This is a genomic window from Pseudomonas sp. SH10-3B, from assembly GCF_019891415.1.
Lineage (GTDB): Bacteria > Pseudomonadota > Gammaproteobacteria > Pseudomonadales > Pseudomonadaceae > Aquipseudomonas.
The window spans coordinates 1-54,622 of the sequence record NZ_JAFLXD010000043.1; the positions used below are offsets into that span (position 1 = coordinate 1).

48 protein-coding genes and 2 pseudogenes are annotated in these 54,622 nt (G+C 61.6%); 25 read left to right on the plus strand and 25 right to left on the minus strand.

Annotated features, from left to right (window positions below):
* The first annotated feature begins 554 nt into the window (after positions 1 to 554).
* The 11 genes from J1G35_RS24545 (at position 555) to J1G35_RS24595 (ending at position 15,357) form a co-directional block, all read left to right on the plus strand.
* Complete coding sequence (locus J1G35_RS24545; RefSeq protein WP_044274278.1) at positions 555 to 836, plus strand: peptidylprolyl isomerase; 282 nt, start codon at positions 555 to 557, stop codon at positions 834 to 836.
* A gap of 130 nt (positions 837 to 966) precedes the next feature.
* On the plus strand, positions 967 to 2,799 hold the full coding sequence (locus J1G35_RS24550) for an extracellular solute-binding protein (protein ID WP_223016258.1): 1,833 nt from the start codon (positions 967 to 969) through the stop codon (positions 2,797 to 2,799).
* Positions 2,800 to 2,833: 34 nt separating this feature from the next.
* Positions 2,834 to 3,895, plus strand: coding sequence for a microcin C ABC transporter permease YejB (locus J1G35_RS24555; RefSeq protein WP_053128304.1), 1,062 nt, complete (start codon positions 2,834 to 2,836; stop codon positions 3,893 to 3,895).
* Positions 3,895 to 4,917, plus strand: a complete 1,023-nt coding sequence (locus J1G35_RS24560; protein WP_053128302.1) for an ABC transporter permease — start codon at positions 3,895 to 3,897, stop codon at positions 4,915 to 4,917. The genes J1G35_RS24555 and J1G35_RS24560 overlap by 1 nt, the downstream gene beginning before the upstream one ends.
* A 10-nt stretch (positions 4,918 to 4,927) precedes the next feature.
* Positions 4,928 to 6,502, plus strand: a complete 1,575-nt coding sequence (locus J1G35_RS24565) for an ABC transporter ATP-binding protein (RefSeq protein WP_223016259.1) — start codon at positions 4,928 to 4,930, stop codon at positions 6,500 to 6,502.
* Positions 6,499 to 7,890: a sigma 54-interacting transcriptional regulator gene (locus tag J1G35_RS24570; RefSeq protein WP_223016260.1), complete on the plus strand. Its 1,392-nt coding sequence runs from the start codon at positions 6,499 to 6,501 to the stop codon at positions 7,888 to 7,890. Before J1G35_RS24565 ends, J1G35_RS24570 begins: the two co-directional genes overlap by 4 nt.
* Positions 7,891 to 8,183: 293 nt before the next feature.
* On the plus strand, positions 8,184 to 9,575 hold the full coding sequence (locus J1G35_RS24575) for a GntP family permease (RefSeq protein ID WP_223016261.1): 1,392 nt from the start codon (positions 8,184 to 8,186) through the stop codon (positions 9,573 to 9,575).
* Positions 9,576 to 9,582: 7 nt separating this feature from the next.
* Complete coding sequence (locus J1G35_RS24580) at positions 9,583 to 10,356, plus strand: 3-hydroxybutyrate dehydrogenase (protein ID WP_223016262.1); 774 nt, start codon at positions 9,583 to 9,585, stop codon at positions 10,354 to 10,356.
* A gap of 93 nt (positions 10,357 to 10,449) precedes the next feature.
* On the plus strand, positions 10,450 to 12,408 hold the full coding sequence (locus tag J1G35_RS24585; protein ID WP_223016263.1) for an acetoacetate--CoA ligase: 1,959 nt from the start codon (positions 10,450 to 10,452) through the stop codon (positions 12,406 to 12,408).
* A 134-nt stretch (positions 12,409 to 12,542) separates the two neighbouring features.
* Complete coding sequence (locus J1G35_RS24590) at positions 12,543 to 15,050, plus strand: PAS domain-containing protein (protein ID WP_053128290.1); 2,508 nt, start codon at positions 12,543 to 12,545, stop codon at positions 15,048 to 15,050.
* 31 nt (positions 15,051 to 15,081) lie between these two features.
* Complete coding sequence (locus tag J1G35_RS24595) at positions 15,082 to 15,357, plus strand: peptidylprolyl isomerase (protein ID WP_010564624.1); 276 nt, start codon at positions 15,082 to 15,084, stop codon at positions 15,355 to 15,357.
* A gap of 139 nt (positions 15,358 to 15,496) precedes the next feature.
* Here the strand turns inward: J1G35_RS24595 and J1G35_RS24600 are convergent, their stop codons facing one another.
* The 8 genes from J1G35_RS24600 to J1G35_RS24635 all read right to left on the minus strand — a co-directional run bounded on the left by J1G35_RS24600 (position 15,497) and on the right by J1G35_RS24635 (position 21,932).
* Entirely contained in the window at positions 15,497 to 16,408 is a 912-nt protein-coding gene (locus tag J1G35_RS24600; protein ID WP_223016264.1) for a sugar kinase, read from the minus strand.
* A 10-nt stretch (positions 16,409 to 16,418) separates the two neighbouring features.
* Positions 16,419 to 17,627, minus strand: coding sequence for an amino acid deaminase (locus J1G35_RS24605; RefSeq protein WP_053128286.1), 1,209 nt, complete (start codon positions 17,625 to 17,627; stop codon positions 16,419 to 16,421).
* Positions 17,628 to 17,636: 9 nt separating this feature from the next.
* Positions 17,637 to 18,401, minus strand: coding sequence for an IclR family transcriptional regulator (locus J1G35_RS24610; protein ID WP_053128357.1), 765 nt, complete (start codon positions 18,399 to 18,401; stop codon positions 17,637 to 17,639).
* 108 nt (positions 18,402 to 18,509) lie between these two features.
* Positions 18,510 to 18,899 (minus strand): RidA family protein, encoded by a 390-nt coding sequence (locus J1G35_RS24615; RefSeq protein ID WP_010210958.1) that lies wholly within the window; start codon positions 18,897 to 18,899, stop codon positions 18,510 to 18,512.
* 16 nt (positions 18,900 to 18,915) lie between these two features.
* Complete coding sequence (locus J1G35_RS24620) at positions 18,916 to 19,698, minus strand: amino acid ABC transporter ATP-binding protein (RefSeq protein ID WP_053128284.1); 783 nt, start codon at positions 19,696 to 19,698, stop codon at positions 18,916 to 18,918.
* Complete coding sequence (locus J1G35_RS24625; protein WP_223016265.1) at positions 19,695 to 20,357, minus strand: amino acid ABC transporter permease; 663 nt, start codon at positions 20,355 to 20,357, stop codon at positions 19,695 to 19,697. The genes J1G35_RS24620 and J1G35_RS24625 overlap by 4 nt, the downstream gene beginning before the upstream one ends.
* Before the next feature lie 11 nt (positions 20,358 to 20,368).
* Complete coding sequence (locus J1G35_RS24630) at positions 20,369 to 21,031, minus strand: amino acid ABC transporter permease (protein WP_065878346.1); 663 nt, start codon at positions 21,029 to 21,031, stop codon at positions 20,369 to 20,371.
* Between the two features lie 52 nt (positions 21,032 to 21,083).
* Positions 21,084 to 21,932 carry a transporter substrate-binding domain-containing protein gene (locus J1G35_RS24635; protein ID WP_027608633.1) on the minus strand — a complete coding sequence of 283 codons (849 nt, stop codon included), beginning with the start codon at positions 21,930 to 21,932 and terminating at the stop codon, positions 21,084 to 21,086.
* Positions 21,933 to 22,263: 331 nt separating this feature from the next.
* Between J1G35_RS24635 and J1G35_RS24640 the strand changes: the two genes are divergently transcribed.
* Entirely contained in the window at positions 22,264 to 22,512 is a 249-nt protein-coding gene (locus J1G35_RS24640) for a hypothetical protein (protein ID WP_053128278.1), read from the plus strand.
* Positions 22,513 to 22,586: 74 nt separating this feature from the next.
* A pseudogene (locus J1G35_RS24645) lies at positions 22,587 to 22,877 on the plus strand (thioredoxin family protein); the annotation flags it as partial.
* Positions 22,878 to 22,896: 19 nt separating this feature from the next.
* On the opposite strand, the gene J1G35_RS24650 reads toward J1G35_RS24645, so the two are convergent.
* Together J1G35_RS24650 and sohB (J1G35_RS24655) are read right to left on the minus strand one after the other, a co-directional pair.
* Positions 22,897 to 24,465 carry a TerC family protein gene (locus J1G35_RS24650; protein WP_223016266.1) on the minus strand — a complete coding sequence of 523 codons (1,569 nt, stop codon included), beginning with the start codon at positions 24,463 to 24,465 and terminating at the stop codon, positions 22,897 to 22,899.
* A 475-nt stretch (positions 24,466 to 24,940) separates the two neighbouring features.
* Positions 24,941 to 25,966, minus strand: a complete 1,026-nt coding sequence (gene sohB / locus J1G35_RS24655) for a protease SohB (protein ID WP_223016267.1) — start codon at positions 25,964 to 25,966, stop codon at positions 24,941 to 24,943.
* Between the two features lie 196 nt (positions 25,967 to 26,162).
* Here sohB (J1G35_RS24655) and J1G35_RS24660 point away from each other — a divergent pair, with 196 nt between their 5' ends.
* Together J1G35_RS24660 and J1G35_RS24665 are read left to right on the plus strand one after the other, a co-directional pair.
* Complete coding sequence (locus J1G35_RS24660) at positions 26,163 to 26,873, plus strand: histidine phosphatase family protein (RefSeq protein WP_223016268.1); 711 nt, start codon at positions 26,163 to 26,165, stop codon at positions 26,871 to 26,873.
* A gap of 56 nt (positions 26,874 to 26,929) precedes the next feature.
* Positions 26,930 to 27,244 (plus strand): SCP2 sterol-binding domain-containing protein, encoded by a 315-nt coding sequence (locus J1G35_RS24665; RefSeq protein WP_005788868.1) that lies wholly within the window; start codon positions 26,930 to 26,932, stop codon positions 27,242 to 27,244.
* 134 nt (positions 27,245 to 27,378) lie between these two features.
* Here J1G35_RS24665 and J1G35_RS24670 read toward each other — a convergent pair whose 3' ends face one another.
* Together J1G35_RS24670 and J1G35_RS24675 are read right to left on the minus strand one after the other, a co-directional pair.
* A complete protein-coding gene (locus tag J1G35_RS24670) occupies positions 27,379 to 27,693 on the minus strand; it encodes an SCP2 sterol-binding domain-containing protein (RefSeq protein WP_005788868.1) in 315 nt (104 codons plus the stop codon).
* 56 nt (positions 27,694 to 27,749) lie between these two features.
* Positions 27,750 to 28,460: a histidine phosphatase family protein gene (locus J1G35_RS24675; protein ID WP_223016268.1), complete on the minus strand. Its 711-nt coding sequence runs from the start codon at positions 28,458 to 28,460 to the stop codon at positions 27,750 to 27,752.
* Positions 28,461 to 28,656: 196 nt separating this feature from the next.
* On the opposite strand from J1G35_RS24675, the gene sohB (J1G35_RS24680) reads away from it, so the two are divergent.
* Positions 28,657 to 29,682 carry a protease SohB gene (sohB, locus tag J1G35_RS24680; protein ID WP_223016267.1) on the plus strand — a complete coding sequence of 342 codons (1,026 nt, stop codon included), beginning with the start codon at positions 28,657 to 28,659 and terminating at the stop codon, positions 29,680 to 29,682.
* 475 nt (positions 29,683 to 30,157) lie between these two features.
* Positions 30,158 to 31,726 carry a TerC family protein gene (locus J1G35_RS24685; protein ID WP_223016266.1) on the plus strand — a complete coding sequence of 523 codons (1,569 nt, stop codon included), beginning with the start codon at positions 30,158 to 30,160 and terminating at the stop codon, positions 31,724 to 31,726.
* Between the two features lie 19 nt (positions 31,727 to 31,745).
* On the opposite strand, the pseudogene J1G35_RS24690 reads toward J1G35_RS24685, so the two are convergent.
* Both J1G35_RS24690 and J1G35_RS24695 read right to left on the minus strand, forming a co-directional pair.
* A pseudogene (locus tag J1G35_RS24690) lies at positions 31,746 to 32,042 on the minus strand (thioredoxin family protein); the annotation flags it as partial.
* Between the two features lie 68 nt (positions 32,043 to 32,110).
* The gene (locus tag J1G35_RS24695; RefSeq protein WP_053128278.1) at positions 32,111 to 32,359 is read right to left on the minus strand and encodes a hypothetical protein; all 249 of its coding nucleotides are present in this window, start codon (positions 32,357 to 32,359) and stop codon (positions 32,111 to 32,113) included.
* A gap of 331 nt (positions 32,360 to 32,690) precedes the next feature.
* Between J1G35_RS24695 and J1G35_RS24700 the strand changes: the two genes are divergently transcribed.
* From J1G35_RS24700 to J1G35_RS24735, 8 genes are all read left to right on the plus strand, one after another.
* Positions 32,691 to 33,539 (plus strand): transporter substrate-binding domain-containing protein, encoded by an 849-nt coding sequence (locus J1G35_RS24700; RefSeq protein ID WP_027608633.1) that lies wholly within the window; start codon positions 32,691 to 32,693, stop codon positions 33,537 to 33,539.
* A 52-nt stretch (positions 33,540 to 33,591) separates the two neighbouring features.
* Complete coding sequence (locus J1G35_RS24705) at positions 33,592 to 34,254, plus strand: amino acid ABC transporter permease (RefSeq protein ID WP_065878346.1); 663 nt, start codon at positions 33,592 to 33,594, stop codon at positions 34,252 to 34,254.
* An 11-nt stretch (positions 34,255 to 34,265) separates the two neighbouring features.
* A complete protein-coding gene (locus J1G35_RS24710; RefSeq protein WP_223016265.1) occupies positions 34,266 to 34,928 on the plus strand; it encodes an amino acid ABC transporter permease in 663 nt (220 codons plus the stop codon).
* Positions 34,925 to 35,707, plus strand: coding sequence for an amino acid ABC transporter ATP-binding protein (locus tag J1G35_RS24715; RefSeq protein ID WP_053128284.1), 783 nt, complete (start codon positions 34,925 to 34,927; stop codon positions 35,705 to 35,707). Before J1G35_RS24710 ends, J1G35_RS24715 begins: the two co-directional genes overlap by 4 nt.
* Positions 35,708 to 35,723: 16 nt before the next feature.
* Positions 35,724 to 36,113: a RidA family protein gene (locus tag J1G35_RS24720; protein WP_010210958.1), complete on the plus strand. Its 390-nt coding sequence runs from the start codon at positions 35,724 to 35,726 to the stop codon at positions 36,111 to 36,113.
* A 108-nt stretch (positions 36,114 to 36,221) separates the two neighbouring features.
* Entirely contained in the window at positions 36,222 to 36,986 is a 765-nt protein-coding gene (locus J1G35_RS24725; RefSeq protein ID WP_053128357.1) for an IclR family transcriptional regulator, read from the plus strand.
* A 9-nt stretch (positions 36,987 to 36,995) separates the two neighbouring features.
* On the plus strand, positions 36,996 to 38,204 hold the full coding sequence (locus tag J1G35_RS24730) for an amino acid deaminase (protein WP_053128286.1): 1,209 nt from the start codon (positions 36,996 to 36,998) through the stop codon (positions 38,202 to 38,204).
* A 10-nt stretch (positions 38,205 to 38,214) separates the two neighbouring features.
* Positions 38,215 to 39,126, plus strand: coding sequence for a sugar kinase (locus J1G35_RS24735; RefSeq protein WP_223016264.1), 912 nt, complete (start codon positions 38,215 to 38,217; stop codon positions 39,124 to 39,126).
* Positions 39,127 to 39,265: 139 nt separating this feature from the next.
* On the opposite strand, the gene J1G35_RS24740 is transcribed toward J1G35_RS24735, so the two are convergent.
* From J1G35_RS24740 to J1G35_RS24790, 11 genes are all read right to left on the minus strand, one after another.
* On the minus strand, positions 39,266 to 39,541 hold the full coding sequence (locus J1G35_RS24740; RefSeq protein WP_010564624.1) for a peptidylprolyl isomerase: 276 nt from the start codon (positions 39,539 to 39,541) through the stop codon (positions 39,266 to 39,268).
* A gap of 31 nt (positions 39,542 to 39,572) precedes the next feature.
* Positions 39,573 to 42,080, minus strand: coding sequence for a PAS domain-containing protein (locus J1G35_RS24745; RefSeq protein WP_053128290.1), 2,508 nt, complete (start codon positions 42,078 to 42,080; stop codon positions 39,573 to 39,575).
* Between the two features lie 134 nt (positions 42,081 to 42,214).
* Positions 42,215 to 44,173: an acetoacetate--CoA ligase gene (locus tag J1G35_RS24750; RefSeq protein ID WP_223016263.1), complete on the minus strand. Its 1,959-nt coding sequence runs from the start codon at positions 44,171 to 44,173 to the stop codon at positions 42,215 to 42,217.
* A 93-nt stretch (positions 44,174 to 44,266) separates the two neighbouring features.
* A complete protein-coding gene (locus tag J1G35_RS24755) occupies positions 44,267 to 45,040 on the minus strand; it encodes a 3-hydroxybutyrate dehydrogenase (protein ID WP_223016262.1) in 774 nt (257 codons plus the stop codon).
* Positions 45,041 to 45,047: 7 nt separating this feature from the next.
* Entirely contained in the window at positions 45,048 to 46,439 is a 1,392-nt protein-coding gene (locus J1G35_RS24760; RefSeq protein WP_223016261.1) for a GntP family permease, read from the minus strand.
* A gap of 293 nt (positions 46,440 to 46,732) precedes the next feature.
* Positions 46,733 to 48,124: a sigma 54-interacting transcriptional regulator gene (locus J1G35_RS24765; RefSeq protein ID WP_223016260.1), complete on the minus strand. Its 1,392-nt coding sequence runs from the start codon at positions 48,122 to 48,124 to the stop codon at positions 46,733 to 46,735.
* Positions 48,121 to 49,695 carry an ABC transporter ATP-binding protein gene (locus J1G35_RS24770; RefSeq protein WP_223016259.1) on the minus strand — a complete coding sequence of 525 codons (1,575 nt, stop codon included), beginning with the start codon at positions 49,693 to 49,695 and terminating at the stop codon, positions 48,121 to 48,123. The genes J1G35_RS24765 and J1G35_RS24770 overlap by 4 nt, the downstream gene beginning before the upstream one ends.
* Before the next feature lie 10 nt (positions 49,696 to 49,705).
* Complete coding sequence (locus J1G35_RS24775) at positions 49,706 to 50,728, minus strand: ABC transporter permease (protein WP_053128302.1); 1,023 nt, start codon at positions 50,726 to 50,728, stop codon at positions 49,706 to 49,708.
* Entirely contained in the window at positions 50,728 to 51,789 is a 1,062-nt protein-coding gene (locus tag J1G35_RS24780) for a microcin C ABC transporter permease YejB (RefSeq protein WP_053128304.1), read from the minus strand. The genes J1G35_RS24775 and J1G35_RS24780 overlap by 1 nt, the downstream gene beginning before the upstream one ends.
* A 34-nt stretch (positions 51,790 to 51,823) precedes the next feature.
* Positions 51,824 to 53,656 carry an extracellular solute-binding protein gene (locus tag J1G35_RS24785; RefSeq protein ID WP_223016258.1) on the minus strand — a complete coding sequence of 611 codons (1,833 nt, stop codon included), beginning with the start codon at positions 53,654 to 53,656 and terminating at the stop codon, positions 51,824 to 51,826.
* A 130-nt stretch (positions 53,657 to 53,786) separates the two neighbouring features.
* Positions 53,787 to 54,068: a peptidylprolyl isomerase gene (locus tag J1G35_RS24790; RefSeq protein WP_044274278.1), complete on the minus strand. Its 282-nt coding sequence runs from the start codon at positions 54,066 to 54,068 to the stop codon at positions 53,787 to 53,789.
* Positions 54,069 to 54,622 lie beyond the last annotated feature (554 nt).

Sequence of the window (54,622 nt, forward strand, 5' to 3'; positions counted from 1 at the left end):
CGGCGGCCCACGCTCCAAAGCCGGAGTGAGGGCACACCGAGCCTAGGCGAGGTGCCGAGTGTTGGGGCGAGGACCTTTTGCTTACTTTTGGGTCCCTCCAAAAGTGAGCCGCTGTAAGAGCGGAACCATAGGTGGCCGTTACCGCAGCAACGGATATGTACTCGGTCTGATCCAACATCCTGGTCGGCTGTCAGGCCGCCATCGGGGGCAAGTCGAATCGTCGCACCGCCCCTCCCACATTTGATCTCCATACATCAGGTAGATACTAGTCTGCTCTGGATCTCACTCCATTACCGCAGCAACCGATATGCACTCGGTCTGATCCAACATCCTGGTCGGCTGTCAGGCCGCCATCGGGAGCAAGTCGAATCGTCGCACCGCCCCTCCCACATGTGATCTCTATGCATCAGGTAGATACCAGTCTGCTCTGGATCTCACTCCATCACGCCAATACCCAAGCCCAACGCCCCAACCTGAACCCCAGCGGAACTTTGCCAGGAAATAACCGCCTGAATCCGGTACGCTCACCGTTTTTACTCAAGGAGTTAATCCCCATGGCCAAAGCCACCGCCCGTCACATCCTCGTTGCCACTGAAGACAAGTGCAACGAACTCAAGGCCCAAATCGAAGGCGGCGCCGATTTCGCAGAAATCGCCAAAGCCAACTCCAGCTGCCCATCCAGCCGCCAAGGCGGTGACTTGGGTTCGTTCGGTCCAGGCCAGATGGTCAAGGAATTCGACACCGTCGTCTTCAGCGCCCCGGTCAACACCGTGCAAGGCCCGGTGAAAACCCAGTTTGGCTACCACCTGCTGGAAGTCACCAGCCGCCAGGACTGATCCAGTCCGCGCTGCTGCTTGAAACAACGGCCCGCCTCTTGGTGGGCCGTTGTGCATGTGACGACTGGCGACGCTGATGCCGTTAGCGTACAAATCCCTATTCTTCTTCACCCGGCGTTCAAGGCTGACAATGCGATTGGCTTTTTCCAGACTGCTCAGTACCTCCCTGGCCTTGTTACTGGCCAGCAGCGCCGTGATCGCGGCGCCCCAACCGTCCATGACCGTGTACGGCGAGCCGGCCAAGTACCCCGCCGGTTTCAGCCATTTCGACTACGCCAACCCCAACGCCCCCAAAGGTGGCAGCCTGCGGCGCTCGGCGCTGGAGATCGGGCGTTTCGACCATGTGCTGCCGTATATCGACAAAGGCATCGGCGTCTCCCAGGTCGACGGCTGGCTGTATGCGCCCCTGGCCCTGCGCTCCCTGGACGAGTCCTATACGGTATATGGCCTGGTTGCAGAGAAGATGGAGCGCGCGGAGGACGGCCTGTCCCTGCGCTTCTTCCTCAACCCCAAGGCGCGTTTTGCCGATGGCAAGCCGATCACTGCCGAAGACGTGCGCTACAGCTTCGACCTGCTGATGACCCAAGGCAGCCTGCGCTTTCGCACGCTGTTCGCCGACGTCAAGCACGTCGAAGTCGAAGGCCCGCGCCAGGTCCGTTTTGATTTTTCCAGCAATGAAAACCGCACCCTGCCCCTGGATGTAGCGACCCTGCCGGTATTCCCCGAGCACTGGTGGAAAACCCGCGACTTCGCCAACGGCGGCGGCTACGAAGCCCCCCTGGGCAGCGGCCCGTACAAGGTCAGCAAGATCGACTCGGGCAGCACCATCACCTTTACCCGCGACCCTGACTGGTGGGGCAAGGACTTGCCCGTCAGCCGCGGCCTGTACAACTTCGATCACCTGAGCCTGGAGTACTTCGGCGACACCGAAGTGGCCCGCCAGGTATTGCGCGGGGGCGCCTACGACTTCAACCGTGAGTTCTCCGCCACCGGCTATTCCATCGGCTACAACGGCCCGGCCCTGGACGATGGCCGCCTGCAACGCGCGCACCTGGCCAAGGACATGCCGCAACCGGCCCAGGGTTATGTGTTCAACGTGCAAAAACCAATGTTCAAGGACCGCCGCGTGCGCCAGGCCCTGGCGATGCTGTGGGACTTCGAATGGGCTAACCGGCAGATGATGCGCAACCTGTACATCCGCCAGCAAAGCTACTTCTCCAATAGCCCGCTGGCCGCCACCCAGTTGCCCACCCCGCAAGAACTGGCGATTCTCGAACCCTTGCGCGGGCAGATTCCCGACGAGGTGTTCACCCAAGTGTTCAAGGCGCCAGTCACCGATGGCAGCGGCATGATCCGTGACAAGCAACTGCAAGCCCTGGCCCTGCTGGAAGACGCCGGCTGGAAGCCAGACGGCGACAAACTGGTCAACGCCGAGGGCGAGCCGCTGGAGTTCACCTTCCTCAATGCCCAGAACGGGCTGGAGCGCCTGTTGTTGCCGTACAAACGCAACCTCGCACAGATCGGCATCACCTTGAACATCCGCCGCATCGACTCTTCGCAATACGTCAACCGCTTGATGGCCCGCGACTACGACATGATCGTGACGGGCTTCCCGGTGACCACGTCGCCCGGCATGGAGCTGTACAACTACTTCGGCTCGACCGCCGCATTCGATCCGGGCGCCAACAACTACATGGCGCTCAAGGACCCGGCCGTCGACAGCCTGATCAAGGGCCTGGTCAAGGCCGACACCCAAGCGCAGATGCTCACCTATGCCCACGCCCTGGACCGGGTGCTGCAATGGAATTACCTGTGGATCCCCAATTACTACCCGCCCGGCACTTCCGCCGCCTGGTGGAACCGCTTCGGCCGCCCGGCCATCGAGGCCAGGAATGACGAAGCCCTGGAAACCTGGTGGGAAATCAGCCCTACCCCGCTGACGAATGAACAAATGAACAAATGAACGCCGAGTTGAAAAAACGCGCAGGAGCTCGCTGATGTTTGCCTATATTGTGCGGCGCCTGCTGCTGATCATCCCGACGCTGGTGATCATCCTGCTGGTCAACTTCGTGATCGTCCAGGCCGCACCCGGCGGGCCGGTGGAGCAAGCCATCGCTCACCTGCAAGGCATCGGCGGCGGCGCAGTCGGCGGTTCGTCCGGCGACGCTGTCAGCAGCGGCTCCCGCGCCAGCCGTGGCCTGGACCCGAAACTGATCAAGGACATCGAAAAACAATACGGCTTCGACAAGCCCGCGCCGGAACGCCTGTGGCTGATGCTCAAGAGCTACGCCCAGCTGGATTTCGGCAACAGCTTCTTTCGCGGCGCCACCGTGATCGACCTGATCCTGGAAAAGATGCCGGTCACCATTTCCCTCGGCCTCTGGGCAACGCTGATCACCTACCTGGTGTCGATCCCCTTGGGCATTCGCAAGGCGGTGCGCCATGGCAGCAGTTTTGATGTCTGGAGCAGCACCGCCATTGTGATTGGCTACGCGATGCCGGCGTTCCTGTTCGCGATGTTCCTGATCGTGGTGTTCGCCGGTGGTACGTCATTGAACTGGTTCCCGGTGCGCGGGCTGGTCTCGGAAAACTTCGCCGAGCTGAGCACCGTGGGCAAGATCGCCGACTACTTCTGGCACCTGGTGCTGCCGGTCAGCGCACTGGTGATCGGCGGGTTCGCCACCCTGACCATCCTGACCAAAAACTCGTTCCTCAATGAAATCACGCGCCAGTACGTAGTGACCGCCCGCGCCAAGGGCTTGAGCGAACGACGGGTGCTGTACGGCCATGTGTTTCGCAACGCCATGCTGCTGGTGATCTCGGGGATTCCCCAGGCGTTTATCAGCGTGTTCTTTGCCGGATCACTGCTGATCGAAGTGATTTTCTCCCTCGATGGCCTCGGTCGCATGAGCTACGAAGCCGCCGTCTCCCGGGATTACCCGGTTGTGTTTGGCTCGCTGTTTATCTTTACGTTATTCGGGCTCTTGATAAAACTGATCGGCGACCTCTGCTACACCCTGGTGGACCCGCGTATCGACTTCGCCGCGAGGAACGCCTGATGCTTAACCTGTCTCCCGTGGCCCGTCGACGTTTCGAACGGTTCAAGAAAAACCGTCGCGGCTGGTGGTCGCTGTGGTTGTTTATCGGCCTGTTTATCCTGACCCTGGGCGGCGAGTTGATCGCCAATGACAAACCCTTGGTGCTCAGTTACAAGAACGAGCTGTATTTCCCCGTCTTCAAGCGCTACACCGAGCAGCAGTTCGGCGGGCAACTGCCGTTCCAGGCCGATTACCGCAGTGACTACGTGCAAAAGCTGATCAAGCAGGACGGCGGCTGGATGCTGTTCCCGCCGATCCCGTTCAGCGACGACACGCCCAACTACGAACTGACCCGCCCGGCCCCCAGCCCGCCCTCGACGGTGAACTGGCTGGGCACCGATGACCAGTCGCGGGATGTGTTGGCGCGGGTGATCTTCGGCGCGCGGGTGTCGATCCTGTTTGCCCTGGCGCTCACCGCGATCAGCGCCGCCATCGGCATCGCCGCCGGGGCCTTGCAAGGCTATTACGGCGGCTGGGTGGATCTGCTCGGCCAACGCATCCTTGAAGTGTGGTCCGGGCTGCCGGTGCTGTACCTGCTGATCATCCTGTCGGGGTTTGTCGAGCCGAACTTCTGGTGGTTGCTGGGGATCATGGCGCTGTTTTCCTGGCTGGCCCTGGTGGATGTGGTGCGCGCCGAGTTCCTGCGCGGGCGCAACCTGGAGTACGTCAAGGCCGCACGGGCGCTGGGCCTGGGCGACGGCAAGATCATTCGCCGGCACATCCTGCCCAACGCCATGACCGCCACCTTGAGCTACCTGCCGTTTATCCTCACTGGGGCGATTTCCACCCTGAGCGCCCTGGATTTCCTCGGTTTCGGCATGCCTGCGGGCAGTGCGTCATTGGGCGAGCTGATTGCCCAGGGCAAGCAGAACCTGCAAGCGCCGTGGCTGGGCTTGACGGCGTTCTTCACCCTGGCGCTGATCCTGTCGCTGCTGGTCTTTATCGGCGAGGCATTACGTGATGCCTTCGACCCACGCTCATGAGTGACTGCGTATGAACCTGATCGAAATCCGCGACCTCAGCGTCGCGTTCAGCGGCCAGACCGTGGTGCGCAACCTGAGCCTGGACGTCCGTCCCGGCGAGTGCCTGGCGCTGGTGGGCGAATCCGGCTCGGGCAAGTCGGTGACGGCGCACTCGATCTTGCAACTGCTGCCCGAAGCCGGCACCGACACCCGCGGCTCCGTGAAATATCGCGGCCAGGAACTGATCGGCGCCTCGGCGTCGACCTTGCAGAAACTGCGCGGCAACCGCATTGCGATGATCTTCCAGGAGCCGATGACCTCCCTCAACCCGCTGCACAGCATCGAAAAACAGATCGGCGAAACCCTGCTGCTGCACAAGGGCCTGGGCGGCAAGGCGGCGCAGGCGCGCATCCTGGAATTGCTCGAACTGGTAGGCATCCAGAAACCTCAGGAACGCCTGAAGGCCTATCCGCACCAACTCTCCGGGGGCCAACGCCAACGGGTGATGATCGCCATGGCCCTGGCCTGTGAGCCGGAGCTGTTGATTGCCGACGAGCCCACCACTGCCCTCGACGTGACCGTGCAGCGCAAGATCCTGCTGCTGCTCAAGTCCCTGCAACAACGCCTGGGCATGTCGCTGCTGCTGATCAGCCATGACCTCAACCTGGTGCGCAGCATTGCCCAGCGCGTATGCGTGATGCGTGCCGGCGAGATTGTCGAGCAGGCTGACTGCGAGACCTTGTTCACGGCACCACAACACCCCTACAGCCGCCTGTTGCTGGACGCCGAGCCGTCCGGCGATGTGCTGTGCAGCGACCCACGGGAGACCGTGCTGGAAGTGAACGACCTGAGCGTGCAATTCCCCCTTGGCGGCGGCCTGTTCCGGCGCAAGACCTACCTGCGCGCCGTGGATGGCATCAGCCTCAGCGTGCAGCGCGGCAAGACCCTAGGGATTGTCGGCGAGTCCGGTTCGGGCAAGTCCACCTTGGGCCAGGCGATCCTGCGCCTGCTGGATTCCACCGGCAGCATCCGTTTCCAGGGCGAGGCCCTCGACCCGCTCAACCACAAGCAAATGCGCCCGTGGCGCAAGCAGATGCAGGTGGTGTTCCAGGACCCCTACGGCAGCCTCAGCCCGCGCATGTCGGTGCAGCAGATCATCAGCGAAGGCCTGGAAGTGCATGCGCCATGCAGCGTGGCCGACCGCGATGCGCAAGTGATCCAGGTGCTCAGGGACGTGGGCCTCGACCCGGCCAGCCGCCATCGTTTCCCCCATGAATTCTCCGGCGGCCAGCGCCAACGCATCGCCATCGCCCGTGCGCTGGTGCTCAAGCCGGCGCTGATGCTGCTGGACGAACCCACCTCCGCCCTCGACCGCACCGTGCAGAAGCAGGTCGTGGCGTTGCTGCGCGAGTTGCAGGAAAAATACGGCCTGACCTACCTGTTTATCAGCCATGACCTCGCCGTGGTGCGCGCCATGGCCCATGACATGATCGTGATCAAGGACGGCAAGGTGGTGGAGCGCGGGCCGAGCCATGCAGTCTTCGAGGCGCCGCAGCACCCGTATACCAAAGAACTCCTGGCGGCGGCCGGCGGGCTGTCGTCATGAGTACCAGCCTGACGGACTACCAACAGGTTCGCGGCCTGGCGATCCAGTCGCTGTTCGAGATCATCGAGCAGTCCAGCGAAGGCACGGTGATTGTCGATCGCGACGCCAATATCGTCTGGATGAACGAGCGCTACGCCAAGCGCTTCGGCCTCAACAGTGCCGATGAGGCCATCGGCCAGCCGTGCGAGCGGGTGATTTCCAACAGCCTGTTGCGCCAAGTGGTGCGCACTGACCGGCCGATTCTGCTGGACATCCAGGACACCCCCAAAGGCCCGTTGGTGGTGATGCGCCTGCCGATCCACAACGATGCCGGTGCCGTGATTGGCGCGATTGGTTTTGCCTTGTTCGATGAACTGCGCAACCTGTCGCCGCTGATCGAACGCTACCTGAGCATGCAGCAGGAACTGGCCTCCACCCGCTCGTTGCTGCGCTCACGCCAGAGCAAGTACAACTTCGCGCACTTTATCGGCACCAGCGCCGCCAGCCTGGAAGTCAAACGCCGTGCACGGCGCAGCGCAAGCGCCGAGTCGCCGGTGCTGTTGCTCGGTGAGACCGGCACCGGCAAGGAACTGCTCGCCCAGGCGATCCACGGCGCCTCACCGCGTGCGCACAAGGCCTTTGTCAGCATCAACAGCGCGGCGATTCCCCATGACCTGCTGGAAGCCGAATTCTTCGGCACCGCGCCGGGCGCCTTTACCGGCGCCGATCGCAAGGGCCGTCCGGGTAAATTCCAGATTGCCCAGGGCGGAACGCTGTTCCTTGATGAAATCGGCGATATGCCGCTGCCGCTGCAAAGCAAGCTGCTGCGGGTGTTGCAGGAAAAGGAATTCGAACCGGTGGGTTCCAACGAGATGCTGCACAGCGATGTGCGGGTGATCGCGGCCACCTCCATGGACCTGGAAGCGGCGATCAAGCGCGGTGAGTTCCGTGCGGACTTGTATTACCGCCTGAATGTGTTGCCGATCCAGGTGCCGCCGCTGCGTGAGCGGCTGGAGGATATTCCGGCGTTGAGCGAAGCGATCCTCGAGGAACTGCGCAGCCAGCATGAACTGGACCGCGAAGCCCTGGCGCTGTTGGCGCAACATGCGTGGCCGGGGAATATCCGCGAGCTGCGTAATGTGCTGGAGCGGGCGGCGTTGCTGAGCGATGACTTGGTGTTGAACGCTGAGGAGATTCGCACGGCGATTGGCACGTTCAGCCCGGTGGAACGCGGTGCGGTGGACACGGTTGAGGGTGAGACGTTTGCCGCGGCGCGGGAGCGGTTTGATCGGCAGGTGATTGCGGCGGCACTCAGGGCGTGTGACGGCAATGTGGTCGAGGCGGCCAGGCGATTGGAGTTGGGGCGGTCGACGCTGTACAAGAAAATGGTGGCACTGGGGATTGCCTGATCTCCAAAAAGAGACAAAATTCTCCATAGAAAGACACTCCCTGTGGGAGGGGGCTTGCTCCCGATAGCATCAGGTCAGTCAACATATTTACTGGCTGATGCACCGCTATCGGGAGCAAGCCCCCTCCCACATTTGGTCTTCATTTGTCTCTAAATTGAGACAGCATTCAAAAACACTCGAAAGAAATTAAAAAATATCTATATATTTCAATAACTTGAAAACATGGCACACATCTCGCTATAGCCCTCCCCACCGCTTCACCCACAACAATAACAATCCGATGGAGACACACCATGAGTGTGATCATTGCCCTGGCAGCGCTCGCGTTGCTGATGCTGGCTGCCTACCGTGGCTATAGCGTTATCCTGTTTGCCCCCATCGCCGCCCTCGGCGCCGTGCTGCTCACCGACCCGTCCGCCGTCGCCCCTGCCTTTACCGGGGTGTTCATGGAGAAAATGGTCGGCTTTATCAAACTGTATTTCCCGGTGTTCCTGCTCGGTGCGGTGTTTGGCAAGCTGATCGAGCTGTCAGGCTTCTCGCGCTCTATCGTGGCGGCAGCGATCCGCCTGCTCGGCACCCGCCAGGCCATGCTGGTGATCGTGCTGGTCTGCGCCCTGCTCACCTACGGCGGCGTGTCGCTGTTTGTGGTGGTGTTTGCGGTGTACCCGTTCGCGGCGGAGATGTTCCGCCAGAGCAATATCCCCAAGCGCCTGATCCCGGCGACCATCGCCCTCGGTGCGTTCTCGTTCACCATGGACGCCCTGCCCGGCACGCCGCAGATCCAGAACATCATCCCCAGCACCTTCTTCAACACCACCGCCTGGGCCGCGCCGTGGCTGGGGCTGATCGGCACGATCTTCGTGTTCTGCACCGGCATGCTCTACCTGGCGCGCCAGCGCAACAAGGCACAACGCGCCGGTGAAGGCTACGGTACCGAACTGCGCAACGAGCCGGAGACCGCCGAGAACATTGCCCTGCCCAACCCGTGGATCGCGCTGTCGCCGCTGATTCTGGTGGGCGTGATGAACCTGCTGTTCACCCACTGGATCCCGCAGTGGTACGGCAAGACCCACAGCCTCAGCCTGCCGGGCATGAGCGCACCGATAACCACTGAAATCGCCAAGCTCACCGCGATCTGGGCGGTGCAGGCGGCGTTGCTGGTGGGCATCATCATGGTGCTGGTGTTTGGCTGGTCAGCGATCAAAAGCAAGCTCGCCGAAGGCAGTAAAAGTGCGGTCAGCGGCGCCTTGCTGGCGGCGATGAACACCGCGTCCGAATACGGCTTCGGTGCAGTGATCGCCTCGCTGCCGGGCTTTCTGGTCCTGGCGGACTGGCTCAAGGGCATCCCCAACCCGCTGGTCAACGAAGCGATTACCGTGACCCTGCTGGCCGGTATCACCGGCTCTGCGTCCGGCGGCATGAGCATCGCCCTGGCGGCCATGTCCGAGAGCTTTATTTCGGCGGCCCATGCGGCCAATATTCCCCTTGAAGTGCTGCACCGGGTCGCGGCCATGGCCAGCGGCGGCATGGACACCCTGCCCCACAACGGCGCGGTGATCACCCTGCTGGCGGTGACCGGCCTGACCCACCGCGAAGCCTACAAGGACATTTTCGGCATCACGATTATCAAGACCCTCGCGGTGTTCGTGGTGATCGGTACTTTCTACGCCACCGGCATTGTGTGAGGTTTTCATGACGACTTTGAACGGCAAGACCGCCCTGGTTACCGGCTCCACCAGCGGCATCGGTCTGGGTATCGCACTGAGCCTGGCCAAGGCCGGTGCCAACCTGATCCTCAACGGCTTCGGCGACGCCAGCGCGGTGGTCGCCCAGGTGCAAGCGTTTGGCGGCAAGGTCGGCCATCACCCGGCGGACGTCAGCGACCCGGCGCAGATTGCCGACATGCTCGCCTACGCCGAGCGTGAGTTCGGCGGCGTCGACATCCTGGTCAACAACGCCGGCATCCAGCACGTGGCGGCGGTGGAGGACTTCCCAGTGGAGCGCTGGGACTCGATCATCGCGATCAACCTGTCGTCGGTGTTCCACAGCACGCGCTTGAGCCTGCCAGGCATGAAGGCCAAGGGTTGGGGGCGTATCGTCAACATCGCCTCGGTGCACGGCCAGGTCGGCTCGGTGGGCAAGGCCGCGTATGTGGCCGCCAAGCACGGCGTGATCGGCTTGACCAAAGTGGTGGGTCTGGAGACCGCCACCAGCAACGTGACCTGCAATGCAATCTGCCCCGGCTGGGTGTTGACGCCGCTGGTGCAGAAGCAGATTGATGATCGCGTGGCCAATGGCGTCGATCCGCAGCAGGCGCAGCATGATCTGCTGGCGGAGAAACAGCCGTCGCTTGAGTTCGTGACGCCGTCGCAGCTGGGTGAGCTGGTGCTGTTCTTGTGCAGCGAGGCCGGTGCGCAGGTGCGGGGGGCGGCGTGGAACATTGATGGCGGCTGGCTGGCCCAATAAACCAGACACTGAAAATCAGTGTGGGAGGGGGCCCTCTCCCACATTTGACCTATGTTGACGGGTAGATTTTTACAAGAACAAGAGACCTTGCTGATGTCCGAGATCCTCTGGCAACCCTCCCCGGAACGCATCCGCAACACGCGGATGGACCAGTTTCGACGCTTTATCAATGATCGCCACGGCGTGCAGCTCGCCGACTACCCGGCCCTGCACCAGTGGAGCATCGACCAGCGCCCGGACTTCTGGCAGGCGATCGTCACGTTCTTCGAGGTGCAGTTTCGCAGCCCGCCCAGCGCGGTGCTGATCGAAGATGCCGAGATGCCCAGCGCCCAGTGGTTCCCCGGCGCGACCCTGAACTTTGCCGAGCACCTGCTGCGCCGTCGCGATGATCACCCGGCCGTGGTCGCGATCAGTGAAGACGGCCAGCGCGAACAACTCACCTACGCCGAGCTGGCTGCCCATGTCGCCGGCCTGCAAGACAGCCTGCGGGCGGCCGGTGTCGGCAGCGGTGACCGGGTGGCCGCCTGCATGCCCAACACCTGGCAAACCCTGGTCGGCATGCTCGCCACCACCAGCCTGGGCGCGATCTGGTCGTGCTCCTCACCAGACTTCGGCACCCAAGGTGTCATCGACCGTTTTGGCCAGATCCAACCCAAGGTGCTGATCACCTGCGCCGGGTACCGCTACGCCGGTAAAACCATCGACCAAAGCGCCAAGCTCAATGAGATCCTCGAACGCCTGCCGTCCCTGGAACAATTGATCATCGTCCCGTATGCACGGCCCCAGGCATGCGTCGAGGACTATAAAACCCAGGCCCGCGTCGCGCTGTGGAGCGACTTCTACCAACCCGGCGGCGAGCCTGAGTTCGTCGCGGTGCCGTTCGATCACCCGCTGTATATCCTCTATTCCAGCGGCACCACCGGCGTGCCCAAATGCATCATCCACGGCACCGGCGGCGTGCTGCTTACCCACCTCAAGGAACACGGCCTGCACGCGGATCTGTCTCGCGAGGACTGTCTGTTCTACTACACCACCTGCGGCTGGATGATGTGGAACTGGCTGGTCTCGATGCTGGCAATCGGCGCCACGGCGGTGCTGTATGACGGCTCGCCGTTCCACCCCGGCCCGGAACGCCTGATCGACCTGATCGACGCGGAAAAGATCAGCGTGTTCGGCACCAGTCCCAAGTTCCTCGTCACCCTGGAAAAGGCCGGGCTGCAACCGCGCCTGAGCCATGACTTGGGCAGCCTCAAGGGGCTGATTTCCACCGGTTCGCCGCTGTCGCCCCAGAGCTACGACTACGTGTACCGCGAGATCAAGGCCGAGCTGTGCCTGTCCTCAATGTCTGGGGGCACCGATATCGTCTCCTGCTTTGTGATCGGTAACCCGGTGTTGCCGGTGCGGCGCGGGGAAATGCAGTGCAAGAGCCTGGCGATGGCCATCGAGGTGTGGGACGACCAAGGCCGGCCGTTGGTCGGGGAAAAAGGCGAGTTGGTGTGCACCCGGCACTTTCCGGCGATGCCCATCGGCTTGTGGAACGACCCGGACCAGCAGAAGCTGCGCGCCTCGTATTTCAGTCAGTTCCCCGGCGTATGGGCCCAGGGCGACTACGCCGAGCAACGCGCCAACGGCAGCCTGCTGATTCACGGCCGCTCCGACGCAGTGCTCAACCCGGGCGGCGTGCGCATCGGCACTGCGGAGATTTATCGCCAGGTGGAAAAAGTCCCGCAGGTGCTGGAAAGCCTGGCCATCGGCCAACGCTGGCAGGACGATGTGCGGGTGGTGCTGTTCGTGCGCCTGGATGACGGCGTGATGCTGGACGACGCCCTGGAGCAACACATCCGCCAGGTGATCCGCGCCAACACCACGCCGCGCCATGTGCCGGCGAAAATCCTCGCTGTCAGCGATATCCCCCGCACCATCAGCGGCAAGATCGTCGAACTGGCGGTGCGTAACGTGGTGCACGGCGAGCCGGTGAAAAACACCGACGCACTGGCCAATCCGCAGGCGCTGGAGCAGTTCCGCGACCGCCCTGAACTGGCCGAGGGATGAAAGGTTTCAGCCCTGAAGCACTCATTTGAAGACAAACCCCCAATGCATGCTATTTTTCGAGGGTAGTCATCCATCGGTGTCCCACGGGATAATGGGTGTTGTCATTTTTCAAAGCGTTACGCTCAGGGCTTTTTATGAAGGGAACAACCACCGGCAGCGAAGCCGCTGCATTGATTGCGCGGCTGGACTGGGCCCAAAGCCCCCTCGGTGAGGCCAATGATTGGCCGCAAAGCCTGCGCACAGCCGTGGATATCGTGGTCAACTCACCGATGCCGATGCTCCTGCTGTGGGGCAGCCAACTGACCCAACTCTACAACGACGGCTTCGCCTTGCTGGCGGGCAATAAACACCCCGAGGCCATGGGAAAGCCGGCGCACCAGAGCTGGCCGGAACTCGAAAGCTTCACCGCACCGATCTACGACGCCGTGCTGACCGGCCAGGTGCGCACCTTCAGCGAGCAGCGCTTCGTCCTGCAACGCAATAATCGCGACACTGAAATCTGGCTGGACCTGACCTACAGCCCCATCCGCGACGAAAGCGCCCGCGTGGCCGGCATCCTGGTCACGGCCATCGAAACCAACGAGCGCCGCCGGGCCCAGCACAACACCGAGCAGCGCCTGCAACTGGCCCTGGCCGCCACCGACGCGGTGGGCACCTGGGATTGGGATATTGGCGAAGACCGCTTTATCGCCGACGCGCACTTCGCCTACCTGCACGGCGTCGACCCGAGCGCGTCCGGCCAGTTGCCGATCAGCGACTACCTGCTGGGCGTGCATCCCGAAGACCGGGGCACGGTGACGCGCAGCATCAAGCATTGCATCACCCATGGCACCGAATACGCCGAGGAATACCGCCTGCAACAAGCCGACGGCCAGGTGCGCTGGGTGTTTGCCCGTGGCCGTTGCTACAAGGATCACCAGGGCCGCCCGGCGCGTTTCCTCGGCGCGGCACTCGACCTCACCGAGCGCAAGCATACCGAGCAAGCCCTGCGCCAAAGCCAGACCGAGCTGCAGTTGATCATCAACGCCATGCCGGTACTGATCGGCTACGTCGACCACGAGCAGCGCTTTCGCCTGAACAACAGCGCCTACCTCGACTGGTACGGCATGACGCCCCAGGAGCTGTACGGCAAGACCATCCGCGAGGTACTCGGCGACGAGGTGTACGCCGGGCGCGAAGACAAGATCGCCGCCGCGCTCAAGGGCAAGGCCTGCAGTTTCATGACCATCACCCCCCATCGCGATGGTCGCCCGCGTCATGCGCTGATGAAATACCTGCCGCGCTTCAGCAATGACGGCTCGGTAAACGGCTTCTACATCTTTGTGATCGATGAAACCGAACGCAAACTCACCGAAGAAGCCCTTCGTCACCTCAACGAGAACCTCGAAGAACGCGTGGCCCAGCGCACCCAGGCGCTGGCCGAAGCCAACGAACGCCTGCAAAACGAGATGTTCGAGCGTGAGCGCGCCGAAGATGCCCTGCGCCATGCGCAGAAGATGGAAGCCGTGGGCCAACTCACCGGCGGTATCGCCCATGACTTCAACAATATGCTCACCGGCATCATCGGCAGCCTGGACCTGATGCAGCGCTACATCGCCGCCGGGCGCAGCGAGGAGATCGGCCGTTTCACCGACGCCGCCGTGTCCTCGGCCCATCGCGCAGCCGCCCTCACCCACCGCCTGCTGGCCTTCTCGCGGCGCCAGTCGCTGGACCTTCGCCCGCTGGACCCCAACCAGCTGGTGGCGTCCCTGGAGGAACTGTTCCAGCGCACCAAGGGCGCACATATCACGCTCAAGGTGCAACTGGGCCACGACATCTGGCCGGTCAACACCGACGCCAGCCAATTGGAAAACGCCCTGCTCAACCTGGTGATCAACGCCCGCGATGCCATGCCCGACGGCGGCGAACTGCTGATCGAAACCGCCAACAGTTACCTGGACGGCACCGACATCACCACCCTCGAACCGGTCAGGGCCGGCGACTATGTGATGCTTGGCGTGTGTGACAACGGCAGCGGCATGGCGCCGAAGATTCTCGCCAAGGCGTTCGACCCGTTCTTCACCACCAAACCCATCGGCCAGGGCACGGGCCTTGGGCTGTCGATGATCTATGGGTTTGCCCAGCAGTCCGGTGGCCATGTGACCATCCAAAGCGAACCGGGCCAGGGCACCTGCGTGCGCCTATACCTGCCACGCCTGCACGGCACCGCCCTGGAGAGCAGCCTGCCCACTCATTTGGGCGAAGCCCCGGTAGCCCTTGCCGGCGAAGCGGTGGTGGTGGTCGAAGACGACCCGGCGGTGCGCATGCTGGTGGTCAATGTGCTCGACGAGTTGGGCTACACCGCGCACCAGGCAGCGGATGCGCGTGCGGCGCTGCCGTTGCTGGAGTCGGATTTGCGCGTAGACCTGCTGGTGACCGACGTCGGCCTGCCCGGTATGAACGGCCGTCAACTGGCAGAGATCGCCCGCCAGCATCGGCCGGGCCTGAAGGTGCTGTTCATGACCGGCTACGCGGAAAAAGCCGCCGAGCGCCAGGGCTTCCTGGAGGACGGCATGGACATGGTCGCCAAGCCGTTTTCCGTCGACGTGCTGGCGACCAAAATCCGCAGCATGATCAGCGTTGATGGTGCAGTTAAGGCATAATCGCGCGCCGTCGCACACCTGGTAGAGATCAATGAAAGCCCAAGCCCGTCATATCCTGGTGAAAACCAGCGAAGAAGCCGAACAACTCAAGCAGCGCATTGCCAAGGGCGAAGCCTTTGATGTGCTGGCCAAGAAGTACTCCACCTGCCCGTCCGGCAAACGCGGGGGCGATTTGGGCGAAGTGCGGCCGGGACAGATGGTCGGGGTGATTGATGCGGTGATCTTCAAGAAGCCAGTGAAGGTGGTTCACGGGCCGATCAAGAGCAAGTTTGGGTATCACCTGGTGCAGGTGTTTTACCGCGACTGAGGCGTTGACTTAAGACCGCTATCGGGAGCAAGCCCCCTCCCACAGGGGATCGCATTCCTCCAGATGAAATGCGTTCAAATGTGGGAGGGGCTGTGCGACGATTCGACTTGCCCCCGATCCGCCGCAGGCGGCCATTCACCTACTCCCTGGGGATCAGCGCACCCGGCACCTGGATAACCCGGCTCGCCAGCCGATGCCCGGCCAAAGCGGCCTCCTGCGGCGAACCACCCTTGAGCCGACTGGCCAGGTACGCCGCGCTGAATGAATCCCCCGCCGCCGTGGTGTCCACCACCTTCTCCACCTTCAATGCCGGCACAACAAAGCGCTCGCCGTCGCAACGAATCAAACACGCATCCGCACCGCGCTTGAGCACCACTTCCGCAATCGCCGGGTACGCCGCGAACACCTGTTCGCTGTCGGCATAACCAAACAACGCGCGTTCGTCATCTTCGGTCAGCAAGGCGATATCCACCTCGGCCAGTACTGTGCGATAAGCCTCACGGGCAACGTCCACCGTGGCCCACAGTCGCGGCCGGTAGTTGTTGTCGAACACCACTGCGCCGCCACGCCGGCGGGTTTCGATCAGCACTTCGAGCAAGCGCTGGCGCCCGACTTCACCCAGCACCGCCAGGGTAATGCCGCTGAAATACACCACGTTGTAGTCCGGCAATGCCGCCAGGATCGGTACGGCCGCCGGCGTGGTAAAGCAGTCACGCACGGCCGCTTCGTTGCGCCAGTAGAGGAATTTGCGTTCGCCGTTGGCATCGGTCTGGATGCAGTACAAACCCGGTAAGCGTCCGGGCAAGCGCTGGACCTTACTCAGCCCCAGACCTTCTTCGGCCCAGTGCGCACACATGGCGTCGCTGAAGCTGTCATCGCCCAGGGCGGTGACATAGTCCACCGTGCCGATATCCTCCAGCTCACGGCGCAGGTACACCGCCGCGTTCAGGGTGTCGCCACCGAAGCTCTGTTGCAGGCTGCCGTCGGCGCGGTGTTGCAGTTCGATCATGCATTCGCCGATCAGGGCGATGCGGGGATGGGTGGTGGTCATGGCTTTACACTCAGAAACGGGTTTCCAGGGACTCAATCACCTGCAACTGCTCATCCACCAGGCAACCGACCTGCCACTTGTCGAAGGTCAGGCAAGGGTGCGAGGTGCCAAAGGAAATGATGTCGCCGATGCGCAGCTCTACCCCCGGCGCTATGGTCATGAAGGCGTGCTGGTCCATCACGGCGGTGACGGTGCAGGCGCTCACGTCATCGCCTTCGGCGGTCAGGATCCCGGCGCGGTAACGCTTGAGCGGCACCGGCAACCCGGCGTCGTAGGCCACGTCGCGCTTGCCCAGGGCGATCACCGCAAAACCCGGCTCAGGCAACGACTGCACATGGGCCCAGACTTCCAGGGCCGGGCGCAGGCCTTCATGCAGGTCGCTGCGGCGGTCGAGCACGCAGCATTGCGCCGCTTTGTAGATGCCATGGTCGTGGGCCACGTAGCTGCCGGGGCGCAATACGCTGAGGAAACGGCCGGCGGCGTTTTGCGTTTCGAAGGACTCGGCGATCAGGTCATACCAGGCCGAGCCCGACGCGGTGATGATGGGCTTGGGCAGGTCGAAGGAGCCATTGTTTTGCAGGTCCACGGCCAGGCGCACCAGGCTCGCGGCGAAGTCGCGGATGCCACTGATGGCGTGCTCGCCGTGAATCACTCCTTCGTAGCCTTCAATCCCGGTGAGCGCCAGGGCCGGCTGGGCCTTGATCGCCTTGGCCAGATCGCGCACCTCCTGCTCGCTGCGGCAACCGCAACGGCCGCCGACCACGCCGTACTCGATCATCACGTTGAGGCGCAGGCCACGAGCGGCGAAGAACAGCCCCAGGTCAGCGACGTTGTCCGGATGGTCGACCATGCAGTGGAAGTCAAAATCCTTGTCGGCCAACAGGTCGGCAATCAACGCCATGTTCGGCGCCCCCACCAGTTGGTTGGCCATCAGCACACGGCGCACGCCACCGGCATACGCGGCGCGGGTCTGCACTGCGTTGGCCAGGGTGATGCCCCAGGCACCTTGGGCGATCTGGCGCTGGAACAGCGCGGGCATCATGCTGGTTTTGCCATGGGGCGCGAGTTCGGCGCCGCTGTTGCTGACGAAATCCTGCATCCAGCGAATGTTGTGCTCCAGGGCGTCGCGGTGCAGCACCAGGGCAGGCAGGCTGACGTCACGGACCAGGTAGGCACCGACCGCGGCGGCGCCCTTTTCAACGGCATTGATGGCAGACATGAAATGCTCCTATTCGTTGATGCGACGGGCCAGGTTGTTGGCGCTGTCGATCAGCACCCGGCGATAGTCGTTGTAGTTTTTGCTCGCATCGGCCCGTGGGGCGACGATGCACAGCGTCGCAATGCTGACGCCCTGCGCGTCCCGGACCGGGGCGGCAAAGCAGTGGGTAAAGGTGTCAGCCACGCTGTCGAAGGAAAAGAACCCGTCGAGGGTGGCCTGGCGGATTTGCGCGAGGAAGGTCTCCAGCGGCAGGCGCTGGCCATCCGGCAGGATAAAGTCGTCGTGGTCGATCAGGTCGATGATCTGCTGGTCGCTCAAGTGCCCCAGCAACAGGCGCCCGGAGGCTGTCCACGGAATGGGCGCGTTTTCACCGATGTCCGAGGAAATACGGAAATGCCGCTCGCCTTCGCGCATCAGCGCCACCGTGTATTTGCGCCCGTTAAGCAGGCACATCTGCGCGGTCTCGTGGGTTTGGCTGACGATCTCCTGCAAAGCATGGTCGGCCTCGCGGGTCAGGTCGAAATGGCGTAGATGCGCCTGGCCGAGGAAGTACAGCTGACGGCCGAGGTAGACGTGACCGTCTTTGCCCACGGTTTCGAGGATGCGCCGCTCAAGCAGGGACGCAACCAGTTCGTAGACCGTGGATTTGGGGCTGCCGATGCCGCTGGCAATATCATTCGGGCGCAGGGGCTGGCCGATTTCCTTGAGAAAATCGAGGATATCGAATGCACGGTCCAGGCCTTTGGCGCGGCGTTTGATGGTGTCTTCGGTCATGGCAGTGTCTGGTCCCGTCAAAATGCTATGGTCTGGCAGAGATCCCCTGTGGGAGGGGGCTTGCCCCCTCCCACATTGAACCTGTTGTGGTCTCAAGATCCGGGCAATTTAGCCCTTTTTCTTGTAGGCCACGCAATCAATCTCGACCTTGCAATCCACCATCATGTTGGCCTGCACACAGGCCCGCGCCGGGGCGTGTTCCGGGGTGAAGTATTCGCCGAAGACCTTGTTGAAACTCCAGAAGTCCCGCGGGTCTTCCAGCCACACGCCCACCCGCACCACGTCTTTCAACTCGTAGCCGGCTTCTTCGAGGATTGCCACCACATTGCGCATGGTCTGCCGGGTTTGCTCGATGATCCCGCCGGTGATGATTTCGCCGTCCACCGCAGGCACTTGGCCCGAGACGTACAACCAACCGTCCGCTTCCACCGCGCGGGCGAAGGGACGAGGCTGGCCACCGCCGGCAGTACTGCCGGCACCGTAACGAGTGATGCTCATAAAAATATGCTCCTGATTAAAAACGAATGTTCTTGAGAAATTCCGCCAGGCGCGGCGATTGCGGCCGCTCGAAGATGTCCTTCGACGAGCCCTGCTCTTCAATCCGGCCCTGGTTCATAAAGACGATCTTGTCCGAGACTTCATAGGCAAAGCGCATTTCGTGGGTGACCAGCAACATGGTCATGCCCTCCTCTGCCAGGCCCTTGATCACGCTGAGCACTTCGCCTACCAGTTCCGGGTCGAGGGCCGAGGTGACTTCGTCGAACAGCATCAGGCTGGGGTTCATCGCAATGGCGCGGGCAATCGCTACACGCTGCTGTTGGCCGCCGGACAACTGGCCCGGGAAGTGATTGCGGCGCTCCAAAAGTCCTACACGGTCCAACCATTTTTCCGCGAGTGCCACCGCCTCGTCCTTAGGCATTTTCTTAACTTTCAATAAGCCCAGAGTCACGTTCTGCAACGCGCTCAAATGCGGGAACAGGTTGAACTGCTGGAACGCCATGCCGGTCATCGCTCGGTGCTGTGCGATCACGCGCTCGGGGTGACGCACGCGCTTGCCGCCGATGTCGCTGTAGCCGATGGACTCGCCATCCAGGGTGATCTGCCCGCCCTGGAATTCTTCCAGCAAGTTGACGCAACGCAACAGGGTGGTCTTGCCCGAGCCGCTGGAGCCGATCAACGTCACCACGTTGCCGCGCTGCATGGACAGGTCGACGCCCTTGAGCACTTCGACCTCGCCGTATTGTTTACGCAGGCCGCGGATATTCAGCAGCGGCTCGGTTGTTTGAGGTTGGTTCATGGCAAGGCCACCCGCTTTTCAATGTAGCGCCCGAATAACTCGATGGCGTAGTTGATGACAAAGAACAGAAACCCGGCGAACAGGTAGAACTCCAGGGTCATGAAGGTACGTGCGATCACCTGCTGGGTACTCAGCAGCAATTCAGCGACGCCGATCACCGAGAGCAAGGTCGAGGCCTTGACGATTTCCGTCGAGGAATTGACCCAGGTCGGCAGGATCTGCCGCAACGCCTGGGGCAACAACACGTAGGCCAGGGACTGCTGGAACGTCAGGCCAATCGCCTTGCCCGCTTCCAGTTGCCCCCGGGGAATGGCTTGCAGCGCACCGCGCACGATTTCCGAGACGTGGGAGCCGCAGAACAGCGTAAGCCCGACGGCGCCGGCCTGGAACGCGGTGATCTTCCAGCCCAGGGCCGGCAGCATGTAGAAACACGCCAACACCAGCACAAACACCGGGGTGCCACGGATCAGGTCGACATACAGGCGAAACGGCGCACGCATCCAGAATTTGCCGTAGGTCAACACCAGCCCGGCGAATATGCCAATCAGGGTGCCAAAGATAATCGCCAGCGCCGAGCAATAAATGCTGGTCTGAAACCCCGCCCAGAGGGTATCCCGGGCGATCCACAACTCATGCAGCCAGCTGGGGGACTCGTACATGGAAACTCTCCTTAACGACGGATCGCCAGACGCTGTTCCAGGTAACGGAGCAGCATGGCAATGAGGTAACAGGCCGCCACGTAGAGCGCGGTCGTGACCAGCCAGGTTTCAATCACCCGGTAGCTTTCGACGTTGATCTTGCGGGCGTAATAGGTCAGCTCGGGCACCGCGATAGCGGCGGCCAGGGAGGTGTCCTTGAACAGCGAGATAAAGTTGTTCGACAGCGCGGGCAGCACGTTACGCAGCATCACCGGCACGGTGATATAGGCGCGGATCCGCCATTCGCCGAGGCCGATGGCCAGCCCTGCTTCGCGCAAGCCCTTGGGAATATTCAACAGCCCGGCGCGGAACACTTCGGTCAGGTAGGCACCGGCGTAAAGCGACAAGGTGATGATGAACGAGGGAATCTTGTCCAGGCGGATGCCGAGGCTGGGCAAGGCGAAGTAGATCAACAGGATCAGCACCAGGATCGGCGTATTGCGGATCACCGTCACATACACCGAGGCGAAGATGCGCAACGCGCGGTGTTTGGACAACATGGCAAACGCCATCAACAGGCCGATCACGCAGCCGATGGCGATCGACAGCAATGCCAGTTGCAGGCCCAGACCGAGCCCCGCCAGCAAGGTGTCGAAATCACGCCACACGGCGGCAAAGTTCAACTGATAGTTCATGGTCAGCAGTACCTGATGGGGGCGCCGTTGACGGCGCCCCGGTTTTCACGAATCACTTGAACTCGACGGGGAAACCAATCGCAGGCTCCGGCAGGTCCACACCAAACCACTGCTTGAACGAGGCTTTGTAGGTGGGGAACTCCACACCGGTCATGGCTTCATGCAGCGCGGTGTTGACGAAGTTCAGCCAATCCTGGTCGCCACGCTTGACCGCGCACGCGTAGGTTTGCGGGCTCCAGGCGTAGGCAGGGCTGCGATAGCGGCCGGGGTTCTGCACCATCAGGTATTTGACCGAGGACTGGTCGGTGGCGGCGGCATCGGCGCGACCGGAGTTCACCGCCTGGTACATCAGGTCGACGCTGTCGTACTGGTCGACCTTGGCCTTGGGCAGTGCCTGGTGCACCAATTCCTCGGCGTAGACGTTCTGCAGTACAGCCACGGTGACGCCATCACCGGCCGCTTGCAGGTCTTCAATCTCTTTGTACTTGCTGTTGTTCGGCAGCAGCAGGCCCACGCCTTCGCGGTAGTACGGCAGGGTGAACGCCACTTGCTGCGCACGGCTGGCGGTGACGGTGATGAACTGGCAGCTCATGTCGACCTTGTCGGTCAGCAGGTTGGGAATGCGTGCGTCGGAGGACTGCACCACAAACTCGACCTTGCTCGGGTCGTTGAACAAGCCCTTGGCCACAATGCGGCCGATGTCGATATCAAACCCCTGCAACTTGCCATCCGCTCCCTGGAAGTGCCACGGCGCATTGGTACTGCCTGTACCCACGATCAGGTGCCCACGCTTGAGCACATCATCGAGCTTGCTGTCCGCCGCCTGCACGATGCCTGCGAGGGAAGCCGATGCGGCGAAGAGAAAAACACACGCTTTAAACACGGAAGGTCGGTGATGCATGACAAGCACTCCAGGAGTTGTGTATTCCGCTATACCGGAACTTAGTATGTAACAACGGAATATACAGCAGAAAGTGTGCCACACATGCCGGGTGAAACCTATGACCTCGATAAAGTGCTTAGTAATCAGACAGATAAATCGCGACCTGAGATGCGGCGTTGCGCCAGCACTTGCAAGCGGATTGCTACCCAAGGCCTCACAAGGAGGTGACAGCACGATTCAGTGCGTCACCGCCCCGTTACTACGCACATCGGCGGTGCACCCGCCCATGGAAAATCCGCAGTGCTGGACTAGTCTTTGGCACACGCCTCATGACAAGGACCGCACTCCGATGAAGTTCAGTCTCACCCTGGTTTTGCTGTGTTTTCTGGCGGCCGGCAGCGCGCAGGCCAGCAACGACCGCCGCGAATGCAAAGAAGAACTGCGCAAGCTCAAAGCAGCGTTCGACACCAACTACACCAGCCAGAATCACCATGGCTATCGCCGCGCCAAGGCGTCCAGCGACAATGAGGAATACCGCAAATGCGCGAGCCAGGCCCGCAAGGCGCGCGAACGTGCGGAGCGTGATGCCAACCTGTAAAGGTTGACAGTAGACGATGGCGGTCCCCGGGCTTAGCGTTGGCAAAAGCCTGCACGGCTCACAGGGAGATGATCATGGGGATTGCCACCGCAACCATTGCCAATGCCGAAGACTACCGGCGCGTGCTGAGCACTTCACGCCCGGTGTTCATGCTGTTCATCTCAGCTCACTGCCCGGCCTGCGGGGTAGCCGGGCCGCTGTTTGAGCAGATTGCCGGTAAGTACCGATCGGTGATGAGCCTGGTACTCGATTGCGCGGAAACGCCGAGGCACCCAGAGGTTACAGGTACCCCGACGCTACTGATCTTCCAGAACGGCACCTTGATGGAAACATTCAAAGGTTTCGGGCCGGAGGAGCAGCAAGCGCAGTTTGTGGAGGAAACCTTCAGGCGTTATGCACGCCGCAAGGGTGCAAAATCACCTGCGTCACCCGCCGCTCCTCTACCGCCGCCACCGTCAGGCGCCAGCCCTCATGCTCCAGGCCATCACCCACCACTGGCAGGCGGTCGAGCAGGCTCATCACCAGACCGGCCAGCGTCTGGTAGTCCTCGGTCGCAACAGCCTTGAAGCCGGTACGTTGACGAATCTGGGTGAGGTTCAAGGCGCCATTGGCACGGAAGCCAGGGCCCTCCTCGACAATATCCGGCCCTTCGATTTCACTGGCGTCCGGCAATTCACCGGCGATGGATTCCAGAATGTCGGTCATGCTCAATACGCCCATGAAGTCACCGAATTCGTTGATCACGAAGGCGATATGGGTCGACTCCTGGCGCATCTGCTCCAGGGCATTGAGGATCGAAAAGCTCTCCAGCAGGTTGATCGCCCGACGCGCGAGGTGCTCCAGGTTCGGCTCGTTGCCGGCCAGGTACTCCTTGAGCAATTCCTTCTTGTGCACGAAGCCCAGCGGCTCGTCCACGGCACCGTTACGGATCAACGGCAGGCGTGAGTAGGACGAGTGCATCAGTTTCAAGCGAATCGTATCGGGATCGTCTGCCAGGTCGATAAAGTCGACGTTGGCCCGCGGCGTCATCAAGGTGCGAATCGGCCGCTCAGCCAGTTGCAGCACACCACTGATCATCACCCGCTCACGTCGGTCGAACAGCGGACCTTGCGCAGCATCCGTCTCGCCCAACAGGTCAGCCACCTCTTCACCCACTTCTTCCACCGCCAGGCTGCGACCGCCAAGCAAGCGCATCACCGCATGGGCTGTACGCTCACGTACCGGCAACACACCCTGGGCAGACTTCTTGCGACGAGCGCGGGCAATCTGGTTGAACACCTCGATCAGGATCGAGAAACCGATGGCCGCGTACAGGTAGCCCTTCGGAATATGGAAACCCAGTCCTTCGGCGGTCAGGGCGAAACCGATCATCATCAGGAAGCCCAGACACAGCATGATCACCGTCGGGTGGGCGTTGACGAAGCGGGTCAGCGGCTTGCTCGCGACGATCATCAGGCCGATGGAAATGATCACGGCGATCATCATCACCGCCAACTCATCGACCATGCCCACGGCAGTAATGACCGCATCCAGAGAGAACACCGCGTCGAGCACCACGATCTGCGCCACGATTGGCCAGAACATGGCGTACGCCACATTGCCCGAGCGCTGGGCCACATGGCCTTCCAGGCGTTCGTGCAATTCCATGGTGGCCTTGAACAACAGGAACACACCGCCGAACAGCATGATCAGGTCACGGCCGGAGAAGCTCTTGTCGAACACCTCGAACAGCGGCTGGGTCAGGGTCACCAACCAGGAAATACTCGCCAGCAGGCCCAGGCGCATCAGCAACGCCAGGGACAAACCGATCAAGCGCGCACGGTCACGCTGCTCCGGCGGCAGCTTGTCCGCCAGGATCGCGATAAACACCAGGTTGTCGATGCCGAGCACCAGTTCCAGCACAATCAAGGTCAACAGGCCGAGCCAGGCCGTTGGATCCGCTAACCATTCCATTTATATAAGTCTCTCTACGGGTTTCAGAATGCCGGGCACGGCAAAGCGCGGTCAGTGGACCGGGACAAGGTTAGCAGTCGGAATACGGGATGTTTCAGCGGGAACGGCGACAGTGGATGTCTTGGGGAAAGACGACTGGGAGGCTCCGAGAGGATGTTCATGCAGGTCCTGAAATAACAAAAGGACTTGGATCCTACAGTCGAAACACAAACTTCATACAATATAAAAATGTTACCAAACCTGTCTTCGATCCCCACACAAAACGAGGTGGGAGGGGCTTGCCCTAATCCAGTCAGTTAAGGCTTTTTGTAGGAGCGAGCTTGCTCGCGAAAAACTCACAGGCGCCGCGTTCATTCAGGAAGCACGCGTTATCGTTGACGTTTTTCGCGAGCAAGCTCGCTCCTACAGGAGGCGATGTACGCTTAGCTGACTGGCAAGCGCCCGCCCACAGGTATGACCTATACCCCAAAGAGGGTTACCAGAACCGTTGCTGGGTCAGGCGGCTCCACCAGGTCAGCAGCACTCGGTCTACCGAGCCGCTGGCCGCCAGGCCCACCCGCTCCTGCAGGCTTTTACGCTCGGCATAGTGCAGGTGGAAGACCTCGGCGGTCTTGGCCTTGGTGGCCAGGTATTCGTCGCTGGTTTGCAGTTCGTCGACCAGTTGCTTATCCAGCGCTGCAACGCCCAGCCACACCTCTCCGGTCGCTACGTCGTCAATCGCCAGCTGTGGGCGATAACGCGAGACGAAGTTCTTGAACAACTGATGGGTGATGTCCAGGTCTTCCTGGAACTTCTCGCGGCCCTTCTCGGTGTTTTCGCCAAACACCGTGAGGGTGCGTTTGTACTCGCCGGCGGTCAGCACTTCAAAGTCGATGTCGTGTTTTTTCAGCAGGCGGTTGACGTTGGGCAACTGCGCCACTACGCCAATCGAGCCAAGGATGGCAAACGGGGCGCTGATGATCTTCTCGCCGATGCACGCCATCATGTAGCCGCCGCTGGCCGCGACCTTGTCGATGCACACGGTCAACGGCACGCCCGCCTGGCGGATACGCGCCAGTTGCGACGACGCCAGGCCGTAGCTGTGGACCATGCCGCCGCCGCTTTCCAGGCGCAGCACCACTTCGTCCTTGGGCGTGGCCAGGCTCAGCAGGGCGGTGATTTCATGGCGCAGGCTCTCGGTGGCCGAGGCCTTGATATCGCCGTCGAAATCCAGCACGAACACCCGTGGCTTGGTTTCGGGCTTCTTCTTGCTGTTCTTCTTTTCGGCTTTGCTTTCGGACTTGCGCAGGGTCTTGAGCTGCTCTTTGTCGAGCAGGCTCGACTCAAGGCGCTCACGCAGGCCCTTATAGAAGTCATTGAGCTTGCTGACCTGCAGTTGCCCGGCGGCTTTGCGACGCCCTTTGCTGCGCAGTGCCGCGAAGCTGATCAGTACCACCAGAATAGCGATCACCAGGGTGACGGTCTTCGCCAGAAAGCTCGCGTATTCAGCCAAAAAATCCATGTGTCTCCTTAAACAATGCACGGCGCCAGGCGCGGATTGGCCAAGCATACCGACGGGATCGCCGGGCGACCAGTGCTCAAACCGCCAGCAGGTGCGCGCTCTAACGAGGTTTTAAAACAAGCGTATGTTTTTTCATTGACAGCTCCCTGGCATCCTCATAACCTCGCCAGACTTTCAACGTACCGGGAAAACGGACGTGGGCAGCATCTATCTGATTCGACATGGCCAGGCCTCCTTCGGTGCAGACGACTATGACGTCCTGTCGCCCGTCGGCGTGGAACAAGCGCAAGTGCTCGGTCGTCATCTGGCGGACATGGGCCTGGTGTTCGACCGCTGCATAGCCGGCGACCTGCGCCGCCAGCAGCACACGGCCACTGCCGCCTTCGATCAATACAGCACCCTCGGCCTGCCGGTGCCTGCATTGGAAACCGACAGCGCCTTCAACGAATTCGACGCCGACGCAATCATCCGCGCCCTGCTCCCCGACCTGCTCAGCAGCGAACCCGACGCCCTGGACATCCTGCGCAACGCTGCGCAAAACCGCAGCGAATTCCAACGCATTTTCGCCCTGATCATCGAACGCTGGCTGGCCGGCACCTATGACCCGCCGGGGTTGGAAAGCTGGCTGGGCTTCGTCGAGCGCGTCCAAGGAGGCCTGCAACGCATTCTTGAACTGGCGGACAACACACAGAAAATCGCCGTGTTCACTTCCGGCGGCACCATCACCGCCCTGCTCCACCTGATTACCCGGATGCCTGCCGCCCAGGCCTTCGAACTGAACTGGCAAATTGTTAACACCTCGCTCAACCAGCTGAAATTCCGCGGTCGCGAGGTGGCACTGGCTTCCTTCAACAGTCACACCCACTTGCAACTGTTGAAGGCGCCGCAACTCATCACCTTCCGATGAAGTGCGGCCAACCGTGACCCCAAGGTCACTGGACTCACCATAAAAGGATCGAAACCATGACTGACGTAGCTAAAGCCGTAGAAGCAATGAAAGCCAAATTCAACCCAAGCGCTGCTGAAGGCTTGGACCTGGTGTTCGGTTTCCGTATCGACGACACCAAGAACTTTTCCCTGGTGGTCAAAGACAAGACCTGCGAACTGCAAGAAGGCGAAAACCCGGACGCTCAAGTGACTCTGGTCATGGACAGCGAGACCCTGGAAGGCATCGTCGACGGTTCCACCGACGGCATGCAGGCCTTCATGGGCGGCAAGCTGCGCACCGAAGGCGACATGATGCTGGCCATGAAGCTGAGCGAACTGTTCCCTTCCTGATTCACGGGCAACCCTGAATCTCTGTGGGAGGGGGCTTGCTCCCGATAGCGGTGGGTCAGTCAACTGATGAAGCGACTGACCAACCGCCATCGGGAGCAAGCCCCCTCCCACAGAGATTCAGGGTTGCCCGTGAATCAGGAAGGGAACAGTTCGCTCAGCTTCATGGCCAGCATCATGTCGCCTTCGGTGCGCAGCTTGCCGCCCATGAAGGCCTGCATGCCGTCGGTGGAACCGTCGACGATGCCTTCCAGGGTCTCGCTGTCCATGACCAGAGTCACTTGAGCGTCCGGGTTTTCGCCTTCTTGCAGTTCGCAGGTCTTGTCTTTGACCACCAGGGAAAAGTTCTTGGTGTCGTCGATACGGAAACCGAACACCAGGTCCAAGCCTTCAGCAGCGCTTGGGTTGAATTTGGCTTTCATTGCTTCTACGGCTTTAGCTACGTCAGTCATGGTTTCGATCCTTTTATGGTGAGTCCAGTGACCTTGGGGTCACGGTTGGCCGCACTTCATCGGAAGGTGATGAGTTGCGGCGCCTTCAACAGTTGCAAGTGGGTGTGACTGTTGAAGGAAGCCAGTGCCACCTCGCGACCGCGGAATTTCAGCTGGTTGAGCGAGGTGTTAACAATTTGCCAGTTCAGTTCGAAGGCCTGGGCGGCAGGCATCCGGGTAATCAGGTGGAGCAGGGCGGTGATGGTGCCGCCGGAAGTGAACACGGCGATTTTCTGTGTGTTGTCCGCCAGTTCAAGAATGCGTTGCAGGCCTCCTTGGACGCGCTCGACGAAGCCCAGCCAGCTTTCCAACCCCGGCGGGTCATAGGTGCCGGCCAGCCAGCGTTCGATGATCAGGGCGAAAATGCGTTGGAATTCGCTGCGGTTTTGCGCAGCGTTGCGCAGGATGTCCAGGGCGTCGGGTTCGCTGCTGAGCAGGTCGGGGAGCAGGGCGCGGATGATTGCGTCGGCGTCGAATTCGTTGAAGGCGCTGTCGGTTTCCAATGCAGGCACCGGCAGGCCGAGGGTGCTGTATTGATCGAAGGCGGCAGTGGCCGTGTGCTGCTGGCGGCGCAGGTCGCCGGCTATGCAGCGGTCGAACACCAGGCCCATGTCCGCCAGATGACGACCGAGCACTTGCGCTTGTTCCACGCCGACGGGCGACAGGACGTCATAGTCGTCTGCACCGAAGGAGGCCTGGCCATGTCGAATCAGATAGATGCTGCCCACGTCCGTTTTCCCGGTACGTTGAAAGTCTGGCGAGGTTATGAGGATGCCAGGGAGCTGTCAATGAAAAAACATACGCTTGTTTTAAAACCTCGTTAGAGCGCGCACCTGCTGGCGGTTTGAGCACTGGTCGCCCGGCGATCCCGTCGGTATGCTTGGCCAATCCGCGCCTGGCGCCGTGCATTGTTTAAGGAGACACATGGATTTTTTGGCTGAATACGCGAGCTTTCTGGCGAAGACCGTCACCCTGGTGATCGCTATTCTGGTGGTACTGATCAGCTTCGCGGCACTGCGCAGCAAAGGGCGTCGCAAAGCCGCCGGGCAACTGCAGGTCAGCAAGCTCAATGACTTCTATAAGGGCCTGCGTGAGCGCCTTGAGTCGAGCCTGCTCGACAAAGAGCAGCTCAAGACCCTGCGCAAGTCCGAAAGCAAAGCCGAAAAGAAGAACAGCAAGAAGAAGCCCGAAACCAAGCCACGGGTGTTCGTGCTGGATTTCGACGGCGATATCAAGGCCTCGGCCACCGAGAGCCTGCGCCATGAAATCACCGCCCTGCTGAGCCTGGCCACGCCCAAGGACGAAGTGGTGCTGCGCCTGGAAAGCGGCGGCGGCATGGTCCACAGCTACGGCCTGGCGTCGTCGCAACTGGCGCGTATCCGCCAGGCGGGCGTGCCGTTGACCGTGTGCATCGACAAGGTCGCGGCCAGCGGCGGCTACATGATGGCGTGCATCGGCGAGAAGATCATCAGCGCCCCGTTTGCCATCCTTGGCTCGATTGGCGTAGTGGCGCAGTTGCCCAACGTCAACCGCCTGCTGAAAAAACACGACATCGACTTTGAAGTGCTGACCGCCGGCGAGTACAAACGCACCCTCACGGTGTTTGGCGAAAACACCGAGAAGGGCCGCGAGAAGTTCCAGGAAGACCTGGACATCACCCATCAGTTGTTCAAGAACTTCGTCTCGCGTTATCGCCCACAGCTGGCGATTGACGACGTAGCGACCGGAGAGGTGTGGCTGGGCGTTGCAGCGCTGGATAAGCAACTGGTCGACGAACTGCAAACCAGCGACGAATACCTGGCCACCAAGGCCAAGACCGCCGAGGTCTTCCACCTGCACTATGCCGAGCGTAAAAGCCTGCAGGAGCGGGTGGGCCTGGCGGCCAGCGGCTCGGTAGACCGAGTGCTGCTGACCTGGTGGAGCCGCCTGACCCAGCAACGGTTCTGGTAACCCTCTTTGGGGTATAGGTCATACCTGTGGGCGGGCGCTTGCCAGTCAGCTAAGCGTACATCGCCTCCTGTAGGAGCGAGCTTGCTCGCGAAAAACGTCAACGATAACGCGTGCTTCCTGAATGAACGCGGCGCCTGTGAGTTTTTCGCGAGCAAGCTCGCTCCTACAAAAAGCCTTAACTGACTGGATTAGGGCAAGCCCCTCCCACCTCGTTTTGTGTGGGGATCGAAGACAGGTTTGGTAACATTTTTATATTGTATGAAGTTTGTGTTTCGACTGTAGGATCCAAGTCCTTTTGTTATTTCAGGACCTGCATGAACATCCTCTCGGAGCCTCCCAGTCGTCTTTCCCCAAGACATCCACTGTCGCCGTTCCCGCTGAAACATCCCGTATTCCGACTGCTAACCTTGTCCCGGTCCACTGACCGCGCTTTGCCGTGCCCGGCATTCTGAAACCCGTAGAGAGACTTATATAAATGGAATGGTTAGCGGATCCAACGGCCTGGCTCGGCCTGTTGACCTTGATTGTGCTGGAACTGGTGCTCGGCATCGACAACCTGGTGTTTATCGCGATCCTGGCGGACAAGCTGCCGCCGGAGCAGCGTGACCGTGCGCGCTTGATCGGTTTGTCCCTGGCGTTGCTGATGCGCCTGGGCCTGCTGGCGAGTATTTCCTGGTTGGTGACCCTGACCCAGCCGCTGTTCGAGGTGTTCGACAAGAGCTTCTCCGGCCGTGACCTGATCATGCTGTTCGGCGGTGTGTTCCTGTTGTTCAAGGCCACCATGGAATTGCACGAACGCCTGGAAGGCCATGTGGCCCAGCGCTCGGGCAATGTGGCGTACGCCATGTTCTGGCCAATCGTGGCGCAGATCGTGGTGCTCGACGCGGTGTTCTCTCTGGATGCGGTCATTACTGCCGTGGGCATGGTCGATGAGTTGGCGGTGATGATGATCGCCGTGATCATTTCCATCGGCCTGATGATCGTCGCGAGCAAGCCGCTGACCCGCTTCGTCAACGCCCACCCGACGGTGATCATGCTGTGTCTGGGCTTCCTGATGATGATCGGTTTCGCCCTGACCGCCGAAGGACTGGGTTTCCATATTCCGAAGGGCTACCTGTACGCGGCCATCGGTTTCTCGATCCTGATCGAGGTGTTCAACCAGATTGCCCGCGCTCGTCGCAAGAAGTCTGCCCAGGGTGTGTTGCCGGTACGTGAGCGTACAGCCCATGCGGTGATGCGCTTGCTTGGCGGTCGCAGCCTGGCGGTGGAAGAAGTGGGTGAAGAGGTGGCTGACCTGTTGGGCGAGACGGATGCTGCGCAAGGTCCGCTGTTCGACCGACGTGAGCGGGTGATGATCAGTGGTGTGCTGCAACTGGCTGAGCGGCCGATTCGCACCTTGATGACGCCGCGGGCCAACGTCGACTTTATCGACCTGGCAGACGATCCCGATACGATTCGCTTGAAACTGATGCACTCGTCCTACTCACGCCTGCCGTTGATCCGTAACGGTGCCGTGGACGAGCCGCTGGGCTTCGTGCACAAGAAGGAATTGCTCAAGGAGTACCTGGCCGGCAACGAGCCGAACCTGGAGCACCTCGCGCGTCGGGCGATCAACCTGCTGGAGAGCTTTTCGATCCTCAATGCCCTGGAGCAGATGCGCCAGGAGTCGACCCATATCGCCTTCGTGATCAACGAATTCGGTGACTTCATGGGCGTATTGAGCATGACCGACATTCTGGAATCCATCGCCGGTGAATTGCCGGACGCCAGTGAAATCGAAGGGCCGGATATTGTCGAGGAGGGCCCTGGCTTCCGTGCCAATGGCGCCTTGAACCTCACCCAGATTCGTCAACGTACCGGCTTCAAGGCTGTTGCGACCGAGGACTACCAGACGCTGGCCGGTCTGGTGATGAGCCTGCTCGACCGCCTGCCAGTGGTGGGTGATGGCCTGGAGCATGAGGGCTGGCGCCTGACGGTGGCGGCGGTAGAGGAGCGGCGGGTGACGCAGGTGATTTTGCACCCTTGCGGCGTGCATAACGCCTGAAGGTTTCCTCCACAAACTGCGCTTGCTGCTCCTCCGGCCCGAAACCTTTGAATGTTTCCATCAAGGTGCCGTTCTGGAAGATCAGTAGCGTCGGGGTACCTGTAACCTCTGGGTGCCTCGGCGTTTCCGCGCAATCGAGTACCAGGCTCATCACCGATCGGTACTTACCGGCAATCTGCTCAAACAGCGGCCCGGCTACCCCGCAGGCCGGGCAGTGAGCTGAGATGAACAGCATGAACACCGGGCGTGAAGTGCTCAGCACGCGCCGGTAGTCTTCGGCATTGGCAATGGTTGCGGTGGCAATCCCCATGATCATCTCCCTGTGAGCCGTGCAGGCTTTTGCCAACGCTAAGCCCGGGGACCGCCATCGTCTACTGTCAACCTTTACAGGTTGGCATCACGCTCCGCACGTTCGCGCGCCTTGCGGGCCTGGCTCGCGCATTTGCGGTATTCCTCATTGTCGCTGGACGCCTTGGCGCGGCGATAGCCATGGTGATTCTGGCTGGTGTAGTTGGTGTCGAACGCTGCTTTGAGCTTGCGCAGTTCTTCTTTGCATTCGCGGCGGTCGTTGCTGGCCTGCGCGCTGCCGGCCGCCAGAAAACACAGCAAAACCAGGGTGAGACTGAACTTCATCGGAGTGCGGTCCTTGTCATGAGGCGTGTGCCAAAGACTAGTCCAGCACTGCGGATTTTCCATGGGCGGGTGCACCGCCGATGTGCGTAGTAACGGGGCGGTGACGCACTGAATCGTGCTGTCACCTCCTTGTGAGGCCTTGGGTAGCAATCCGCTTGCAAGTGCTGGCGCAACGCCGCATCTCAGGTCGCGATTTATCTGTCTGATTACTAAGCACTTTATCGAGGTCATAGGTTTCACCCGGCATGTGTGGCACACTTTCTGCTGTATATTCCGTTGTTACATACTAAGTTCCGGTATAGCGGAATACACAACTCCTGGAGTGCTTGTCATGCATCACCGACCTTCCGTGTTTAAAGCGTGTGTTTTTCTCTTCGCCGCATCGGCTTCCCTCGCAGGCATCGTGCAGGCGGCGGACAGCAAGCTCGATGATGTGCTCAAGCGTGGGCACCTGATCGTGGGTACAGGCAGTACCAATGCGCCGTGGCACTTCCAGGGAGCGGATGGCAAGTTGCAGGGGTTTGATATCGACATCGGCCGCATTGTGGCCAAGGGCTTGTTCAACGACCCGAGCAAGGTCGAGTTTGTGGTGCAGTCCTCCGACGCACGCATTCCCAACCTGCTGACCGACAAGGTCGACATGAGCTGCCAGTTCATCACCGTCACCGCCAGCCGTGCGCAGCAAGTGGCGTTCACCCTGCCGTACTACCGCGAAGGCGTGGGCCTGCTGCTGCCGAACAACAGCAAGTACAAAGAGATTGAAGACCTGCAAGCGGCCGGTGATGGCGTCACCGTGGCTGTACTGCAGAACGTCTACGCCGAGGAATTGGTGCACCAGGCACTGCCCAAGGCCAAGGTCGACCAGTACGACAGCGTCGACCTGATGTACCAGGCGGTGAACTCCGGTCGCGCCGATGCCGCCGCCACCGACCAGTCCTCGGTCAAATACCTGATGGTGCAGAACCCCGGCCGCTATCGCAGCCCTGCCTACGCCTGGAGCCCGCAAACCTACGCGTGCGCGGTCAAGCGTGGCGACCAGGATTGGCTGAACTTCGTCAACACCGCGCTGCATGAAGCCATGACCGGTGTGGAGTTCCCCACCTACAAAGCCTCGTTCAAGCAGTGGTTTGGTGTGGACCTGCCGGAGCCTGCGATTGGTTTCCCCGTCGAGTTCAAGTGATTCGTGAAAACCGGGGCGCCGTCAACGGCGCCCCCATCAGGTACTGCTGACCATGAACTATCAGTTGAACTTTGCCGCCGTGTGGCGTGATTTCGACACCTTGCTGGCGGGGCTCGGTCTGGGCCTGCAACTGGCATTGCTGTCGATCGCCATCGGCTGCGTGATCGGCCTGTTGATGGCGTTTGCCATGTTGTCCAAACACCGCGCGTTGCGCATCTTCGCCTCGGTGTATGTGACGGTGATCCGCAATACGCCGATCCTGGTGCTGATCCTGTTGATCTACTTCGCCTTGCCCAGCCTCGGCATCCGCCTGGACAAGATTCCCTCGTTCATCATCACCTTGTCGCTTTACGCCGGTGCCTACCTGACCGAAGTGTTCCGCGCCGGGCTGTTGAATATTCCCAAGGGCTTGCGCGAAGCAGGGCTGGCCATCGGCCTCGGCGAATGGCGGATCCGCGCCTATATCACCGTGCCGGTGATGCTGCGTAACGTGCTGCCCGCGCTGTCGAACAACTTTATCTCGCTGTTCAAGGACACCTCCCTGGCCGCCGCTATCGCGGTGCCCGAGCTGACCTATTACGCCCGCAAGATCAACGTCGAAAGCTACCGGGTGATTGAAACCTGGCTGGTCACGACCGCGCTCTACGTGGCGGCCTGTTACCTCATTGCCATGCTGCTCCGTTACCTGGAACAGCGTCTGGCGATCCGTCGTTAAGGAGAGTTTCCATGTACGAGTCCCCCAGCTGGCTGCATGAGTTGTGGATCGCCCGGGATACCCTCTGGGCGGGGTTTCAGACCAGCATTTATTGCTCGGCGCTGGCGATTATCTTTGGCACCCTGATTGGCATATTCGCCGGGCTGGTGTTGACCTACGGCAAATTCTGGATGCGTGCGCCGTTTCGCCTGTATGTCGACCTGATCCGTGGCACCCCGGTGTTTGTGCTGGTGTTGGCGTGTTTCTACATGCTGCCGGCCCTGGGCTGGAAGATCACCGCGTTCCAGGCCGGCGCCGTCGGGCTTACGCTGTTCTGCGGCTCCCACGTCTCGGAAATCGTGCGCGGTGCGCTGCAAGCCATTCCCCGGGGGCAACTGGAAGCGGGCAAGGCGATTGGCCTGACGTTCCAGCAGTCCCTGGCCTACGTGTTGTTGCCCCAGGCGTTGCGGCAGATCCTGCCGACCTGGGTCAATTCCTCGACGGAAATCGTCAAGGCCTCGACCTTGCTCTCGGTGATCGGCGTCGCTGAATTGCTGCTGAGTACCCAGCAGGTGATCGCACGTACCTTCATGACCCTGGAGTTCTACCTGTTCGCCGGGTTTCTGTTCTTTGTCATCAACTACGCCATCGAGTTATTCGGGCGCTACATTGAAAAGCGGGTGGCCTTGCCATGAACCAACCTCAAACAACCGAGCCGCTGCTGAATATCCGCGGCCTGCGTAAACAATACGGCGAGGTCGAAGTGCTCAAGGGCGTCGACCTGTCCATGCAGCGCGGCAACGTGGTGACGTTGATCGGCTCCAGCGGCTCGGGCAAGACCACCCTGTTGCGTTGCGTCAACTTGCTGGAAGAATTCCAGGGCGGGCAGATCACCCTGGATGGCGAGTCCATCGGCTACAGCGACATCGGCGGCAAGCGCGTGCGTCACCCCGAGCGCGTGATCGCACAGCACCGAGCGATGACCGGCATGGCGTTCCAGCAGTTCAACCTGTTCCCGCATTTGAGCGCGTTGCAGAACGTGACTCTGGGCTTATTGAAAGTTAAGAAAATGCCTAAGGACGAGGCGGTGGCACTCGCGGAAAAATGGTTGGACCGTGTAGGACTTTTGGAGCGCCGCAATCACTTCCCGGGCCAGTTGTCCGGCGGCCAACAGCAGCGTGTAGCGATTGCCCGCGCCATTGCGATGAACCCCAGCCTGATGCTGTTCGACGAAGTCACCTCGGCCCTCGACCCGGAACTGGTAGGCGAAGTGCTCAGCGTGATCAAGGGCCTGGCAGAGGAGGGCATGACCATGTTGCTGGTCACCCACGAAATGCGCTTTGCCTATGAAGTCTCGGACAAGATCGTCTTTATGAACCAGGGCCGGATTGAAGAGCAGGGCTCGTCGAAGGACATCTTCGAGCGGCCGCAATCGCCGCGCCTGGCGGAATTTCTCAAGAACATTCGTTTTTAATCAGGAGCATATTTTTATGAGCATCACTCGTTACGGTGCCGGCAGTACTGCCGGCGGTGGCCAGCCTCGTCCCTTCGCCCGCGCGGTGGAAGCGGACGGTTGGTTGTACGTCTCGGGCCAAGTGCCTGCGGTGGACGGCGAAATCATCACCGGCGGGATCATCGAGCAAACCCGGCAGACCATGCGCAATGTGGTGGCAATCCTCGAAGAAGCCGGCTACGAGTTGAAAGACGTGGTGCGGGTGGGCGTGTGGCTGGAAGACCCGCGGGACTTCTGGAGTTTCAACAAGGTCTTCGGCGAATACTTCACCCCGGAACACGCCCCGGCGCGGGCCTGTGTGCAGGCCAACATGATGGTGGATTGCAAGGTCGAGATTGATTGCGTGGCCTACAAGAAAAAGGGCTAAATTGCCCGGATCTTGAGACCACAACAGGTTCAATGTGGGAGGGGGCAAGCCCCCTCCCACAGGGGATCTCTGCCAGACCATAGCATTTTGACGGGACCAGACACTGCCATGACCGAAGACACCATCAAACGCCGCGCCAAAGGCCTGGACCGTGCATTCGATATCCTCGATTTTCTCAAGGAAATCGGCCAGCCCCTGCGCCCGAATGATATTGCCAGCGGCATCGGCAGCCCCAAATCCACGGTCTACGAACTGGTTGCGTCCCTGCTTGAGCGGCGCATCCTCGAAACCGTGGGCAAAGACGGTCACGTCTACCTCGGCCGTCAGCTGTACTTCCTCGGCCAGGCGCATCTACGCCATTTCGACCTGACCCGCGAGGCCGACCATGCTTTGCAGGAGATCGTCAGCCAAACCCACGAGACCGCGCAGATGTGCCTGCTTAACGGGCGCAAATACACGGTGGCGCTGATGCGCGAAGGCGAGCGGCATTTCCGTATTTCCTCGGACATCGGTGAAAACGCGCCCATTCCGTGGACAGCCTCCGGGCGCCTGTTGCTGGGGCACTTGAGCGACCAGCAGATCATCGACCTGATCGACCACGACGACTTTATCCTGCCGGATGGCCAGCGCCTGCCGCTGGAGACCTTCCTCGCGCAAATCCGCCAGGCCACCCTCGACGGGTTCTTTTCCTTCGACAGCGTGGCTGACACCTTTACCCACTGCTTTGCCGCCCCGGTCCGGGACGCGCAGGGCGTCAGCATTGCGACGCTGTGCATCGTCGCCCCACGGGCCGATGCGAGCAAAAACTACAACGACTATCGCCGGGTGCTGATCGACAGCGCCAACAACCTGGCCCGTCGCATCAACGAATAGGAGCATTTCATGTCTGCCATCAATGCCGTTGAAAAGGGCGCCGCCGCGGTCGGTGCCTACCTGGTCCGTGACGTCAGCCTGCCTGCCCTGGTGCTGCACCGCGACGCCCTGGAGCACAACATTCGCTGGATGCAGGATTTCGTCAGCAACAGCGGCGCCGAACTCGCGCCCCATGGCAAAACCAGCATGATGCCCGCGCTGTTCCAGCGCCAGATCGCCCAAGGTGCCTGGGGCATCACCCTGGCCAACGCAGTGCAGACCCGCGCCGCGTATGCCGGTGGCGTGCGCCGTGTGCTGATGGCCAACCAACTGGTGGGGGCGCCGAACATGGCGTTGATTGCCGACCTGTTGGCCGACAAGGATTTTGACTTCCACTGCATGGTCGACCATCCGGACAACGTCGCTGACCTGGGGCTGTTCTTCGCCGCTCGTGGCCTGCGCCTCAACGTGATGATCGAGTACGGCGTGGTCGGCGGCCGTTGCGGTTGCCGCAGCGAGCAGGAGGTGCGCGATCTGGCCAAGGCGATCAAGGCCCAGCCGGCCCTGGCGCTCACCGGGATTGAAGGCTACGAAGGAGTGATTCACGGCGAGCACGCCATCAGTGGCATCCGCGACTTCGCCGCGAGCCTGGTGCGCCTGGCCGTGGACCTGCAAAACAATGGCTCCTTCGACCTGCCCAAGCCCATCATCACCGCGTCGGGCTCGGCCTGGTATGACCTGATCGCCGAGTCCTTCGAAACGCAAAACGCCGCCGGCCGTTTCCTCAGCGTATTGCGCCCCGGCAGCTACGTGGCCCACGACCATGGCATCTACAAAGCGGCGCAATGCTGCGTGCTCGACCGCCGCAGCGACCTGCATGAAGGCCTGCGCCCGGCCCTGGAAGTCTGGGCCCATGTGCAGTCGTTGCCTGAGCCGGGTTTTGCGGTGATCGCCCTGGGCAAGCGCGACGTGGCCTACGACGCCGGGTTGCCGGTGCCGCTCAAGCGTTACCGCGCCGGGATCCTGACCGCCGAAGGCGATGACGTGAGCGCCTGCACCGTCACCGCCGTGATGGACCAGCACGCCTTCATGACCATAGCGCCGGGGGTAGAGCTGCGCATCGGCGACATCATTTCCTTTGGCACCTCGCACCCTTGCCTGACCTTCGACAAGTGGCAGGTCGGTTGCCTGGTGGATGAGCAGTTGCAGGTGATTGAGTCCCTGGAAACCCGTTTCTGAGTGTAAAGCCATGACCACCACCCATCCCCGCATCGCCCTGATCGGCGAATGCATGATCGAACTGCAACACCGCGCCGACGGCAGCCTGCAACAGAGCTTCGGTGGCGACACCCTGAACGCGGCGGTGTACCTGCGCCGTGAGCTGGAGGATATCGGCACGGTGGACTATGTCACCGCCCTGGGCGATGACAGCTTCAGCGACGCCATGTGTGCGCACTGGGCCGAAGAAGGTCTGGGGCTGAGTAAGGTCCAGCGCTTGCCCGGACGCTTACCGGGTTTGTACTGCATCCAGACCGATGCCAACGGCGAACGCAAATTCCTCTACTGGCGCAACGAAGCGGCCGTGCGTGACTGCTTTACCACGCCGGCGGCCGTACCGATCCTGGCGGCATTGCCGGACTACAACGTGGTGTATTTCAGCGGCATTACCCTGGCGGTGCTGGGTGAAGTCGGGCGCCAGCGCTTGCTCGAAGTGCTGATCGAAACCCGCCGGCGTGGCGGCGCAGTGGTGTTCGACAACAACTACCGGCCGCGACTGTGGGCCACGGTGGACGTTGCCCGTGAGGCTTATCGCACAGTACTGGCCGAGGTGGATATCGCCTTGCTGACCGAAGATGACGAACGCGCGTTGTTTGGTTATGCCGACAGCGAACAGGTGTTCGCGGCGTACCCGGCGATTGCGGAAGTGGTGCTCAAGCGCGGTGCGGATGCGTGTTTGATTCGTTGCGACGGCGAGCGCTTTGTTGTGCCGGCATTGAAGGTGGAGAAGGTGGTGGACACCACGGCGGCGGGGGATTCATTCAGCGCGGCGTACCTGGCCAGTCGGCTCAAGGGTGGTTCGCCGCAGGAGGCCGCTTTGGCCGGGCATCGGCTGGCGAGCCGGGTTATCCAGGTGCCGGGTGCGCTGATCCCCAGGGAGTAGGTGAATGGCCGCCTGCGGCGGATCGGGGGCAAGTCGAATCGTCGCACAGCCCCTCCCACATTTGAACGCATTTCATCTGGAGGAATGCGATCCCCTGTGGGAGGGGGCTTGCTCCCGATAGCGGTCTTAAGTCAACGCCTCAGTCGCGGTAAAACACCTGCACCAGGTGATACCCAAACTTGCTCTTGATCGGCCCGTGAACCACCTTCACTGGCTTCTTGAAGATCACCGCATCAATCACCCCGACCATCTGTCCCGGCCGCACTTCGCCCAAATCGCCCCCGCGTTTGCCGGACGGGCAGGTGGAGTACTTCTTGGCCAGCACATCAAAGGCTTCGCCCTTGGCAATGCGCTGCTTGAGTTGTTCGGCTTCTTCGCTGGTTTTCACCAGGATATGACGGGCTTGGGCTTTCATTGATCTCTACCAGGTGTGCGACGGCGCGCGATTATGCCTTAACTGCACCATCAACGCTGATCATGCTGCGGATTTTGGTCGCCAGCACGTCGACGGAAAACGGCTTGGCGACCATGTCCATGCCGTCCTCCAGGAAGCCCTGGCGCTCGGCGGCTTTTTCCGCGTAGCCGGTCATGAACAGCACCTTCAGGCCCGGCCGATGCTGGCGGGCGATCTCTGCCAGTTGACGGCCGTTCATACCGGGCAGGCCGACGTCGGTCACCAGCAGGTCTACGCGCAAATCCGACTCCAGCAACGGCAGCGCCGCACGCGCATCCGCTGCCTGGTGCGCGGTGTAGCCCAACTCGTCGAGCACATTGACCACCAGCATGCGCACCGCCGGGTCGTCTTCGACCACCACCACCGCTTCGCCGGCAAGGGCTACCGGGGCTTCGCCCAAATGAGTGGGCAGGCTGCTCTCCAGGGCGGTGCCGTGCAGGCGTGGCAGGTATAGGCGCACGCAGGTGCCCTGGCCCGGTTCGCTTTGGATGGTCACATGGCCACCGGACTGCTGGGCAAACCCATAGATCATCGACAGCCCAAGGCCCGTGCCCTGGCCGATGGGTTTGGTGGTGAAGAACGGGTCGAACGCCTTGGCGAGAATCTTCGGCGCCATGCCGCTGCCGTTGTCACACACGCCAAGCATCACATAGTCGCCGGCCCTGACCGGTTCGAGGGTGGTGATGTCGGTGCCGTCCAGGTAACTGTTGGCGGTTTCGATCAGCAGTTCGCCGCCGTCGGGCATGGCATCGCGGGCGTTGATCACCAGGTTGAGCAGGGCGTTTTCCAATTGGCTGGCGTCGGTGTTGACCGGCCAGATGTCGTGGCCCAGTTGCACCTTGAGCGTGATATGTGCGCCCTTGGTGCGCTGGAACAGTTCCTCCAGGGACGCCACCAGCTGGTTGGGGTCCAGCGGGCGAAGGTCCAGCGACTGGCGCCGCGAGAAGGCCAGCAGGCGGTGGGTGAGGGCGGCTGCGCGATGGGCCGAGGACACGGCGGCGTCGGTGAAACGGCCGATCTCCTCGCTGCGCCCGGCGGCGATGTAGCGCTGCATCAGGTCCAGGCTGCCGATGATGCCGGTGAGCATATTGTTGAAGTCATGGGCGATACCGCCGGTGAGTTGGCCCACGGCTTCCATCTTCTGCGCATGGCGCAGGGCATCTTCGGCGCGCTCACGCTCGAACATCTCGTTTTGCAGGCGTTCGTTGGCTTCGGCCAGCGCCTGGGTGCGCTGGGCCACGCGTTCTTCGAGGTTCTCGTTGAGGTGACGAAGGGCTTCTTCGGTGAGTTTGCGTTCGGTTTCATCGATCACAAAGATGTAGAAGCCGTTTACCGAGCCGTCATTGCTGAAGCGCGGCAGGTATTTCATCAGCGCATGACGCGGGCGACCATCGCGATGGGGGGTGATGGTCATGAAACTGCAGGCCTTGCCCTTGAGCGCGGCGGCGATCTTGTCTTCGCGCCCGGCGTACACCTCGTCGCCGAGTACCTCGCGGATGGTCTTGCCGTACAGCTCCTGGGGCGTCATGCCGTACCAGTCGAGGTAGGCGCTGTTGTTCAGGCGAAAGCGCTGCTCGTGGTCGACGTAGCCGATCAGTACCGGCATGGCGTTGATGATCAACTGCAGCTCGGTCTGGCTTTGGCGCAGGGCTTGCTCGGTATGCTTGCGCTCGGTGAGGTCGAGTGCCGCGCCGAGGAAACGCGCCGGGCGGCCCTGGTGATCCTTGTAGCAACGGCCACGGGCAAACACCCAGCGCACCTGGCCGTCGGCTTGTTGCAGGCGGTATTCCTCGGCGTATTCGGTGCCATGGGTGATGCAATGCTTGATGCTGCGCGTCACCGTGCCCCGGTCTTCGGGATGCACGCCCAGCAGGTAGTCGCTGATCGGCAACTGGCCGGACGCGCTCGGGTCGACGCCGTGCAGGTAGGCGAAGTGCGCGTCGGCGATAAAGCGGTCTTCGCCAATATCCCAATCCCAGGTGCCCACCGCGTCGGTGGCGGCCAGGGCCAGTTGCAGGCGCTGCTCGGTGTTGTGCTGGGCCCGGCGGCGCTCGTTGGTTTCGATGGCCGTGACCAGGATGCCGGCCACGCGGGCGCTTTCGTCGCGGATGGGGCTGTAGGTCAGGTCCAGCCAGATTTCAGTGTCGCGATTATTGCGTTGCAGGACGAAGCGCTGCTCGCTGAAGGTGCGCACCTGGCCGGTCAGCACGGCGTCGTAGATCGGTGCGGTGAAGCTTTCGAGTTCCGGCCAGCTCTGGTGCGCCGGCTTTCCCATGGCCTCGGGGTGTTTATTGCCCGCCAGCAAGGCGAAGCCGTCGTTGTAGAGTTGGGTCAGTTGGCTGCCCCACAGCAGGAGCATCGGCATCGGTGAGTTGACCACGATATCCACGGCTGTGCGCAGGCTTTGCGGCCAATCATTGGCCTCACCGAGGGGGCTTTGGGCCCAGTCCAGCCGCGCAATCAATGCAGCGGCTTCGCTGCCGGTGGTTGTTCCCTTCATAAAAAGCCCTGAGCGTAACGCTTTGAAAAATGACAACACCCATTATCCCGTGGGACACCGATGGATGACTACCCTCGAAAAATAGCATGCATTGGGGGTTTGTCTTCAAATGAGTGCTTCAGGGCTGAAACCTTTCATCCCTCGGCCAGTTCAGGGCGGTCGCGGAACTGCTCCAGCGCCTGCGGATTGGCCAGTGCGTCGGTGTTTTTCACCGGCTCGCCGTGCACCACGTTACGCACCGCCAGTTCGACGATCTTGCCGCTGATGGTGCGGGGGATATCGCTGACAGCGAGGATTTTCGCCGGCACATGGCGCGGCGTGGTGTTGGCGCGGATCACCTGGCGGATGTGTTGCTCCAGGGCGTCGTCCAGCATCACGCCGTCATCCAGGCGCACGAACAGCACCACCCGCACATCGTCCTGCCAGCGTTGGCCGATGGCCAGGCTTTCCAGCACCTGCGGGACTTTTTCCACCTGGCGATAAATCTCCGCAGTGCCGATGCGCACGCCGCCCGGGTTGAGCACTGCGTCGGAGCGGCCGTGAATCAGCAGGCTGCCGTTGGCGCGTTGCTCGGCGTAGTCGCCCTGGGCCCATACGCCGGGGAACTGACTGAAATACGAGGCGCGCAGCTTCTGCTGGTCCGGGTCGTTCCACAAGCCGATGGGCATCGCCGGAAAGTGCCGGGTGCACACCAACTCGCCTTTTTCCCCGACCAACGGCCGGCCTTGGTCGTCCCACACCTCGATGGCCATCGCCAGGCTCTTGCACTGCATTTCCCCGCGCCGCACCGGCAACACCGGGTTACCGATCACAAAGCAGGAGACGATATCGGTGCCCCCAGACATTGAGGACAGGCACAGCTCGGCCTTGATCTCGCGGTACACGTAGTCGTAGCTCTGGGGCGACAGCGGCGAACCGGTGGAAATCAGCCCCTTGAGGCTGCCCAAGTCATGGCTCAGGCGCGGTTGCAGCCCGGCCTTTTCCAGGGTGACGAGGAACTTGGGACTGGTGCCGAACACGCTGATCTTTTCCGCGTCGATCAGGTCGATCAGGCGTTCCGGGCCGGGGTGGAACGGCGAGCCGTCATACAGCACCGCCGTGGCGCCGATTGCCAGCATCGAGACCAGCCAGTTCCACATCATCCAGCCGCAGGTGGTGTAGTAGAACAGACAGTCCTCGCGAGACAGATCCGCGTGCAGGCCGTGTTCCTTGAGGTGGGTAAGCAGCACGCCGCCGGTGCCGTGGATGATGCATTTGGGCACGCCGGTGGTGCCGCTGGAATAGAGGATATACAGCGGGTGATCGAACGGCACCGCGACGAACTCAGGCTCGCCGCCGGGTTGGTAGAAGTCGCTCCACAGCGCGACGCGGGCCTGGGTTTTATAGTCCTCGACGCATGCCTGGGGCCGTGCATACGGGACGATGATCAATTGTTCCAGGGACGGCAGGCGTTCGAGGATCTCATTGAGCTTGGCGCTTTGGTCGATGGTTTTACCGGCGTAGCGGTACCCGGCGCAGGTGATCAGCACCTTGGGTTGGATCTGGCCAAAACGGTCGATGACACCTTGGGTGCCGAAGTCTGGTGAGGAGCACGACCAGATCGCGCCCAGGCTGGTGGTGGCGAGCATGCCGACCAGGGTTTGCCAGGTGTTGGGCATGCAGGCGGCCACCCGGTCACCGCTGCCGACACCGGCCGCCCGCAGGCTGTCTTGCAGGCCGGCGACATGGGCAGCCAGCTCGGCGTAGGTGAGTTGTTCGCGCTGGCCGTCTTCACTGATCGCGACCACGGCCGGGTGATCATCGCGACGGCGCAGCAGGTGCTCGGCAAAGTTCAGGGTCGCGCCGGGGAACCACTGGGCGCTGGGCATCTCGGCATCTTCGATCAGCACCGCGCTGGGCGGGCTGCGAAACTGCACCTCGAAGAACGTGACGATCGCCTGCCAGAAGTCCGGGCGCTGGTCGATGCTCCACTGGTGCAGGGCCGGGTAGTCGGCGAGCTGCACGCCGTGGCGATCATTGATAAAGCGTCGAAACTGGTCCATCCGCGTGTTGCGGATGCGTTCCGGGGAGGGTTGCCAGAGGATCTCGGACATCAGCAAGGTCTCTTGTTCTTGTAAAAATCTACCCGTCAACATAGGTCAAATGTGGGAGAGGGCCCCCTCCCACACTGATTTTCAGTGTCTGGTTTATTGGGCCAGCCAGCCGCCATCAATGTTCCACGCCGCCCCCCGCACCTGCGCACCGGCCTCGCTGCACAAGAACAGCACCAGCTCACCCAGCTGCGACGGCGTCACGAACTCAAGCGACGGCTGTTTCTCCGCCAGCAGATCATGCTGCGCCTGCTGCGGATCGACGCCATTGGCCACGCGATCATCAATCTGCTTCTGCACCAGCGGCGTCAACACCCAGCCGGGGCAGATTGCATTGCAGGTCACGTTGCTGGTGGCGGTCTCCAGACCCACCACTTTGGTCAAGCCGATCACGCCGTGCTTGGCGGCCACATACGCGGCCTTGCCCACCGAGCCGACCTGGCCGTGCACCGAGGCGATGTTGACGATACGCCCCCAACCCTTGGCCTTCATGCCTGGCAGGCTCAAGCGCGTGCTGTGGAACACCGACGACAGGTTGATCGCGATGATCGAGTCCCAGCGCTCCACTGGGAAGTCCTCCACCGCCGCCACGTGCTGGATGCCGGCGTTGTTGACCAGGATGTCGACGCCGCCGAACTCACGCTCGGCGTAGGCGAGCATGTCGGCAATCTGCGCCGGGTCGCTGACGTCCGCCGGGTGATGGCCGACCTTGCCGCCAAACGCTTGCACCTGGGCGACCACCGCGCTGGCGTCGCCGAAGCCGTTGAGGATCAGGTTGGCACCGGCCTTGGCCAGGCTCAGTGCGATACCCAGACCGATGCCGCTGGTGGAGCCGGTAACCAGGGCGGTCTTGCCGTTCAAAGTCGTCATGAAAACCTCACACAATGCCGGTGGCGTAGAAAGTACCGATCACCACGAACACCGCGAGGGTCTTGATAATCGTGATGCCGAAAATGTCCTTGTAGGCTTCGCGGTGGGTCAGGCCGGTCACCGCCAGCAGGGTGATCACCGCGCCGTTGTGGGGCAGGGTGTCCATGCCGCCGCTGGCCATGGCCGCGACCCGGTGCAGCACTTCAAGGGGAATATTGGCCGCATGGGCCGCCGAAATAAAGCTCTCGGACATGGCCGCCAGGGCGATGCTCATGCCGCCGGACGCAGAGCCGGTGATACCGGCCAGCAGGGTCACGGTAATCGCTTCGTTGACCAGCGGGTTGGGGATGCCCTTGAGCCAGTCCGCCAGGACCAGAAAGCCCGGCAGCGAGGCGATCACTGCACCGAAGCCGTATTCGGACGCGGTGTTCATCGCCGCCAGCAAGGCGCCGCTGACCGCACTTTTACTGCCTTCGGCGAGCTTGCTTTTGATCGCTGACCAGCCAAACACCAGCACCATGATGATGCCCACCAGCAACGCCGCCTGCACCGCCCAGATCGCGGTGAGCTTGGCGATTTCAGTGGTTATCGGTGCGCTCATGCCCGGCAGGCTGAGGCTGTGGGTCTTGCCGTACCACTGCGGGATCCAGTGGGTGAACAGCAGGTTCATCACGCCCACCAGAATCAGCGGCGACAGCGCGATCCACGGGTTGGGCAGGGCAATGTTCTCGGCGGTCTCCGGCTCGTTGCGCAGTTCGGTACCGTAGCCTTCACCGGCGCGTTGTGCCTTGTTGCGCTGGCGCGCCAGGTAGAGCATGCCGGTGCAGAACACGAAGATCGTGCCGATCAGCCCCAGCCACGGCGCGGCCCAGGCGGTGGTGTTGAAGAAGGTGCTGGGGATGATGTTCTGGATCTGCGGCGTGCCGGGCAGGGCGTCCATGGTGAACGAGAACGCACCGAGGGCGATGGTCGCCGGGATCAGGCGCTTGGGGATATTGCTCTGGCGGAACATCTCCGCCGCGAACGGGTACACCGCAAACACCACCACAAACAGCGACACGCCGCCGTAGGTGAGCAGGGCGCAGACCAGCACGATCACCAGCATGGCCTGGCGGGTGCCGAGCAGGCGGATCGCTGCCGCCACGATAGAGCGCGAGAAGCCTGACAGCTCGATCAGCTTGCCAAACACCGCACCGAGCAGGAACACCGGGAAATACAGTTTGATAAAGCCGACCATTTTCTCCATGAACACCCCGGTAAAGGCAGGGGCGACGGCGGACGGGTCGGTGAGCAGCACGGCGCCGAGGGCGGCGATGGGGGCAAACAGGATAACGCTATAGCCACGGTAGGCAGCCAGCATCAGCAACGCGAGCGCTGCCAGGGCAATGATCACACTCATGGTGTGTCTCCATCGGATTGTTATTGTTGTGGGTGAAGCGGTGGGGAGGGCTATAGCGAGATGTGTGCCATGTTTTCAAGTTATTGAAATATATAGATATTTTTTAATTTCTTTCGAGTGTTTTTGAATGCTGTCTCAATTTAGAGACAAATGAAGACCAAATGTGGGAGGGGGCTTGCTCCCGATAGCGGTGCATCAGCCAGTAAATATGTTGACTGACCTGATGCTATCGGGAGCAAGCCCCCTCCCACAGGGAGTGTCTTTCTATGGAGAATTTTGTCTCTTTTTGGAGATCAGGCAATCCCCAGTGCCACCATTTTCTTGTACAGCGTCGACCGCCCCAACTCCAATCGCCTGGCCGCCTCGACCACATTGCCGTCACACGCCCTGAGTGCCGCCGCAATCACCTGCCGATCAAACCGCTCCCGCGCCGCGGCAAACGTCTCACCCTCAACCGTGTCCACCGCACCGCGTTCCACCGGGCTGAACGTGCCAATCGCCGTGCGAATCTCCTCAGCGTTCAACACCAAGTCATCGCTCAGCAACGCCGCCCGCTCCAGCACATTACGCAGCTCGCGGATATTCCCCGGCCACGCATGTTGCGCCAACAGCGCCAGGGCTTCGCGGTCCAGTTCATGCTGGCTGCGCAGTTCCTCGAGGATCGCTTCGCTCAACGCCGGAATATCCTCCAGCCGCTCACGCAGCGGCGGCACCTGGATCGGCAACACATTCAGGCGGTAATACAAGTCCGCACGGAACTCACCGCGCTTGATCGCCGCTTCCAGGTCCATGGAGGTGGCCGCGATCACCCGCACATCGCTGTGCAGCATCTCGTTGGAACCCACCGGTTCGAATTCCTTTTCCTGCAACACCCGCAGCAGCTTGCTTTGCAGCGGCAGCGGCATATCGCCGATTTCATCAAGGAACAGCGTTCCGCCCTGGGCAATCTGGAATTTACCCGGACGGCCCTTGCGATCGGCGCCGGTAAAGGCGCCCGGCGCGGTGCCGAAGAATTCGGCTTCCAGCAGGTCATGGGGAATCGCCGCGCTGTTGATGCTGACAAAGGCCTTGTGCGCACGCGGTGAGGCGCCGTGGATCGCCTGGGCGAGCAGTTCCTTGCCGGTGCCGGTCTCACCGAGCAACAGCACCGGCGACTCGGCGCTTGCGCTGCGCCGTGCACGGCGTTTGACTTCCAGGCTGGCGGCGCTGGTGCCGATAAAGTGCGCGAAGTTGTACTTGCTCTGGCGTGAGCGCAGCAACGAGCGGGTGGAGGCCAGTTCCTGCTGCATGCTCAGGTAGCGTTCGATCAGCGGCGACAGGTTGCGCAGTTCATCGAACAAGGCAAAACCAATCGCGCCAATCACGGCACCGGCATCGTTGTGGATCGGCAGGCGCATCACCACCAACGGGCCTTTGGGGGTGTCCTGGATGTCCAGCAGAATCGGCCGGTCAGTGCGCACCACTTGGCGCAACAGGCTGTTGGAAATCACCCGCTCGCACGGCTGGCCGATGGCCTCATCGGCACTGTTGAGGCCGAAGCGCTTGGCGTAGCGCTCGTTCATCCAGACGATATTGGCGTCGCGATCGACAATCACCGTGCCTTCGCTGGACTGCTCGATGATCTCGAACAGCGACTGGATCGCCAGGCCGCGAACCTGTTGGTAGTCCGTCAGGCTGGTACTCATGACGACAGCCCGCCGGCCGCCGCCAGGAGTTCTTTGGTATACGGGTGCTGCGGCGCCTCGAAGACTGCATGGCTCGGCCCGCGCTCCACCACCTTGCCGTCCTTGATCACGATCATGTCATGGGCCATGGCGCGCACCACGGCGAGGTCATGGCTGATAAACAGGTAGGTCAGGCCGTATTTTTCCTGCAACTCGCGCAGCAACGCCACGACCTGCTTCTGCACGGTGCGGTCGAGGGCGGAGGTGGGTTCGTCCAGCAGCATCAGCGCCGGCTTGAGCACCAGCGCACGGGCGATGGCGATGCGTTGGCGCTGGCCGCCGGAGAATTCATGGGGGAAACGATGGCGGCTGGCCGGGTCGAGGCCCACGTCCCTGAGCACCTGGATCACTTGCGCATCGCGGTCGGCCACGCTGCATGGCGCATGCACTTCCAGGCCTTCGCTGATGATCTGCTGCACCGACATGCGCGGGCTGAGGCTGCCGTAGGGGTCCTGGAACACCACCTGCATCTGCTTGCGCCACGGGCGCATTTGCTTGTGGTTGAGCGGGTCGAGGGCCTCGCCCTGGAAACGGATGCTGCCGGTGGAATCCAGCAGGCGCAGGATCGCCTGGCCCAAGGTGGACTTGCCCGAACCGGACTCGCCGACAATCCCTAGGGTCTTGCCGCGCTGCACGCTGAGGCTGATGCCATCCACGGCGCGCAGGTAGGTCTTGCGCCGGAACAGGCCGCCGCCAAGGGGGAATTGCACGCTCAGGTCGTTCACTTCCAGCACGGTCTCCCGTGGGTCGCTGCACAGCACATCGCCGGACGGCTCGGCGTCCAGCAACAGGCGGCTGTAGGGGTGTTGTGGTGCCGTGAACAAGGTCTCGCAGTCAGCCTGCTCGACAATCTCGCCGGCACGCATCACGCATACGCGCTGGGCAATGCTGCGCACCAGGTTGAGGTCATGGCTGATCAGCAGCAGCGACATGCCCAGGCGTTGTTGCAGGGACTTGAGCAGCAGCAGGATCTTGCGCTGCACGGTCACGTCGAGGGCAGTGGTGGGCTCGTCGGCAATCAACAGCTCCGGCTCACAGGCCAGGGCCATGGCGATCATCACCCGTTGGCGTTGGCCCCCGGAGAGTTGGTGCGGATAGGCCTTCAGGCGTTCCTGAGGTTTCTGGATGCCTACCAGTTCGAGCAATTCCAGGATGCGCGCCTGCGCCGCCTTGCCGCCCAGGCCCTTGTGCAGCAGCAGGGTTTCGCCGATCTGTTTTTCGATGCTGTGCAGCGGGTTGAGGGAGGTCATCGGCTCCTGGAAGATCATCGCAATGCGGTTGCCGCGCAGTTTCTGCAAGGTCGACGCCGAGGCGCCGATCAGTTCCTGGCCGCGATATTTCACGGAGCCGCGGGTGTCGGTGCCGGCTTCGGGCAGCAGTTGCAAGATCGAGTGCGCCGTCACCGACTTGCCCGAGCCGGATTCGCCCACCAGCGCCAGGCACTCGCCGGGACGGACGTCCAGGCTCAGGTTGCGCACCACGGTCTGGCCGCTGAACGCGACGCTGAGGTCGCGGATTTCGATCAGGTTCATACGCAGTCACTCATGAGCGTGGGTCGAAGGCATCACGTAATGCCTCGCCGATAAAGACCAGCAGCGACAGGATCAGCGCCAGGGTGAAGAACGCCGTCAAGCCCAGCCACGGCGCTTGCAGGTTCTGCTTGCCCTGGGCAATCAGCTCGCCCAATGACGCACTGCCCGCAGGCATGCCGAAACCGAGGAAATCCAGGGCGCTCAGGGTGGAAATCGCCCCAGTGAGGATAAACGGCAGGTAGCTCAAGGTGGCGGTCATGGCGTTGGGCAGGATGTGCCGGCGAATGATCTTGCCGTCGCCCAGGCCCAGCGCCCGTGCGGCCTTGACGTACTCCAGGTTGCGCCCGCGCAGGAACTCGGCGCGCACCACATCCACCAGGGCCAGCCAGGAAAACAGCGCCATGATCCCCAGCAACCACCAGAAGTTCGGCTCGACAAACCCCGACAGGATGATCAGCAGGTACAGCACCGGCAGCCCGGACCACACTTCAAGGATGCGTTGGCCGAGCAGATCCACCCAGCCGCCGTAATAGCCTTGCAAGGCCCCGGCGGCGATGCCGATGGCGGCGCTGATCGCGGTGAGCGCCAGGGCAAACAGGATCGACACCCGCGCGCCGAAGATCACCCGCGCCAACACATCCCGCGACTGGTCATCGGTGCCCAGCCAGTTCACCGTCGAGGGCGGGCTGGGGGCCGGGCGGGTCAGTTCGTAGTTGGGCGTGTCGTCGCTGAACGGGATCGGCGGGAACAGCATCCAGCCGCCGTCCTGCTTGATCAGCTTTTGCACGTAGTCACTGCGGTAATCGGCCTGGAACGGCAGTTGCCCGCCGAACTGCTGCTCGGTGTAGCGCTTGAAGACGGGGAAATACAGCTCGTTCTTGTAACTGAGCACCAAGGGTTTGTCATTGGCGATCAACTCGCCGCCCAGGGTCAGGATAAACAGGCCGATAAACAACCACAGCGACCACCAGCCGCGACGGTTTTTCTTGAACCGTTCGAAACGTCGACGGGCCACGGGAGACAGGTTAAGCATCAGGCGTTCCTCGCGGCGAAGTCGATACGCGGGTCCACCAGGGTGTAGCAGAGGTCGCCGATCAGTTTTATCAAGAGCCCGAATAACGTAAAGATAAACAGCGAGCCAAACACAACCGGGTAATCCCGGGAGACGGCGGCTTCGTAGCTCATGCGACCGAGGCCATCGAGGGAGAAAATCACTTCGATCAGCAGTGATCCGGCAAAGAACACGCTGATAAACGCCTGGGGAATCCCCGAGATCACCAGCAGCATGGCGTTGCGAAACACATGGCCGTACAGCACCCGTCGTTCGCTCAAGCCCTTGGCGCGGGCGGTCACTACGTACTGGCGCGTGATTTCATTGAGGAACGAGTTTTTGGTCAGGATGGTCAGGGTGGCGAACCCGCCGATCACCAGTGCGCTGACCGGCAGCACCAGGTGCCAGAAGTAGTCGGCGATCTTGCCCACGGTGCTCAGCTCGGCGAAGTTTTCCGAGACCAGCCCGCGCACCGGGAACCAGTTCAATGACGTACCACCGGCGAACACCACGATCAGGAACATCGCGAACAGGAACGCCGGCATCGCGTAGCCAATCACAATGGCGGTGCTGCTCCAGACATCAAAACTGCTGCCATGGCGCACCGCCTTGCGAATGCCCAAGGGGATCGACACCAGGTAGGTGATCAGCGTTGCCCAGAGGCCGAGGGAAATGGTGACCGGCATCTTTTCCAGGATCAGGTCGATCACGGTGGCGCCGCGAAAGAAGCTGTTGCCGAAATCCAGCTGGGCGTAGCTCTTGAGCATCAGCCACAGGCGTTCCGGCGCGGGCTTGTCGAAGCCGTATTGTTTTTCGATGTCCTTGATCAGTTTCGGGTCCAGGCCACGGCTGGCGCGGGAGCCGCTGCTGACAGCGTCGCCGGACGAACCGCCGACTGCGCCGCCGCCGATGCCTTGCAGGTGAGCGATGGCTTGCTCCACCGGCCCGCCGGGTGCGGCCTGGACGATCACGAAGTTGACCAGCAGGATGATCACCAGCGTCGGGATGATCAGCAGCAGGCGCCGCACAATATAGGCAAACATCAGCGAGCTCCTGCGCGTTTTTTCAACTCGGCGTTCATTTGTTCATTTGTTCATTCGTCAGCGGGGTAGGGCTGATTTCCCACCAGGTTTCCAGGGCTTCGTCATTCCTGGCCTCGATGGCCGGGCGGCCGAAGCGGTTCCACCAGGCGGCGGAAGTGCCGGGCGGGTAGTAATTGGGGATCCACAGGTAATTCCATTGCAGCACCCGGTCCAGGGCGTGGGCATAGGTGAGCATCTGCGCTTGGGTGTCGGCCTTGACCAGGCCCTTGATCAGGCTGTCGACGGCCGGGTCCTTGAGCGCCATGTAGTTGTTGGCGCCCGGATCGAATGCGGCGGTCGAGCCGAAGTAGTTGTACAGCTCCATGCCGGGCGACGTGGTCACCGGGAAGCCCGTCACGATCATGTCGTAGTCGCGGGCCATCAAGCGGTTGACGTATTGCGAAGAGTCGATGCGGCGGATGTTCAAGGTGATGCCGATCTGTGCGAGGTTGCGTTTGTACGGCAACAACAGGCGCTCCAGCCCGTTCTGGGCATTGAGGAAGGTGAACTCCAGCGGCTCGCCCTCGGCGTTGACCAGTTTGTCGCCGTCTGGCTTCCAGCCGGCGTCTTCCAGCAGGGCCAGGGCTTGCAGTTGCTTGTCACGGATCATGCCGCTGCCATCGGTGACTGGCGCCTTGAACACTTGGGTGAACACCTCGTCGGGAATCTGCCCGCGCAAGGGTTCGAGAATCGCCAGTTCTTGCGGGGTGGGCAACTGGGTGGCGGCCAGCGGGCTATTGGAGAAGTAGCTTTGCTGGCGGATGTACAGGTTGCGCATCATCTGCCGGTTAGCCCATTCGAAGTCCCACAGCATCGCCAGGGCCTGGCGCACGCGGCGGTCCTTGAACATTGGTTTTTGCACGTTGAACACATAACCCTGGGCCGGTTGCGGCATGTCCTTGGCCAGGTGCGCGCGTTGCAGGCGGCCATCGTCCAGGGCCGGGCCGTTGTAGCCGATGGAATAGCCGGTGGCGGAGAACTCACGGTTGAAGTCGTAGGCGCCCCCGCGCAATACCTGGCGGGCCACTTCGGTGTCGCCGAAGTACTCCAGGCTCAGGTGATCGAAGTTGTACAGGCCGCGGCTGACGGGCAAGTCCTTGCCCCACCAGTCAGGGTCGCGGGTAAAGGTGATGGTGCTGCCCGAGTCGATCTTGCTGACCTTGTACGGGCCGCTGCCCAGGGGGGCTTCGTAGCCGCCGCCGTTGGCGAAGTCGCGGGTTTTCCACCAGTGCTCGGGGAATACCGGCAGGGTCGCTACATCCAGGGGCAGGGTGCGGTTTTCATTGCTGGAAAAATCAAAACGGACCTGGCGCGGGCCTTCGACTTCGACGTGCTTGACGTCGGCGAACAGCGTGCGAAAGCGCAGGCTGCCTTGGGTCATCAGCAGGTCGAAGCTGTAGCGCACGTCTTCGGCAGTGATCGGCTTGCCATCGGCAAAACGCGCCTTGGGGTTGAGGAAGAAGCGCAGGGACAGGCCGTCCTCCGCGCGCTCCATCTTCTCTGCAACCAGGCCATATACCGTATAGGACTCGTCCAGGGAGCGCAGGGCCAGGGGCGCATACAGCCAGCCGTCGACCTGGGAGACGCCGATGCCTTTGTCGATATACGGCAGCACATGGTCGAAACGCCCGATCTCCAGCGCCGAGCGCCGCAGGCTGCCACCTTTGGGGGCGTTGGGGTTGGCGTAGTCGAAATGGCTGAAACCGGCGGGGTACTTGGCCGGCTCGCCGTACACGGTCATGGACGGTTGGGGCGCCGCGATCACGGCGCTGCTGGCCAGTAACAAGGCCAGGGAGGTACTGAGCAGTCTGGAAAAAGCCAATCGCATTGTCAGCCTTGAACGCCGGGTGAAGAAGAATAGGGATTTGTACGCTAACGGCATCAGCGTCGCCAGTCGTCACATGCACAACGGCCCACCAAGAGGCGGGCCGTTGTTTCAAGCAGCAGCGCGGACTGGATCAGTCCTGGCGGCTGGTGACTTCCAGCAGGTGGTAGCCAAACTGGGTTTTCACCGGGCCTTGCACGGTGTTGACCGGGGCGCTGAAGACGACGGTGTCGAATTCCTTGACCATCTGGCCTGGACCGAACGAACCCAAGTCACCGCCTTGGCGGCTGGATGGGCAGCTGGAGTTGGCTTTGGCGATTTCTGCGAAATCGGCGCCGCCTTCGATTTGGGCCTTGAGTTCGTTGCACTTGTCTTCAGTGGCAACGAGGATGTGACGGGCGGTGGCTTTGGCCATGGGGATTAACTCCTTGAGTAAAAACGGTGAGCGTACCGGATTCAGGCGGTTATTTCCTGGCAAAGTTCCGCTGGGGTTCAGGTTGGGGCGTTGGGCTTGGGTATTGGCGTGATGGAGTGAGATCCAGAGCAGACTGGTATCTACCTGATGCATAGAGATCACATGTGGGAGGGGCGGTGCGACGATTCGACTTGCTCCCGATGGCGGCCTGACAGCCGACCAGGATGTTGGATCAGACCGAGTGCATATCGGTTGCTGCGGTAATGGAGTGAGATCCAGAGCAGACTAGTATCTACCTGATGTATGGAGATCAAATGTGGGAGGGGCGGTGCGACGATTCGACTTGCCCCCGATGGCGGCCTGACAGCCGACCAGGATGTTGGATCAGACCGAGTACATATCCGTTGCTGCGGTAACGGCCACCTATGGTTCCGCTCTTACAGCGGCTCACTTTTGGAGGGACCCAAAAGTAAGCAAAAGGTCCTCGCCCCAACACTCGGCACCTCGCCTAGGCTCGGTGTGCCCTCACTCCGGCTTTGGAGCGTGGGCCGCCG

What these genes read in the sequence shown, in the direction of transcription:
- J1G35_RS24595 (WP_010564624.1), top strand. Translation starts at nt 15,082, where the DNA reads ATGAAAGCCCAAGCCCGTCATATCCTGGTGAAAACCAGCGAAGAAGCC.
- J1G35_RS24780 (WP_053128304.1), bottom strand. Translation starts at nt 51,789, where the DNA reads ATGTTTGCCTATATTGTGCGGCGCCTGCTGCTGATCATCCCGACGCTG.
- J1G35_RS24750 (WP_223016263.1), bottom strand. Translation starts at nt 44,173, where the DNA reads ATGTCCGAGATCCTCTGGCAACCCTCCCCGGAACGCATCCGCAACACG.
- J1G35_RS24560 (WP_053128302.1), top strand. Translation starts at nt 3,895, where the DNA reads ATGCTTAACCTGTCTCCCGTGGCCCGTCGACGTTTCGAACGGTTCAAG.
- J1G35_RS24650 (WP_223016266.1), bottom strand. Translation starts at nt 24,465, where the DNA reads ATGGAATGGTTAGCGGATCCAACGGCCTGGCTCGGCCTGTTGACCTTG.
- J1G35_RS24600 (WP_223016264.1), bottom strand. Translation starts at nt 16,408, where the DNA reads ATGACCACCACCCATCCCCGCATCGCCCTGATCGGCGAATGCATGATC.
- J1G35_RS24555 (WP_053128304.1), top strand. Translation starts at nt 2,834, where the DNA reads ATGTTTGCCTATATTGTGCGGCGCCTGCTGCTGATCATCCCGACGCTG.
- J1G35_RS24670 (WP_005788868.1), bottom strand. Translation starts at nt 27,693, where the DNA reads ATGACTGACGTAGCTAAAGCCGTAGAAGCAATGAAAGCCAAATTCAAC.
- J1G35_RS24785 (WP_223016258.1), bottom strand. Translation starts at nt 53,656, where the DNA reads ATGCGATTGGCTTTTTCCAGACTGCTCAGTACCTCCCTGGCCTTGTTA.
- J1G35_RS24790 (WP_044274278.1), bottom strand. Translation starts at nt 54,068, where the DNA reads ATGGCCAAAGCCACCGCCCGTCACATCCTCGTTGCCACTGAAGACAAG.
- J1G35_RS24665 (WP_005788868.1), top strand. Translation starts at nt 26,930, where the DNA reads ATGACTGACGTAGCTAAAGCCGTAGAAGCAATGAAAGCCAAATTCAAC.
- J1G35_RS24575 (WP_223016261.1), top strand. Translation starts at nt 8,184, where the DNA reads ATGAGTGTGATCATTGCCCTGGCAGCGCTCGCGTTGCTGATGCTGGCT.
- J1G35_RS24775 (WP_053128302.1), bottom strand. Translation starts at nt 50,728, where the DNA reads ATGCTTAACCTGTCTCCCGTGGCCCGTCGACGTTTCGAACGGTTCAAG.
- J1G35_RS24695 (WP_053128278.1), bottom strand. Translation starts at nt 32,359, where the DNA reads ATGAAGTTCAGTCTCACCCTGGTTTTGCTGTGTTTTCTGGCGGCCGGC.
- J1G35_RS24705 (WP_065878346.1), top strand. Translation starts at nt 33,592, where the DNA reads ATGAACTATCAGTTGAACTTTGCCGCCGTGTGGCGTGATTTCGACACC.
- J1G35_RS24740 (WP_010564624.1), bottom strand. Translation starts at nt 39,541, where the DNA reads ATGAAAGCCCAAGCCCGTCATATCCTGGTGAAAACCAGCGAAGAAGCC.
- J1G35_RS24765 (WP_223016260.1), bottom strand. Translation starts at nt 48,124, where the DNA reads ATGAGTACCAGCCTGACGGACTACCAACAGGTTCGCGGCCTGGCGATC.
- J1G35_RS24755 (WP_223016262.1), bottom strand. Translation starts at nt 45,040, where the DNA reads ATGACGACTTTGAACGGCAAGACCGCCCTGGTTACCGGCTCCACCAGC.
- sohB (WP_223016267.1), top strand. Translation starts at nt 28,657, where the DNA reads ATGGATTTTTTGGCTGAATACGCGAGCTTTCTGGCGAAGACCGTCACC.
- J1G35_RS24605 (WP_053128286.1), bottom strand. Translation starts at nt 17,627, where the DNA reads ATGTCTGCCATCAATGCCGTTGAAAAGGGCGCCGCCGCGGTCGGTGCC.
- J1G35_RS24545 (WP_044274278.1), top strand. Translation starts at nt 555, where the DNA reads ATGGCCAAAGCCACCGCCCGTCACATCCTCGTTGCCACTGAAGACAAG.
- J1G35_RS24700 (WP_027608633.1), top strand. Translation starts at nt 32,691, where the DNA reads ATGCATCACCGACCTTCCGTGTTTAAAGCGTGTGTTTTTCTCTTCGCC.
- J1G35_RS24745 (WP_053128290.1), bottom strand. Translation starts at nt 42,080, where the DNA reads ATGAAGGGAACAACCACCGGCAGCGAAGCCGCTGCATTGATTGCGCGG.
- J1G35_RS24585 (WP_223016263.1), top strand. Translation starts at nt 10,450, where the DNA reads ATGTCCGAGATCCTCTGGCAACCCTCCCCGGAACGCATCCGCAACACG.
- J1G35_RS24570 (WP_223016260.1), top strand. Translation starts at nt 6,499, where the DNA reads ATGAGTACCAGCCTGACGGACTACCAACAGGTTCGCGGCCTGGCGATC.
- J1G35_RS24725 (WP_053128357.1), top strand. Translation starts at nt 36,222, where the DNA reads ATGACCGAAGACACCATCAAACGCCGCGCCAAAGGCCTGGACCGTGCA.
- J1G35_RS24580 (WP_223016262.1), top strand. Translation starts at nt 9,583, where the DNA reads ATGACGACTTTGAACGGCAAGACCGCCCTGGTTACCGGCTCCACCAGC.
- J1G35_RS24720 (WP_010210958.1), top strand. Translation starts at nt 35,724, where the DNA reads ATGAGCATCACTCGTTACGGTGCCGGCAGTACTGCCGGCGGTGGCCAG.
- J1G35_RS24625 (WP_223016265.1), bottom strand. Translation starts at nt 20,357, where the DNA reads ATGTACGAGTCCCCCAGCTGGCTGCATGAGTTGTGGATCGCCCGGGAT.
- J1G35_RS24620 (WP_053128284.1), bottom strand. Translation starts at nt 19,698, where the DNA reads ATGAACCAACCTCAAACAACCGAGCCGCTGCTGAATATCCGCGGCCTG.
- J1G35_RS24715 (WP_053128284.1), top strand. Translation starts at nt 34,925, where the DNA reads ATGAACCAACCTCAAACAACCGAGCCGCTGCTGAATATCCGCGGCCTG.
- J1G35_RS24635 (WP_027608633.1), bottom strand. Translation starts at nt 21,932, where the DNA reads ATGCATCACCGACCTTCCGTGTTTAAAGCGTGTGTTTTTCTCTTCGCC.
- J1G35_RS24590 (WP_053128290.1), top strand. Translation starts at nt 12,543, where the DNA reads ATGAAGGGAACAACCACCGGCAGCGAAGCCGCTGCATTGATTGCGCGG.
- J1G35_RS24685 (WP_223016266.1), top strand. Translation starts at nt 30,158, where the DNA reads ATGGAATGGTTAGCGGATCCAACGGCCTGGCTCGGCCTGTTGACCTTG.
- J1G35_RS24550 (WP_223016258.1), top strand. Translation starts at nt 967, where the DNA reads ATGCGATTGGCTTTTTCCAGACTGCTCAGTACCTCCCTGGCCTTGTTA.
- J1G35_RS24710 (WP_223016265.1), top strand. Translation starts at nt 34,266, where the DNA reads ATGTACGAGTCCCCCAGCTGGCTGCATGAGTTGTGGATCGCCCGGGAT.
- sohB (WP_223016267.1), bottom strand. Translation starts at nt 25,966, where the DNA reads ATGGATTTTTTGGCTGAATACGCGAGCTTTCTGGCGAAGACCGTCACC.
- J1G35_RS24630 (WP_065878346.1), bottom strand. Translation starts at nt 21,031, where the DNA reads ATGAACTATCAGTTGAACTTTGCCGCCGTGTGGCGTGATTTCGACACC.
- J1G35_RS24640 (WP_053128278.1), top strand. Translation starts at nt 22,264, where the DNA reads ATGAAGTTCAGTCTCACCCTGGTTTTGCTGTGTTTTCTGGCGGCCGGC.
- J1G35_RS24610 (WP_053128357.1), bottom strand. Translation starts at nt 18,401, where the DNA reads ATGACCGAAGACACCATCAAACGCCGCGCCAAAGGCCTGGACCGTGCA.
- J1G35_RS24735 (WP_223016264.1), top strand. Translation starts at nt 38,215, where the DNA reads ATGACCACCACCCATCCCCGCATCGCCCTGATCGGCGAATGCATGATC.
- J1G35_RS24770 (WP_223016259.1), bottom strand. Translation starts at nt 49,695, where the DNA reads ATGAACCTGATCGAAATCCGCGACCTCAGCGTCGCGTTCAGCGGCCAG.
- J1G35_RS24730 (WP_053128286.1), top strand. Translation starts at nt 36,996, where the DNA reads ATGTCTGCCATCAATGCCGTTGAAAAGGGCGCCGCCGCGGTCGGTGCC.
- J1G35_RS24565 (WP_223016259.1), top strand. Translation starts at nt 4,928, where the DNA reads ATGAACCTGATCGAAATCCGCGACCTCAGCGTCGCGTTCAGCGGCCAG.
- J1G35_RS24615 (WP_010210958.1), bottom strand. Translation starts at nt 18,899, where the DNA reads ATGAGCATCACTCGTTACGGTGCCGGCAGTACTGCCGGCGGTGGCCAG.
- J1G35_RS24760 (WP_223016261.1), bottom strand. Translation starts at nt 46,439, where the DNA reads ATGAGTGTGATCATTGCCCTGGCAGCGCTCGCGTTGCTGATGCTGGCT.